The organism is Curtobacterium citreum, from assembly GCF_006715175.1.
GTDB lineage: Bacteria > Actinomycetota > Actinomycetes > Actinomycetales > Microbacteriaceae > Curtobacterium > Curtobacterium citreum.
The window spans coordinates 2860650-2918320 of record NZ_VFMQ01000001.1 but is presented as its reverse complement, the minus strand read 5'-3'; the positions used below and the strand labels follow the sequence as shown (position 1 = coordinate 2918320).

Below are 57671 nucleotides of genomic sequence, written 5' to 3'. Positions count from 1 at the left end.
AGGGGAAGGGGAACGGGGCGGGACCCGCCCTACTTGCGCGCGGACGCAGCCCGACGCTTGTTGAACACGTCGAACGCGACGGCCGCGAGCAGCACCAGGCCCTTGATGAGCGACTGGTACTCGGTGCCGACGCCGAGGATCGACATGCCGTTGTTCAGGATGCCGATGATGAGACCACCGATGATCGCGCCCGGGACGGTGCCGATGCCGCCGGTGACCGCTGCGCCACCGATGAACACGGCCGCGATGGCGTCGAGCTCGAAGCCGTTGCCGGCACCCGGGGCGGCCAGGTTGAGCTGGCCGGTGAAGACCACGCCCGCCAGCGCCGCGATGACGCCCATGTTCACGAACAGCAGGAACGTGACACGCTTCGTCTTCACGCCGGACAGCTGCGCGGCGAGGGCGTTGCCGCCGATCGCGTAGACGTGGCGACCGAACACCGCGCTCCGCATGACCACCGAGTAGACGACCACGAGCAGCCCGAGGACGACGAGGACGATCGGCGTGCCGTTGTAGCTGGCGAGCAGCAGCGCGACGTAGATGACGAGCGCGACGCCGAAGGCGAGCTTGACGAGGAACCAGACGAGCGGCTCGCTCTCGAGCTGGTACTTGCGCCGGGTGGCACGGCCACGGAGCGAGACGACGATCATGATCGCCGCGGCGGCGAAGCCGAGGACCATCGTCAGCGGCTCGTAGCCCGAGGTGCCGAACGAGGGCAGGAAGCCCGAGCCGAGCGAGCGGAAGCCGTCCGGGAAGGGCGAGATCTGCTGGTTCTGCAGGACGATCTGCGCGGCACCGCGGAAGGCGAGCATGCCCGCCAGGGTCACGATGAACGCCGGGATCCCGAAGTAGGCGATCCAGAAGCCCTGCCAGGCGCCGACCAGGCCGCCGAGCACCAGGCAGAGGACGACCGCGATCGGCCACGGGATGCCCCACTGCGTGATCATCACGCCGGCCATGGCACCCGTGAAGGCGACCACCGACCCGACCGACAGGTCGATGTGGCCGGCGATGATGACCATCACCATGCCGATGGCGAGGATGAGGATGTAGCTGTTCTGGACGATCAGGTTCGAGACGTTGATCGGGGCCAGGGTGATGCCGCTCGTCGTCACCTGGAAGAAGATGACGATGACGATCAGCGCGATGAACAGGCCGATCTGTCGGAGCTGCCCGGTGAGGTAGCCGGCGGCGGACTTAAGCGCGTTCATTGACAGGGGTCTCCCGTTCCTGGGTCATGTACTGCATGAGGACCTCGGGTGTGGCCTCGGAGCGGGGCACGTCCGCGGTGATCGTGCCCTCGGAGAGCGTGTAGATGCGGTCGCAGATGCCGAGGAGCTCCGGGAGCTCCGAGGAGATCACGATGACCCCCTTGCCCTGGTCCGCCAGGCTGTTGATGAGCGTGTAGATCTCGTACTTGGCGCCGACGTCGATGCCTCGGGTCGGCTCGTCGAGGATGAGCACGTCGGGGTCGGCGTACATCCACTTCGACAGGACGACCTTCTGCTGGTTGCCGCCGGAGAGCTTGCCCGTGACGGCGTTCACCGACGGGGCCTTGATGTTCATGCTCTTCAGGAACGAGCCCGCGACGGTGGTCTCCTGCGAGCCGTTCACGAAGCCCCAGTTGGCGAGCTTCCCGAGCGCCGAGCCGGAGATGTTCCGCTTGATGTCGTCGATCAGGTTCAGGCCGTAGCGCTTCCGGTCCTCGGTCGCGTACGCGATGCCGTTGTCGATCGCGCGCGTGACCGTGTTCGTCTTGATCGGGACGCCGCGCTTGTAGACCGTGCCGCTGATGCCGGTGCCGTACGAGTGCCCGAACACGCTCATCGCGAGCTCGGTGCGCCCGGCGCCCATCAGGCCCGCGATGCCGACGACCTCGCCGGCCCGGACGTTGAGGTTCGCCTGGTGGATGATCTCGCGCGAGCCGTCGAGCGGGTGGTGGACGGTCCAGTCCTCGATGCGCAGGAGCTCCTCGCCGATGACGGGGTTCTCGCGCTCGGGGTAGCGGCTCGACAGGTCACGGCCGACCATCCCGCGGATGATCCGGTCCTCGGAGACGTCGTCGGCGTGCATGTCGAGCGTCTCGATCGTCTTGCCGTCGCGGATGATCGTGACCTTGTCCGCGATCGCCTTGATCTCGTTGAGCTTGTGGCTGATGATGATCGCCGTCATGCCCTCGGCCTGCAGCGAGCGGATGAGCTCGAGCAGGTGGGCCGAGTCGTCGTCGTTCAGCGCCGCGGTGGGCTCGTCGAGGATGAGCAGCTTGACGTCCTTCGAGAGCGCCTTCGCGATCTCGACGAGCTGCTGCTTCCCGACGCCGATGTCGACGATCTTCGTGACGGGGTTGTCCTTGAGCCCGACGCGCTGCAGCAGCGACGCGGCCTCGAGGTTCGTCTGGTTCCAGTCGATGAGCCCGCCCTTGACGCGCTCGTTGCCGAGGAAGATGTTCTCGGCGATCGACAGGAAGGGGCTGAGGGCGAGCTCCTGGTGGATGATGACCACGCCCGCGGCCTCGGAGTCGTTGATGGAGCCGAACTTCACCGGCTGGCCGTCGAGCAGGATCTCGCCGTCGAACGAGCCGTGCGGGTAGACGCCCGACAGCACCTTCATCAGGGTGGACTTGCCCGCGCCGTTCTCGCCGCAGATCGCGTGGACCTGGCCGCGCTCGACCTCGATGGAGACGCCCTGCAGGGCCTTCACACCGGGGAAGGTCTTGGTGATGTCCCGCATCTCGAGGATGGTGTCCGCCATGTGGGACCGCCTTTCCGTCGTGCGCGCTTCCGCGCGCGGGTGGAGACGGACGGGAGGCGCGGTGCGGATGTGCACCGCGCCTCCGGTCCGGCAGATGGTCGGGACCTACTCGAGGTCGGTCTCGGTGCCGGGATCCGGCACTGTGCCGGAGTCGACGATCGTCACTTGAGGTCGGCCTCGGTGTAGTAGCCGCTGTCGATCAGGACGGACTTGTAGTTGTCCTTCGTGACGACGGTGGGCTGGAACAGGTAGGTCGGGACGACCTTGACCTTGTTGTCGTAGCTCTTGGTGTCGTTCACCTCGGGCTTCTTGCCCGTCAGCAGGTCCTCGGCCATGGTGACCGACTGCTTGGCGAGCTTGCGGGTGTCCTTGTAGATCGTCGAGTACTGCTGGCCGGCGATGATCGACTTGACCGAGGCGGCCTCGGCGTCCTGGCCGGTGACGATCGGGAGCGGACGGTCCGAGGTGCCGTAGCCGGCACCCTGGAGAGCCGAGATGATGCCGATCGACATGCCGTCGTAGGGCGAGAGCACGCCGTTCAGCGTGGTGCCGCCGGAGTACGACTTGGCGATCAGGTTCTGCATGCGGGCCTTGGCGGTCGCCGGGTCCCACTGCTGCGTCGCGGCCTGGGAGAGCTGGTCCTGGCCGGACTGGATCTTCAGCGTGCCGTCCGCGAGGTACGGCTTGAGGGTGTCCATCGCGCCGTTGAAGAAGAAGCCGGCGTTGTTGTCGTCGAGCGAACCGGCGAAGACCTCGATGTTGAACGGACCCTTCTTGTCCGTCTTCTTGCCGTCCGCGTCGACGAGGCCGAGGCCCGTCAGCAGCGAGGTGGCCTGGTCGACGCCGACCTTGTAGTTGTCGAACGAGACGTAGTAGTCGACGTTCTTGTTGCCGGTGAGCAGGCGGTCGTAGGAGATGACCTTGATGCCGGCCTTCGCGGCGGCGTCGAGCTGGTCGGAGAGCGCCCCACCGTCGATCGACGCGATGATCAGGACCTTCGCGCCCTTGGTGATCATGTTGCTGACCTGCTGGGCCTGCTGCTGGACCTTGTTGTCGCCGTACTCGAGATCGACCTTGTAGCCGGCCTTCTCGAGGTCGCTCTTGACGGCGTCGCCGTCCTTGATCCACCGCTCGGAGACCTTGGTGGGCATGGCGACGCCCACGAGCGCGCCCTTGTTGTCGCCGCTGCTGGTGCCGCCCTCGGTCGACGCCCGGCCACCGGCCGAGCACGCCGCCAGGGAGAACGCGATGCCGACTGCTGCGACGCCCGCGATGATCCTGCGCTTCATCATCGAAGTACCTCTGTTCCTCTCGCGTCGTCCTCGACGCGCTCAGGTGCTGGGGCTGCTGTGCCCCGTGGGATTGCTCGGGTGAGCGCTCACATACTGAGGGTTCCGTCACGGGGTGTCAACTCGTCGTGACCGTTTCGGGACTTTGCCTCGTCGGGCGGACTGCGCGGTACGCTCAGCCCCGTGACGACCACGACCGCGCTCGGTGGTGCCGGCGGCAGACGCCGCAAGGCCCCGACGATCTTCGACGTCGCCGAGCGCGCGGGCGTCTCCCACCAGACCGTCTCCCGCGTCATCAACGGCGACCCCACCGTCCGCGAGGCCTACCGCTCGCAGGTGACCGACGCCGTCACGGCGCTCGGGTACCGACCGCGCGCGGCCGCCAGGGCCCTGGCCGGTGGCCGCAGCCGTGCGCTCGGCATCATCACCGCCGGCGACGCCCTGTACGGGCCGTCGAGCACGGCGATCGGCTTCGAGCGCGCCGCGCGGGCCGCCGGGTACCACGTGCTCCTGTCCACGCTTCCGGACGAACCGCGGCCCGTCGACCTCTCCGGCGCGCTCACGACCCTGCTCGCCCAGGACGTCGCCGCGATCGTCCTGGTGGCGGCGGACAACCGGGTGCTCGACGCGCTCGCGTCGCTGACGATCCCGGTCTCGGTGCCGGTCGTCGTCGCGAACGCCGTGCAGCGCGACGCCAGGACCCCCGCGGCGCCGAGCGTGGCCGCGGTCGCCATCGACCAGGCCGCCGGGACGACCCTGGTCATGGAGCACCTGTTCGGGCACGGGTACCGGCGGATCGTGCACATCGCCGGACCGTCGGTGTCGCAGGAGTCCGAGGTGCGCCGCGCCACCTACGAGCGGGTCATGCGCGAGGCCGGGCTCGAACCGGTCGTGCTCGACGGCGACTGGACCCCGGCGAGCGGGTTCGCCGCCGCCCGGCACATCGACGCGACCGTGGTCGACGCGGTCTTCGCGGGGAACGACCAGATGGCGCTCGGGGTGCTGCACGCCTTCGCGGACGAGGGGCTCCGCGTGCCGGACGACATCGCCGTGGTCGGGTTCGACGACGTCCCCGAGGCCGCGCACTTCACGCCGCCGCTCACCACCGTGCGGCAGGACTTCGTCGCGATGGGGCAGCGGGTGCTCGAGACGGTGCGGGCGCTCGTCGAGGGGGAGCCCCGCGACGAGACGCTCCTGGCGCCCGAGCTGGTGGTGCGGCGGAGCACGTAGCGAACCCGCGCGTGGTCGGCCGTTCCGCGCGTGGGAGGCCGTTCCGCGCACGGGGTGCCGATCCGCGCATGGTCGGTCGTCCGTTCCGACCGAGTACGCGCGGATCGGCTTCCGATGTCAGGTCCGATGGGCAGGAACGTGCGTCGCGCGCCCACCGGCGTCACCGCGCGAGCGGGATCCAGACGCGCATCGGCTCGGGACCTCGGTTCGCCCAGGCGTAGTAGGGCACGGCGGTCGCCGTGACGGACTGGAGGATCGTGGCGCGGTCGCCGGACCCGGCCACGTCGTCGACGCTGGTCGCGTCCGCGGGGTGGTCCGTGCCTCCCGTCCGGTCCGTGTCGAGCCGCTGGTACGGCCACGCTGCCTGCTCGTGCCGGGACGGTGCGGATCCGGGCACGCGCAGCGTGACGACGCCGTCGAGGAGGTCGTCGCGACGCTCCTCGGTGATCGGCGCCGACGCGTCGACCGTCAGGTCGTCGACCGTGAAGCCGTGCTGGTCCGCCTGCTCGACGGCGTAGACGAGCGGCCCGCGCTCGATCGCGACCTGCCCGCGGGCGGCGTCGATGCGGGGGTCGGCGACGTACCGGTGCGGTGTCGTGTCGAGGACGAGCTCGACGGTGTCGCCCGCCGACCACGTGCGGTCCAGGACGTGTCGCGTGCCCGGGACGGGGTGCGTTGTGCCGTCCGGACCGATGACCGTCGTGGTGTCCGACCAGGCGGGGATGCGCAGCCCGAGGGCGAGCGGCCCGTCCTGCGTGACCGTGACGACCACGCGGCCGTCGTGCGGGTACCCGGTCTCGACGCGGACCGGGCCGAGGTCGGCGGTGGCGTACTGGTGCACCTGCACGCCACCGTCGGTCGCGGTGGCCAGGTAGCCGTCCAGGCTCGCGAACGTGCGCATGATGTTCGGCGGGCAGCAGGCGCAGTCGAACCAGCCGCGGCGGCCGTGGGCGGGGGAGCGGTTCTCGTCCGGGTGGGCCCCGTCGCGGTGCTGCAGCGGGTTGACGTAGAAGTACTCGGTGCCCGCCAGGCTCACGCCGGCCAGGAACGCGTTGTACAGCAGGCGTTCGATCGCATCGGCGTAGACGGACTCGCCGGTCGCCAGGAGCAGGCGCCACGCCCACTGGATCCCACCGATGGCCGCGCAGGTCTCGGCGTAGCCGCGGTCGGTGGGGAGCTCGTACGGGTCGCCGAACGCCTCCCGGTCCCAGCGCGCGCCGAGGCCGCCGGTGATGAACGCCTTCGTGGCCTGCATGTCGGCGAACTGCCGCTCGCTCGCGGCCAGCAGCTCGGCGTCGCCGGTCTCGACCGCGACGTCGACGGCGCCGGCGGCGAGGTACACGGCGCGCACGGCGTGGCCCTCGACCGTGGTCGCCTGCCGCACCGGGACCCGGTCCGAGAAGTACGTCGGCTCACCGCCGGCGCGCTCGATGATGCCGTGCCCGCGGGCGTCGACGAACCAGTGCGCCAGGTCGAGGTAGGTGCGGGTGCCGGTCTCGCGGTACAGCTCGACGAGGCCCGTCTCGACCACCGGGTGGCCGTCGACGTCCACGGTCTGCCCCGGCCCGTCGCCGAAGGTGGCGACGAGGTGGTCGGCGTTCTTGATCGCGACGTCGAGGAGCCCGGTGTCGCCCGTCGCCCGGTGCTGCGCGACCGCCGCCTGGTACAGGTGCCCGGCGCAGTAGAGCTCGTGGCTCCACTGCAGGTCGACGTACCGCTCGCCCTTGCCGCGGACCTGCTGCACGGAGTCGACGTAGCCGTCCGCGGCCTGCGCCCTCGCGTACAGGGCGGTGACCTCGCGCTGCAGGGCGAGGAGGTCCTCGGCGGGGGCGCGGCCGTACTCCCACGCCACCGCCTCGAGCCACTTGGTGACGTCCGAGTCCATGAACACCGGACCGACCGCCTCGCCCTGTTCGTCGCCCGCGGCGATGCGCAGGTTCCGGAAGTTCCCGGCCGCGTCGAGCCGGTCGTACCCGCTGCGGATCGCGTCGCGGCCGTTGCGGTCCTGCCGCAGGGCCCAGAAGCCGCCGGTGATCCGGGCGTCGCCGGTCGGGAGCGGCTGCAGCGCGAGGTTTGCACCGGCGGTCGGGAGGGCCGGGGTCGCGGTCCGTGCTCGGCTGTCGGTGGGGAGCGTGGTCGTCACGGCGCCTCCTCGCGCTCGGGCGCTCCCGCGTCGGGACCGGGACGGGGACCGACGCGTCCGACGGACGGAAAGCGCTTTCCGTGATGACCGTACGGCAGGTCGGTCCCGGGCGCAAGAGCCGTTTCCCGTAGGCTCCGACGGGGGACGATCGTCCCGGAAAGGACGTTGCCGTGTCGCACGACCCCTCTGGCCACCCTGCCCACCTCGGGCGCCCCGGGCACTCCGGGCACCCCGGGCGTCCCGCTCGCATCGCGGACGTCGCGGCGCTCGCCGGGGTGTCGATCGGGACCGCCTCGAAGGCGCTGAACGACACCGGGCAGCTCCGTACCGAGACCCGGGCGAGGGTCAAGGCCGCCGCCGAGCAGCTCGGGTTCGTCGGCGACGCGCGGGCCCGGGCACTGTCGTCCGGTCGCTCGTACACGGTCGGGATGGTGACGACCGACTCGTTCGGCCGCTTCACGATGCCGGTGCTGCTCGGCGCCGAGGACGCCCTGTCCGCCGGCGAGGTCATGGTCCTGGTCGCCGACACCCGCGACGACCACGTGCGCGAGGCCCACTACCTGCGCTCGCTCGTCTCCCGCGGTGTCGACGGCATCATCGTCACCGGCCGTTCCGCCGACGCCCGGCCGCCGATCGAGGTCCCGGTCCCGGTGCCCGTCGTCTACGCCCTGACGCCGTCCACGTCGGACGCCGACGTGTCGGTCACCCTCGACGACGCCGCGGGCGCCGCTGCCGCCGCGACACACGTCCTCGGGCTCGGGCGCCGACGGGTCGCGGTCGTCACCGGGCCGGTCACCGCGCGCTCCGCCGAGCTCCGGGCCGCCGGGGCGCGCTCGGTGCTCGGCGACCGGATGACCGGCGAGCCGCTGTTCGGCGACTGGTCGGAGCGCTGGGGGCGCCGGGCCGTCGACCAGCTCGACCGCACGCACGGCAGGGTGGACGCGGTCGTGTGCGGGAACGACCAGATCGCCCGGGGGGTGTGCGACCGCCTGCGGGAGACCGGGCGGTCGGTACCCGCGGACGTCGCGGTGACGGGGTACGACGACTGGGACGTGGTGGCACTCGCGAGCCGCCCGCCGCTGACGACGGTGGACATGCGCCTCGACGAGCTCGGGAGGATCGCCGGGCGGTCGCTGCTCGAGCTCGTCGCCGGGGGTCGGCCGGCCTCGACCGCGGTCACGCCGACGCTCGTCGTCCGCGAGAGCACCGCCGGCGCGTAGGGGCGGGGCGCGCGTGGTGGGTCGTTCCGCGCATAGTTGGTCGTTCCGCGCATAGGTGGTCGTTCGTTCCGACCAGGCACGCGCGGATCGACTTCCCATGTCGGGCGCGATGGGAAAGAACGTGCACGGGCTGCCCTCGGAGGCTGCTGGGGGCGCGGGGAGCGGGGCGTTCCGCGCTGAGGCGGTCGTTCCGCGCATGGTTGGTCGTTTGTTCCGACCAGGCACGCGCGGATCGACTTCCCATGTCGGGTGCGATGGGAAAAACGTGCACGGGCTGCCCTCGGAGGCTGCTGGGGGCGCGGGGAGCGGGGCGTTCCGCGCGTGGTTGGTCGATTCGGGCATGGTCGGTCGTTCGTTCCGACCAGGTACGCGCGGATCGACTTCCCATGTCGGGTGCGATGGGCAGGAACGTGCGTCGCGACCGGCCTGGAGGCGCGGTGCCGGTCCGCCGGGCGTGCGCCGCGCCTCCAGGCTGGTCGCTCCCACCCCCCGTGGCCGGTCCCGCGGGCATGGCCTGCCACCTGCGCGGCCGTGCGCGCGGGAGCTCACGGGCTGGGCGACACCTCACGCGCGTGGCCGCCCGTGATGTGTCGCTCAGCGCGTGGAGTGCCGCACCGAGCGTGCCCGGCGCGCCGTCGCGTTGCGGGTGTGAGCGCTCACCTGCCATGATGTGAGCGCTCACGCAGGACGACGAGGTCTCGGAGGGACAGATGCGCGACGACCGCCGACAGCAGGTCGAACAGGGCCGGACGACACTCGGCATCGAGCTGGGCTCGACCCGCATCAAGGCGGTGCTCGTCGACGAGGACCTCCGCCCGATCGCGAGCGGGTCCCACGAGTGGGAGAACGAGTACGTCGACGGACGCTGGACGTACTCCCTCGAGTCCGTCGAGACCGGGGTCCGCGCCGCGTACGCCGACCTGGTCGCCGACGTCGAGCGGCAGGTCGGGGTCCGCCCGACGACGTTCCGCGCCGCCGGGGTCTCTGCGATGATGCACGGCTACCTGCCGTTCGACGCGGACGGCGAGCTGCTCGTCCCGTTCCGCACGTGGCGCAACACCTCGACCGGGCCGGCCGCCGAACAGCTCAGCGCCGCGCTGGACTTCAACGTCCCGCAGCGCTGGTCGATCGCACACCTCGCGCAGGCCGTCCTCGACGACGAACCGCACGTGGCGCACGTCGCCGGGATCACCACCCTCGCCGGATACGTCCACCGGGTGCTCACCGGCCGGGACGTCCTGGGCGTCGGCGACGCGAGCGGGCTGTTCCCGATCGACTCCGGCCCCGTCGACAGCGCACCGGGTGAGCCCGGCCGCCGCGACTACGACGCCGCCATGCTCGCCACGACGCAGGAGCTGCTCGGCGGACGGGTGCCGGACCTCCGCGCCCTCCTGCCCGAGGTGCTCGTCGCGGGCGAGGACGCCGGTGCGCTCACCCCCGAGGGCGCCGCGTGGCTCGACCCGACGGGCACGCTGCAGCCGGGCGTGGCGTTCTGCCCGCCGGAGGGCGACGCGGGCACGGGCATGGTCGCGACGAACGCCGTCGCACCTCGCACCGGCAACGTCAGCGTCGGCACGAGCATCTTCGCGATGGTCGTGCTCGAGCGCCCGCTGGGCACCCCGCACGAGGAGCTCGACGTCGTCACGACCCCGGCCGGCGACGCCGTCGCGATGGTGCACTGCAACAACGGTGCGAGCGAGATCGCCGCGTGGGCCCGGGTGTTCGGGCGGTTCGCCGAGGCCTCGGGTTCGCCGCTGCCCGTCGACGACGTGTACGCGACGCTCCTCGCCGAGGCGGTCGACGCCGACCCCGACGCGGGTGGGCTCCTGTCCTTCAACTACCTGGCCGGCGAGCCGGTCACGGGCGTCGAGGACGGCAGACCGCTGCTCCTCCGCACGCCGGGCGCCCGCTTCACGCTCGGCAACCTGGTCCGCTCCGAGGTGCACGGCGCCTTCGCCACGCTCGCGATCGGCATGGACGTCCTGCACGGCGAGCACGTCGCCGTCGACCGGATGACCGCGCACGGCGGGCTCTTCCGGACGCCGGGTGCGCCGCAACGCCTGCTTGCCGCGGCGCTCCGCGTGCCGGTCGCGCTCGAGGAGACCGCGGGGGAGGGCGGCGCCTGGGGCATCGCGGTCCTCGCGGCCTACCTGGAGCACACCGACCGGTCGCTCGCGGACTTCCTGGCCGAGACGGTCTTCGGGGGTGACTCGGTGCACGTCGCCGATCCCGAGGAGCGGGACGTCCAGGGCTTCCAGGACTACCTCGCCCGGTACCGCGCGGCGCTGCCGGTGCAGGACGTGGCGGCAGCGGCGACCCGCACCAGCCCGACCACCGACCAGGGCGAGCCGACCGACGGGGGCGATCCGCGCCTCCAGGCCGACGCCGGCGACGGGACGGCCGACGCCGACGTGGCCGACATCGACGCCGCCGCGGCCGACGCCGGCACGGCCGACGCAGCGCCCACCCAGCACACCGAGAAGGAGCCGACCGCATGACGGACCTGACCACCGACGAGACCGAGGCGGCCGTCGCCCGCGCGCGCAAGCGCGTCGCGACACTGCACGGCGAGCTCGTCCGCTACGGCCTCGTCATCTGGACCGGCGGCAACGTGTCCGAGCGCGTCCCCGGCACGGACCTGTTCGTGATCAAGCCGAGCGGGGTGTCGAGCGACGACCTGACCCCCGAGAACCAGGTCGTCTGCACGCTCGACGGCGTCCCGGCCGAGGGCTGGGGCAACGCCCACGGCCCGTCCTCCGACACCGCCGCGCACGCCTTCGTCTACCGGAACATGCCCGAGGTCGGCGGGGTCGTGCACACCCACTCGACCTACGCGACGGCGTGGGCGGCCCGCGCCGAGGAGATCCCGTGCGTCATCACGGCGATGGCGGACGAGTTCGGCGGCCCGATCCCGGTCGGCCCGTTCGCGATCATCGGCGACGACTCGATCGGCCGCGGCATCGTCGACACCCTCGCGGGTCACCGGAGCCGCGCGGTGCTCATGCAGAACCACGGCGTGTTCACGATCGGCAAGGACGCGAAGGACGCCGTCAAGGCCGCGGTGATGTGCGAGGACGTCGCCCGCACCGTGCACATCGCGAAGCAGGGCGGGGAGCTCGTCCCCATCGCCCAGGAGAACGTCGATCGACTCTTCGATCGCTACCAGAACGTCTACGGACAGAACCCCGAAGGAGCCATGCGATGACGCAGGTGAACCCCCAGGCCACCCTCGACAGCTACGAGGTCTGGTTCCTCACCGGGTCGCAGGGCCTGTACGGCGAGGAGACCCTCCGCCAGGTCGAGGAGCAGAGCCGCGCCGTGCACGCGCAGCTCGAGAGCGCGCTCCCGGTCAAGCTCGTCTGGAAGCCCGTCCTCAAGGACGCCGACGGCATCCGCCGCGCCCTCATCGAGGCGAGCGCGGACGACAAGGTCATCGGCGTCACGACGTGGATGCACACGTTCAGCCCGGCGAAGATGTGGATCGGCGGCCTGCAGGCACTGACGAAGCCGCTGCTGCACCTGCACACGCAGGCGAACGTCGCCCTGCCGTGGGGCGACATCGACTTCGACTTCATGAACCTCAACCAGGCCGCGCACGGCGACCGCGAGTTCGGGTACGCCCTGGCGCGCCTCGGTGTCCGGCACGCGACCGCGGTCGGACACGTGTCCGACGAACGGGTGCAGCACCGGGTCGCGAACTGGACGCGCGCGGCAGCCGGCGCCGCCGCGGTGCGGGAGCTCAAGCTGACCCGCTTCGGCGACAACATGCGCTACGTCGCCGTGACCGAGGGCGACAAGACCGAGGCCGAGATCGAGCTCGGCGTGCAGGTGAACACCTGGGCCGTCAACGAGCTCGCGGCGGCCGTCGCGGAAGCGGAGGCCGACACCGCGGCGGTCGACGCACTCGTCGCGACGTACGAGCGTGACTACGACGTGGTCCCGGAGCTGCGGAACGGCGGCGACCGCCACGACGCGCTCCGCGACGGTGCCGCGATCGAGCTCGGCCTCCGTGCCCTGCTCGAGCAGAACGGCTCCGCGGCGTTCACCACGAACTTCGAGGACCTCGGGACGCTCAAGCAGCTGCCCGGCCTGGCCGTCCAGCGCCTGATGGCCGACGGGTACGGCTTCGGCGCCGAGGGCGACTGGAAGACGGCCGTCCTGGTCCGTGCGATGAACGTCGCCGGTGCGGGGCTGCCCGGTGGCGCCTCGCTGATGGAGGACTACACGTACGACCTCACCCCGGGGGCGGAGAAGATCCTCGGCGCGCACATGCTCGAGGTCTCGCCGACCCTCACCACCTCGAAGCCGACACTCGAGATCCACCCGCTCGGCATCGGCGGCAAGGACGACCCGGTCCGCCTGGTCTTCACCGCCGACGCGGGTGAGGCCGTCGTCGTCGCGCTCTCCGACACCCGCGACGGCTTCCGCCTCACCGCGAACGTCGTCGACGTGGTGCCGCCGACCGAGGCGCTGCCGAAGCTCCCCGTGGGCCGTGCCGTGTGGGAGCCGCGCCCGTCGTTCCCGGTCGCCGCGGAGGCCTGGCTCACCGCCGGCGCCGCGCACCACACCGTCATGACGACGGCCGTCGGCCTGCAGGTCGTCGAGGACCTCGCGACGATGGTCGGCACCGAGTTCCTGGTCATCGACGAGCACACCACGGCCCGCGGCTTCCGCGACGAGCTCCGGCTGCAGCAGGCGTGGCACCGTCTCGACCGGGGGTTCTAGGACCGTGACCGTGGCTGCGACGACGCGCACGAACTGGGCCGGGAACGTCACCTACGGTGCGTCCGACCTGCTCTCGCCGACCTCCGTCGACGAGGTCCGCCGCGTCGTCGCGGCCACGCCGCGCCTGACGGCGCTCGGTTCGACACACTCCTTCAACCGGATCGCCGACACCGACGGCGTGCAGGTGACGGTCGCCGGGCTGCCGCCCGTGCTCGACGTCGACGCCGACCGCCGGGTCGTCCGGGTCGCCGCAGGCATGACGCACGCCGCGGTCGCGGCCGGCCTGGAGGCTCGTGGCTGGGCCCTCGCGAACCTCGCCTCCCTGCCGCACATCTCCGTGGCCGGGGCGGTCGCCACCGGCACGCACGGTTCCGGCGTGCGCAACCCGTCCCTCGCGCATGCGGTGGTCGGCCTGGAGGTCGTGCGCGCCTCCGGCGACGTCGCGTGGGTGGACGCGTCGACGCCGGACGACGCCCTCGACGCCCATCGGGTGGCGCTCGGCGCGCTCGGGGTCGTGACGGCGGTCGAGCTCGCGATCGAGCCGACGTTCCAGGTCGCCACGACGGTGCACCTCGACCTGCCGTGGGACGCCGTGCTCGAGCACTTCGACGCGGTGGTGTCGGACGCGTACTCGGTGTCGCTGTTCACCTCGTTCGACGACCGCGGTGCCCGCCAGGTCTGGACGAAGCGCCGGACCGACGAGCCGGCCCCGACGGTCGACCTCGTCGCGCTCGGCGCCCGGCCGGCCGACGGCCCCGTGCACCCGGGCGAGAACGACACCGCGGGCGTCACCGAGCAGGGCGGCGTCCCGGGACCCTGGTCCGAGCGGCTGCCGCACTTCCGGTCGACGTTCACGCCGTCCACCGGCGCCGAGATCCAGGCCGAGTACCTGATCCCCGCGTCGCACGCGGTCGCCGCCCTCGAGGCCCTGCGTCCGCTCGATCCCGTGTTCGCGCCGCTGCTCATCGCGGCCGAGGTCCGGACGATCGCCGCCGACACCGCATGGCTCGCGCCGTCGTCCGGACGCCAGTCGGTCGGCCTGCACTTCACGTTCCGGCGGGACGCCGAGGCCGTAGCAGCGGCCGTCGCGCGGATCGAGGACGTCCTCGCGCCCTTCGACCCGCGGCCGCACTGGGGCAAGGTGTTCGCGGCGGGTGTCGAGCGACTGCACGAGGCGTACCCGCGGCTCGACGACTTCGCGGCGCTCGCGCGGGACCTCGACCCGACCGGACGGTTCCGCAACGCGTACTTGGCGCGGCTGCTGCCCTGACGCGCGGGGAGCCGATCCGCGCGTGGGAGGCCGAACCGCGCGTGGGAGGTCGATCTGCGCATGGTGCGTCGTCCGTTCCGACTGCCGATGCGCGATCCGGCCTCTCATGTCGGCTGCGATGGGCCGGAACGACGGGAGCCCGAGGCCGTCGTGCGAGCGGCCCAGCAGATGCGCAGGCGTTGGTCGGGTGCCGCACGGGCGCATCGCTGAGTGCTCACATGTGTGATCACAAAGGTTGGGTCATGGCGAACCTCAACCGGATCCTCGGCATGGCCTCGAAGGTCATCGACAAGCAGATGCAGAAGCAGCGCGGGCAGGGGAGCCCGGACGCCGCGAACCCGCAGTCGTCGGGCGGGACCGACTGGCGGGACATCGTCCGCACCGCGGCGGACAAGCTGACGGGCGACGACCGGCAGCGACCGCAGCAGGCTCCGCAGACGACGGCGCCCCAGCAGCACGGTCAGCCGCAGCAGGACGGGCAAGCGCAGCAGGACGGGCAGCCGCAGCGTCGCGGGCAGGCCGACCCGGACGCCGTCGCGCTCGCGAAGTACGACTACCTGCTCCGCACAGCACCGCCGGAGCGCCTCGAGCAGGTCCACCACGACGCCTTCGCGCGCCTCACGCCCGAGCAGCGCCAGCAGGTCCGGGACCGACTGAACTCCGAGCTCCCGCCACACGAGCACCTGCGCGACGACTCCGCCGGCGGGATGGCCCGCGCGGCGACCCGGGCCGAGGTCTCCCGACCTGGCATGCTCAAGCGGGCGCTCGGCGGCCTCGGTGGGTCGTTCGCGGGCGGCGCCGCGGTCGGTGCCGGCGCGATGGCGGTCGGGGGCCTGGCGGTCGCGGTCGCCGGTGGCGCGGTGCTGAGTGCCGCAGCGGGGCCGGTGCTCGCGGGAGCCGCGGACCTCGGGGTGGACTTCGAAGGGATCGCCGCGGGTGGCGAGGAGTTCCTCGGCGGGCTCGGCGAGCACGCCGGGGGTCTCGGGGAGCAGGTGTCGGGGCTCGGCGAGCAGGCGAGCGGTCTGGGCGAGCAGGCCAGCGGGCTCGGCGAGCAGGCGTCGAACCTCGGTGGCGACTTCCTCGGCGGGTTGTTCGACCGCTAGGGGTGCGGGCGGGCGCTTCGGCCTGTCGCAGTCGTGCGGCGCCTGCCGATCAGGAGCGGTCCGGCGATGCCGATCAGGACCAGCGTGAGACCGATCACCTGACGGCTCCCGATCGCTTCCGCGCCCACGAGGACGCCGAGCAGCACGCCGGCGACCGGGTTGAGCAACCCCACCAGTCCGATCACGTCACCGCGGAGGTGGTCGAGCGCCGCGAACCAGGCGACGTACGCGAGGGCGGTCGCGACGACCGTGAGCCACACGGTCGCCGTGAGCGCCACAGGATCGAGCCGGGGCGGCGGCCCCTCGACGAGGAACGCGACCGGCAGCAACAGGACGCCCCCGACGAGGAGTTGCCACGCCGTGGACGGGAGGACGCCGACCTCGGTGTTCCACTTCTTGCCGAGGACGAAGCCCAGCGACGACGACGCCATCGCCGCGACCGACACGACGACTCCGGTGCCGTCGACGCGGCCGGGTCCACCGAGGAGGAGCAACGCGACGCCGCCGACCCCGACCGATGCCCCAGCGAGGCGCCACCCGGACGGGCGCTCACCGAGCAGGACCCAGGCGAGGAGTGCGAGGGCGATCGGTGCGGTCGCCATGACGGTGGACGCGATGCTCGAGGGGAGCAACTGTGCGGCCTGGTAGACGAGCGCGAAGAACCCGCCGACGTTCAGCACCCCGAGCACGACGGCCTTCCACCACCAGGAGCCACGCGGGACCCGCCGGACGAGGACGAGCAGGAGGAGGCCTGCCGGCAGCGCCCGCAGCGTCCCGCCCCAGAGAGCACCCGGCGGGAGGAACGTCCTCGTGACGAAGTACGTGCTGCCCCAGAGGATCGGTGCCACCGCGGCCACCAGGAGCCAGCGCCTGTTGTCTTCCATGGAAGACAATATAGCTTGCCCGGAAGGTATCGTGTCTGTCGTGGATGGAATGAACCTGCGTCAGGACCGGGTCGAGCGGATCCAGGAGGAGTGGCGGCGCGAACGTCCGGACGTCGACGTGGGCCCGCAGGGCGTCATCGGCCGCCTTCACCGATTGGCGGCCCGCCTCAGCGAGGAGATCGCCGAGGTGTACAACGACCACGGCCTGAGCGAGGGCGAGTTCGACGTGCTCGCTGCGCTCCGTCGTGCGGGCATGCCGTACGAGCGCAGCGCCGGCGACCTCGCTGCCTCCACGATGGTGACGAGTGGCGGGATGACGAAGCGGCTCGACCGCCTCGAACGTGCGGGTCTCGTGTCGAGGCGCGTGAGTGATGCTGACGGACGCGGTCGCGCGGTCCGGCTCACACGCGACGGGCTCCGGTTGATCGACGCTGCCTTCGCGGCGCACATGGCGAACGAGCGTCGGTTGCTCAACCTGGTACCGGCGCCGGATCGACGGCTGCTCGAGGGCGTCCTGCGCTCCTGGCTCGCGGAGCTCGATCCGGAGGGGTGATCCTCGGCGCTCACTCCCTCCGGACGAGCGCGTCGCCCACAGTGCTGCGGTAGTACAGGACGGCCCGTCCGTACCGGGTGCGGTTGAGCAGTCCGCCCCGCTCCATCACGCGCAGGTGCTGGTTCACCGCCGACGTCGACACCCCGAACCGCATCGCCAGGTCCGTCGACGACGCCGGCTCACCGAGTGCCTCGAGGAGCGCCGCCCGCGTCCGCCCGAGCAGGTCCCGCACGGCGCCGGCATCGGGGTGCGACGCGGTCGACCACATCGCGCCCTGCCCCCGTGCCGGGTACATCACCGTCGGCGGCAGGTCGTCGTCGATCGGGGTCGACGCCCGGACGACGAACACCGACGGCACGAGGGTGAGCCCCTCGCCCTGCACCGGCCGGTCCCGTGCGATCGGGCTGCTCAGGCGGACGTCGACGTGCCGGCCGTCGAACCGCACGCTCTCGGACAGTCCGGCGAGCACCGCGCCGACGCCCTCGTGCGCCGCGACCCGCCCCCGGTGGGCGACGTCGGCCTGCAGCACCCGTCGCATCCGCGGCCAGTACGGCGCGAAGCACAGCTCCCACGTCGTCGCGAGCGCCTGCTGCAGTCGCTCGACCACGCGGTCGTGCCGCCCGGCGAACACCGCGGGGACCGTGCCGTGCACCCGCTCGAGGTCACTCCGGAGCCGCTCCGGCCGGATCCGCCCGAGCGCGCGGAGCTCGTCGTCGAACGACGTCAGCGGCGAGTCCGGCCGCGGGTTCACGAAGTCGGCCACCCAGCGTCGCTCATCGACGAGTCCGGACAGGACCTCGCGGTCGAGCAGCGGCAGCACCCCGGCGATCCGGTCGGTCCACGGCCGCTGCAGCGGATAGCGCTCGGGTGCACGGAAGGCGCGCAGCCCCAGGCCGAGCTCGGACAGCGGCGAGATGCCGAACCGCACGGCGGACACGTCCGACGGCTCGAGTCGGTACCGGATCATGAAGCCCGAACCTACATCCGTTCGTGCAGGACGTCGGCCCTGCCAGAACTGAGGGGTGAGCACCACCGAGCAGCAGGTCCCGATCCGCACCCTCGTCCGTCGGGACACCACGCTCCGACGCCTGCTCACGGTCACGCTCGTCGACACCCTCGGCCGCGGCGCGTTCTTCACGCTGACGTCGCTCTACCTGATCACGATCGTCGGCATCCCCGCCGTGGCGGTCGGCCTCGGACTGACGGTCGCCGGCGCGGTCGGGGTGGCATCGTCCCTGGCGTTCGGACACCTCGCCGACCGGTTCAGTGCCCGCCGGATGCTCATCTGGCTGCACGTCGTCCAGGGGAGCGCCCTCGTCGCCTACGTGCTCGTCCACGACGTCGCGACGCTCATCGTCACCGCGTCGATGGTCACGCTCGCGCAGCAGGGCGGCGGCTCGGTCCGGAGCGCCGCGATCGGTCGGGCCTTCCCGGGGTCGGAGCGCGTCCGGGTCCGGGCGACGATGCGCACCGTGACGAACGTCGGGATCGGCGTGGGGACGGCGCTCGCCGCGATCCCGCTCGCGATCGGCACGGGCGAGGCGTACCGCGTGACGATGGTCGTGTCCGGGCTGCTCTTCGTGTCCTCGGCGTTCCTCGTCACGGGGCTGTCGTCGGCGCGGGTCGACCCGACCCCGGCCGACCGGACGGACACCGGCACGATCGTCCGTCGGGAGCCCGCGGGTCGCAGTCCGTACCGGGACGTCCGGTTCCTCGCGGTCGCGGCGCTGACCGGGGTCTTCGGCATGCAGTTCGGCCTGTTCGAGGTCGCCGTGCCGCTGTGGGTCGTGCAGCACACCGTCGCGCCGGACGTCCTTGTCTCGCCGCTCCTGCTCGTGAACACCGTGTGCGTGGTCCTGCTCCAGGTCCGGATGAGCCGGGGGACCGACACCGTCGCCGGTGCCGCGCGGGTGATGCGGCACGCGGGCTGGGTGATGGCGCTGGCGTGCGGGCTCTGGGCGGCCGCGGGGTGGGTCCGCGGGGACGACTGGGTGCCCGCGGCGACCGCCACGGCCGTGCTCGTCGCGGCCGCGGTCGCGCACTCGCTCGCCGAGATCACGTCGAGCGCGGCGGGCTGGGCGCTGTCCTTCGAGCTCGCACCCGCCGACCGCATCGGGGCGTACCAGGGCGTGTACGGGACCGGCTACGCCGTCGCTGCGATGGTCGCACCGGCCGTGGTGACGCTGACCGCGATCGACCTCGGGACGCCGGGCTGGGCGATCCTCGCGGTGGTGTTCCTGGCGGCGGCGCTCGGTGTGGCCGCGATCGCCGGGCGGGTGGCGCGCACGACCGCACCGGCCTGACGGCGTCGCGCCGAGCCTCCAGGCCGTGCAGCGCAACGCGACGGACGCAACCGCACAACGCGGCGGACCGTGCCGGCGCGACGGACGCAACCGAGCCGGCGCGACCACCCGCCGCGCGCGCCGGACCACCCGGGAATACGCTCGGGTCACACGCGTTGTCGTGTTGCGCCATGCAATGTTGCGTTGCGTGTCATCCGGACCCCGCGAGGGTTCGGACCCCGCCCCGGCCCGGTGCCAGGATGGACCGCCCGCCGGCCCACCGCCCGGGCGCAGCGACACCCCCACCCCCCGACGAGGAGCAGGACGCCATGCACCGCCCCAAGCGCTTGACCATCACCGCGGCCGTCGCCGCCGCCGCAGCCCTCGTGCTGACCGGCTGCTCGGGTGGCGGGGCATCGGACGACGCATCGTCCGGCACCACCAAGGGCGGCACGCTGAACATCCTCACGCCGCAGACCGCGCTGCACTTCGACCCGGCCACGAGCCAGAGCCTCGGCATCACGTCGATGGGCCTCGTCGCACGCCGCCTCACCACGTGGGACGTCGAGCCGGGCAAGACCGCGAAGGTCGTCCCGGACCTCGCCACCACGACCGGTGAGTCGAGCGACGGCGGCAAGACCTGGACGTACACGCTCAAGGACGGCCTGAAGTTCCAGGACGGCACCCCGATCACCACCAAGGACATCAAGTGGGGGATCGAGCGCTCGTTCGCGCCGAACCTGACCGGTGGCCTGAGCTACCACAAGTCGCTCCTGGTCGGCGGCAGCCAGTACCAGGGTCCGTTCGAGGGCAAGACCCTCGACAGCATCGAGACCCCGGACGACAAGACCATCGTCTTCAAGCTCGACAGCGCGTACGGCGACTGGCCGTGGCTCGCGTCGATGCCGGCGTTCGCCCCGGTCCCCGAGGGCGACGGCAAGGACACCGGCGCCTACGACGCGAAGCCCGTGTCGTCCGGCCCGTACCAGATCGAGTCGAACACGCAGGGCTCGCAGGTCACGCTCGTCCGCAACAAGGAGTGGAGCGCGAAGACCGACAGCATCCGCACCGCGGGGCCGTCGAAGATCGTGTTCAAGGAGTCGCAGGACGCCTCGACCACCACGCAGAGCCTGATCGCCGACAACGGCGACGCGAAGGACTCGTTCGGCGCGATCTACCTCGGCGCCGCCGAGCTCAACCAGGTCCGCGCGAACCCGTCCGCCCAGGACCGCCTCGCGACGAGCAAGGCCGGCCCGATCACCTACATGGCGATCAACACGCAGCGCGGCAAGCTCCAGGACCTCAAGGTGCGCCAGGCGCTGCAGTACGCGGCGGACCGCAAGTCGTTCCGGATCGCCGCGGGTGGCGCGCTCGCGGGTGAGTACGCCTCGACGCTCATCACGCCGGGCATCGCGGGCCGCAAGGACTACGACCTGTACAAGACGAGCGCCACGGGTGACGTCGACAAGGCGAAGGAGCTCCTCAAGGAGGCCGGCGCCGAGGACCTGAAGCTCACCCTCGTGTCGCAGAACGACCCGACGTACCTCGCCCAGGCGCAGGCACTGCAGGCCGGGCTCAAGCGCGCCGGGATCCAGGTGACGCTGAAGCCGCTCGACTACGACTCCTTCACGCAGGCGACCACGAACGGCACCGACTTCGACCTCTCCCTGTCGAGCTGGCAGCCGGACTTCCCGAGCGCGAACGCCAACCTGCAGCCGCTGTACGACTCGTCGCAGATCGGCGGGGGCGGCTACAACGTCTCGAAGTACTCGAACCCCGAGGTCGACGCGCTCATCGCGAAGGCCACCGGCACGATCGACCAGTCCGACGCCCAGAAGCTGTGGGCAGAGGCCGACCAGAAGATCATGGCGGACGCCCCCGTCGTCCCGCTGATCTACGCGAAGCAGTCCTTCCTGGCCGGCTCGAACGTCGAGAACTTCCGCATCGCGGACTTCCCGGCGTACCCGAACTACCTCAAGGTCTCGCTCGCCAAGTGAGTGCACCGCTGCTCGAGGTCGAGGGGCTCCGCGTCGCGTTCGGCGACGCGGAGCCCGTCGTCCGTGACGTCTCCTTCACGCTGACGCCCGGCCGGGTCCTCGCGCTCGTCGGCGAGTCCGGGTCGGGCAAGTCCGTGAGCGCGATGAGCGTGCTCGGGCTGCTCCCGCCCGAGGCACGGGTGACCGGCAGCGTCCGCTTCCGCGGCGACGAGCTCGTCGGTGCGTCGGCGGAGCGGCTCCGGGCGGTCCGCGGTGCCGGCATCGGCGTCGTGTTCCAGGAACCGATGAACTCGTTCACGCCGGTGCTGTCGATCGGCACGCAGATCGCCGAGGCCGTCCGAGCGCACCCGACCGACCTCGACCGCGCGGGCGTCTCGGCCCGGGTCGACGAGCTGCTCCGGTCCGCCGGGCTCCGTGATCCGCGGCGGATCCGGACGGCGTACCCGCACGAGCTCTCGGGCGGGCAGTTGCAGCGCGCGATGATCGCGATGGCGCTCGCGGGCGACCCGGTCGCGCTCATCGCCGACGAGCCGACGACCGCGCTCGACGTCACTGTGCAGGCGGGCATCCTCGACCTGCTCCGCACGCTCGGCCGGGAGCGTTCGCTGGCCGTCCTGCTCATCACCCACGACATGGGCGTGGTCGCGGACGTCGCGGACGAGGTGCTCGTCATGCGCCGGGGCGACCCCGTCGAGACGGGCACGGTCGCGGAGGTCTTCGCCCACCCTGCCGCCGCGTACACGCGGCAGCTCCTCGACGCGGTCCCTGCCCTCGAGTCGGACCCCGGCCGGGAGGCCCGTGGCGCGTCCGCCCCGTCGGCTGCGACAGGCGGGACGGAGACGACCCGTGCCTCCCGTCCGGAGGGGGTGGTCGCGCAGCTGCGCGACGTGGCGGTGCGCTACGCGCGCCGCGGCGACCCGACCGTCTCCGGGATCGACCTGGAGCTCCACGCCGGGCGGACGCTCGGACTCGTGGGGGAGTCCGGCTCCGGGAAGTCGACCATCGGTCGTGCGCTCGCGGGGCTCGTCCCCGTCGTGCACGGCAGCGTCGCGGTCGAGGGCGCCGACCTGCGCACCGCGCGGGGGAGTCGGCTCCGCGACCTCCGCAGCCGGGTCGGCATCGTGTTCCAGGACCCGGCGTCCTCGCTCAACCCGCGGCAGACCATCGGGTGGAGCATCGCCGAGCCGCTCCTCGTGCACGGGGCCGGCTCCGCAGCCGACCGTGCCGCGCGGGTGGGCGAACTGCTCGCGGCCGTGCAGCTCGACCCGACGTGGGCCGAGCGCTTCCCGCACCAGCTGTCGGGCGGGCAGCGGCAGCGCGTCGCCGTCGCGCGCGCGCTCGCCCTGCGCCCGGCCCTCGTGATCGCCGACGAGCCGACCAGCGCCCTCGACGTCACCGTGCAGGCGGCCGTGCTCGACCTGCTCGCGCGGCTGCAGCAGGAGTTCGGCTTCGGCATGCTGCTCGTCAGCCACGACCTCGCGGTCGTCCGGCAGCTCGCGGACGACGTCGTCGTGCTGCACGAGGGCCGGATCGTCGAGCGGGGCACCACCGACCGGGTCCTCGACGACCCGCAGCAGGACTACACGCGCATGCTGCTCGCGGCGGCGCCCGTCGCCGACCCGGTGCGGCAGGCCGAGCGCCGGCAGGCCTGGCGTGCGTGGGAAGGAGCAGCACCGTGACCGCGAACGTCGTCGACAGCCCGGTCTCCGCGGCCGCCGGACGCTCGACCGGGTTCCGCGCCGTCGTCCGCCGCGTCCGGCACGACCGGTGGGCCGTCGGCGCAGCGGTCGTCATCGTGGTGTTCGTCGTCGTCGCCCTGGCGGCGCCGCTCATCGCGCTCGTCAGCGGCCAGGACCCCTACGCGTACCACGTCGACGCGCTGAACGACTTCGGCGCACCCCGCGGTGCCCTCGGCGGGGTGAGCGGCGAGCACTGGTTCGGTGTCGAGCCGCTGACCGGCCGCGACCTCTTCGCGATCGTCACCTACGGCGCGCGGACGTCGCTCGGCATCGGGCTCGCCGCGACCGCGATGTCGATCGTGATCGGCGTGCTCGTCGGCGTGACCACGGGGTTCCTCGGCGGTTGGTACGACCGGGTGCTGTCCCGCGTGGTGGACGTCATCTTCGGGTTCCCGTCGCTCGTGTTCATGATCGCGCTGACCGCTGTCGTGCCCACCTCGTTCCCGAAGCCGCTGCTCGTGGTGCTCGTGATCGGGTTCTTCGGCTGGCCCGCCGTCGCCCGCGTGGTCCGGGGGCAGACGCTCTCGCTCGTCACCCGGAACTACGTCGTGGCGTCGACCGCGATGGGCGCCGGGCGCTGGCACGTCATCCGGACGCAGCTGCTGCCGAACCTCGCCGCCACGGTCACCGTCTACGCCACGATCTCGATCCCGTCGATGATCGGTGCCGAGGCCGCGCTGTCGTTCCTCGCCGTCGGGGTCACGCCGCCGACGCCCTCGTGGGGCCGGAGCATCGGTGACGCGATCGGCTGGGTGCAGACCGACCCGATGTACCTCGTCTTCCCCGGAGCCGCACTGTTCCTCATCACGCTGGCCTTCAACGTGCTCGGTGACGCCCTGCGCGACGCGCTCGACCCCCGAGGGGGTGCCCGGTGAACGCCGCCCGGTTCCTGGCCGTCCGCATCCTCGGAGCCGTCGTCGTGCTGCTCGTCGTCGCGGCGATCACGTACGCGCTCTTCATGCTGCTGCCGACGAACCCCGCGCGGGCGATCTGCGACAAGCCGTGCACACCCGAGCGCCTGGCCGACGTGCAGGCGTTCCTCGGCACCGACAAGCCGTGGTTCGCGCAGTTCGCGGCGTACCTCGGCGGCATCTTCACGGGCCGCACGTTCGGTTCCGGCGCCTCGACGATCTCGTGCGCGGCGCCGTGCTTCGGGTACTCGTTCCAGCTGCACGACTCGGTGACGAACCTCATCACGTCGCGCCTGCCCGTCACCGCGTCGATCGCGATCGGCGCCGCGGTGCTCTGGCTCGTCGCGGGGGTCGCCGGCGGGACCGTCTCAGCGCTCCGCCGCGGGACGATCGCCGACCGTGCGGTGATGACCGTCGCGGTCGCCGGGGTGTCCTCGCCCGCGTACCTCATCGGGCTGCTCGCGATCCTGCTCTTCGGCTTCACCCTCGGGTGGCTGCCGACGAGCGGGTACGTGCCCTTCGCCGAGGACCCGGTCGGGTGGGTCACGCACCTCGTGCTGCCGTGGTGCGTGCTCGCGTTCATCAGCGCGGCGATCTACGCCAGGCTGACCCGGGGCGAGATGCTCGAGTCGATGTCGCAGGACTTCGTCCGGACCGCCCGTGCGAAGGGTCTGCGCGAGCGCCAGGTCGTCGTCCGGCACGGCCTGCGCACGGCGATCCTGCCCGTGGTCACGCTGTTCGGGCTCGACCTCGGGTCGTTGCTCGGCGGTGCGGTCATCACCGAGAAGGTGTTCTCGATGCAGGGGCTCGGCGCGCTCCTGATCGACGCCGTGCACACGCTCGACCTGCAGGTCGTCGTCGGCTTCACGGTGTTCTCGGCGCTGTTGATCGTCACGGCGAACCTGGTCGTCGACGTCGTCTACGCGTTCGTCGACCCCCGGGTCCGACGCCGGGCCTGAGTCCCCTCACACGCTCACGGCGCGGATCCCGGGCGCGTCGCTGAGACTCCCCTCACCTGCGCACGGGACCGGCCGCGCAGGTGCTGAGGACGTCCCCCGGCGGTCCTCCCAACGCAGGACTTGTCGGGCGCCAGGGGCAGGTCGAGCATTCGGTCGTGATCAACTCTCAAGGGGATCCCGCGGTGACACCGACGACGGTGCGCTCGCGGGCGAAGAAGACGTTCATCGGGATCGCGGTCGCCGCGGTCGCCATCGCGGGGACGGTCGGCCTCGCGGCTCCGGCCCTCGCGAGTCAACCGGGCCTGAACACCGGGGGAGGGCCCTCCGCCGCGGCGAACAGCGCCATCGCGTACGCGGAGAGCATGTGGAGCAGGACGGACGGCGGGCCTGCCGACACCAAGTACGTGCTCGGCGGCAACGGACCCACGGAGTGGGACTGCTCCGGGCTGGTCTGGAAGGCGTACCTCCAGGCGGGCATCGACCTGTCGAACGGGACCTCGCGTCCCGTCGTCGGCGACGAGTTCAACGCGCTCAAGGGGAACCTCGTGTCCCGGGCGGACGCCGAGCCCGGCGACGTGCTGTTCTGGACGTCGAACGGCACGACCTCGGGGAACTTCCTGCACGACGGCATCTACCTGGGCAACGGGTACATGGTGGCGGCGGCTGCTCCGGGTGAGGGCGTCAAGGAGCAGACGCTCTGGTCCGAGCCCGGGGAGCAGCTGCTGGACGTGGTCGGTCGGCCGACCGGTTCGCTGTCCGGCTCCGGTTCCGGGGCGGGCACGGTGCACACCACCTCGTACGTGACGGCTGAGCAGGTCAACACCGGGAAGCTCTGGAGCGTCACCGCGAGCAAGGCAGCGACCGCGTACCCGGTCGGCGTCGCCTCCGGGACGAGCCCTGCGATCGCCACGCTCGGCGGCGGCAAGTACGTCACCGCGTTCCAGGCCGCCGGTGGCGCGCTCTGGACGATCACGTCCGACGGTGCAGCGACGTCCTTCCCGGTCGGCATGAAGGCAGGGACGAGCCCGTCGATCATCCCGACGTCGGGAGGAGGCTACGTGGTCGCCGTGCAGACGAACACCGGCGCGCTCTGGACCATCACGAACACGAAGGCGGCGACGGCCTTCCCGGTCGGGATGGCCGCGGGCACCAGTCCGTCGATCACGGCGACCGCGGGCGGGCACTACGTGGTGGCGGTGCAGACGAACTCCGGTGACCTCTGGAGCATCACCGACACGAAGGCCGCGACGGACTTCGGCGTGGGGATGAAGACCGGCACGAGCCCGTCCGTGACGACGACCGCGAACGGCGGCTACGTCATCGCGGTGCAGACCAACACCGGCGCGCTGTGGAGCGTCACGAACACCAAGGCGGCGACGGCGTTCCCCGTCGGCATGCTCGCCGGTACGAGCCCGTCGATCCTGGCGCAGCCGTCCGGCGGGTACGTCATCGCGGTGCAGACGAACACGGGCAAGCTGTGGACGATCACCGACGGCAAGGCGGCGACCGCGTTCGACATCGGGATGGCTGCGGGCACGAGCCCGGCGATCGCCGCGGTCGGCAGCGGGTACGTCGTGGCCGTCCAGACGAACAGCAGCGACCTCTGGTCGGTCACGAACGACGACGCGGCGACGTCGTTTGGCGTCGGGATGCAGCCGGGCACCAGCCCGGCGATCCTGGCGCAGTGACGCCCGGGAGGCCGGGGTCTCGTCCCCGGCCTCCCTCGCCGCGGTTCCTCTCGCGGAACGCAACGTGGGCGGGTCCTCGCAGCGGTACGTCGCTGCGAGGACCCGCCTACGTTGCGTCTTGCGGGCCGCGCCGCGCTCGCGCCGCCCCCGCCGCGCCCCTAGAAGTACGTGATGCCGTGCGGCGCCCGCGCCGGGGTCAGCATCGCGCGCAGGAGCACCGGCGCCGCCGGGTCCGTCGCCCGCACGAGCCCCGCCGCCGCGAGGGTCACCGGGGACACCGAGCCGATCAGCAGCGCGCCGAGGTCGGCCACGTCGAGCCGCACGTCGGCCTCGCCGGAGTCGTCCGCGGCCGTGCGGGTCACGGTGCCGCGGCCGTCGACGACGTCCAGCCGGTAGGTGCCCGCCGCGAAGCCCATCGTGTCGGAGACGGCGAGCACGATCGACCCGTCGACCGCGTACGGCCGCGAGGCCAGCACCGCGGGCACGTCGAGCACCCGTAGCCAGACGTGGTCCTCCTCGTGGTCGACGTCGTACGCCCGGTTGTCCCCGAGCGCGGCGACGATCGGGTCGTCGAGGCGCGAGCGCTTGTACGACACCACGTCATTCAGGTCGATCGAGAGCAGGAACTCCCACAGCGACAGGTACGCCTCGTCGGTCGCGTAGACCAGGTCGACGACCTCGAGCACGGTGTCCTGGTCGCGGCCGGAGCCCTCCTTGACGCGCCAGGTCACGTAGCCGTCGACGGCGTCCGCGTCGGTGGCGCCGTCCGGGCGGTGCACGGCGGCGCGGACGTCCTTCGCCGGCTCGCCGTCGCCGTTCCGCAGGCCGGTGACGATCGGCCAGGTGCTCGTGTTCCGCTTCATGGAGCCCGGCGTGCGCGCGTCGAACCGGTCGAACACGGCGCGGGCGTTCCCGTCCGCGAGCCACTCGGGCGTGACGACGGTCACCGTGCCGGTCGTCGGCGCGAGGAACGGCAGCGCCCGGGCCCGACGGACGCGGACGGCCCGCTCGCGGATCGCGCAGCCGAAGCCGAATCGTCGGTAGATGGTGCCCTCGGACGCGGTCAGCGAGGCCACCGCGTAGCCCTCGGCGACGCCACGCTCGAGCGCGTGCGTCATCATCCGACGCAGGATGCCCCGTCGGCGTTCGGTCGGCCGGACGGTCACCGCCGAGATCGCCTGGGTCTCGACGGCCTGGCCGTCGCCCCAGCTCAGGGACTTCGGGAACCACGCGAAGGTACCGGCCGGCCAGGTCTCGTCGACGGACCCCGGGAGCGGACGACGGACGTGCACGCCGAGCCAGGTCTCGCGGTCGGCGACGAACGCCTCGGCCATCAGCGCGGCGACCTCGTCGTTCGGGTGCGGTTCGTGGAAGCCGAGGCCGACGGCGTGCATCCACGCGTCGGTCGCGGCGTCCGGCGCCCCCTGCTCGTCCGTGCCCGGCGCGAACTCGCGCAGCTCGTAGCGGTCGTCGAATGCCTCGTTGCTCACGTTCCCGACCCTACCGGCGCCGCTCGCGCGGCCGCCTCCCCCTGTCGGTGGAGCAGGAACCGGCGGGTGGCAGCACCGGACCCGACGTCGTCTGCTCCATCGACGGGCTGGCTGCAGACCGGACGGGGCCGGGTCCGGACCGGACGGGAGGCGCGCGGCGGGCCCGTCACGCGCCTCCCGTCCGGTGTGTGGTCACGTCGCGATGGCGACCCTCACGGGGTGGTGCGCCGCGCCTCCTGGGCCACCACCTGGTCGAGGTCCGCCAGCTTCCGCATCTGCTGGAGCGGACGCGCCATCCGGTTGTTGTTGCGGAGGGCGGGTTCCGTCCGCGACAGGAACGCCCAGTACCCCGCGGTGAAGGGGCAGGCGTCCTCGCCGACCCGTTTCGTCGGGTCGTAGCGGCAGCCACCGCAGTGGTCCGACATCCGGTCGATGTAGCGGCCGCCCGACGCGTAGGGCTTCGTCGCGACCATGCCGCCGTCGGCGTGCTGCGACATCCCGATGATGTTCGCCGGCATGACCCAGTCGGTGCCGTCGACGAAGACGTCGGTGAACCACTCGGTCAGGTGCACCGGGTCGTAGCCGCGTTGCAGGGCCCAGTTGCCGAGGACCATCAGGCGCTGGATGTGGTGCAGCCAGCCGTGGTCGTGCAGGCCCTCGATCGCGGTGCTCAGGCACACCGCGTCGATCTCCGAGGCGTCGAGCTCCCGCCACCAGCGGGGGAGGTGCTCGTGCGCGTCGAGGGCGTTCTCCTCGGCGCCGTAGTCGTCGCCGAACCACCAGTAGAGGTGCCAGACGTAGTCGCGCCAGCCGGCGACCTGGCGCACGAACCCCTCGACGCTGGCGAGCGGGGCGTCGTGGTCGCGGTGGGCGGCGAGTGCGGCCTCGACGACCTCGAACGGGTCGAGCACGCCGAGGTTCATCGGCACGCTGAGGAGCGAGTGCGCCATCGTCCAGTCGTTCGTCAGCGTGGCGTCCTCGTACGGCCCGAAGTCGCCCAGGCGCACCTGGACGAAGTCGTCGAGCGCCTGCCGGGCCTCGTCCGCCGTGACCGCGAAGCGCCGGGTGTCGTCCCTCCCGACGAAGCGCACGGCACCGTCGCGCTCCCACCGGTCCAGGTCGCGACGGACCTCGTCGTCGATCTCGTCCTCGGTCGGCCACCACGGTTCGGGGAGCCCGAGCGTCGTCGCACCCTTCGGCGGCGGCTCGCGGTTCTGGTCGTCCAGGCTGAACTTCCCGCCGATCGGCTTCTCCGAGCGCATCAGCCAGCCCTCGCGGCGGCGGACCCGCTCGTAGTGGGTCTCCATGCGGAACCGGCCGGTGCCCTGCGCTGCCCACTCGGCGAACTCGGCCTCGTCGGTGATGAACCCGCGGCTCGGCAGGATCTCGGTGCCCTTGCCCCAGTGCCGGACCTGCGCGCGGAGGGTCCGGGACGGCGGGTCGACCACCTCGAGGTCGTCGCGACCGACGAGGGCGTCCTTCAGACGGTCGACCTGCACGTGCTCGGCGCGGTCACCGAGCTCCCGGACGCGGTGCCGCAGGGCGCTCAGCCACAGGTGCGCCTTCGCGCGGTGCATCGGCCGCGCGTCGAAGAACTCGCGGGCCTCGACGACGAGCACCGGACCGCCGTCGTCGAACAGCGGTCCGTACTGCCCGGGGAGGACGAGCCTGGTGCGGACGGTGCTGCCGGCTTCGGTGCTGCGGCGCTCGGGTGCCATGCCCGGACGCTACCGGCGGTGCGTGACGACCGCCTGACGGCGCGTGTGCCCCGACGGCCGGGCGTTGCCGGCGACCGGGGCTGCCGGCGACCGGTGTCGTCGACGGCCCCGGTCGGTCGGATGGCCCGCTCAGTTGTAGGACGCGAGCCGGTTCGGCGCCGTGTTGCCCACCGGCGTCGGAACCGCCCCGCCGACGCCGTTGATGACGCTCGAGATCGTGCCCGTGTCCCCGAGCGACACCGTCACGAGCCCGTGCGCCCGGATGCCCGAGCCCGTCGGGGTCTCGAACGCCCGGTCGGCGTGCACGGACGGGTTCGTGTTGAAGAAGCAGTACACGCCGCCGCCCCAGATCTCGTGGTTCGTCACCCCGGACGCGACCTTGTACGCCGCGTACCCGGCACCGGTCGGGCTCTGCCACGAGGCGTTGTCCGGCACGTCGTACGGCATCTCGTTCTGGAAGAAGATCGTCCGACCGCGGTTGCCGTTCCAGAGCACCTCGTACTTCTGGTAGTGCTCGACGAACAGCCCGGTGGCGAGGACGTCGTCCCCGTTCACCTCGACACCCGTCGCGCCGGTGTTGACGTTCCAGCCCGTCGCGGCGCCGCCGTGGTCGGCCCGCCACGCCCAGATGTGGTCGACGAGCGTGTCGTCGGCGTCGACCTGCAGCGTCGTCGACGCCTTGCCCTGGATGCTCGACCCGACGCGGAAGAACACGTCCTGGATGCTCTGCGGGTCCGAGGCATGGTCGACGTGCGAGCCGCTGGTGCCGAGTCGGACGAGCTGCGCGCTGTTCTGCGTGCCTGCGTCGACGACCAGGTTCGACACGTTCACGCCGGAGACGTCAGCGGTGGTGAGCACGGCGTTGCCGGCGGTCGGCACGAGCGTCGGGAACCCGATGCCCGTGACGACGGTGTCCGGACGGGTGACGTTCAGCGCGGCGTTCAACTGGTACGTGCCCGGGGTGAAGAACAGGTTCAGCCCCTGCGCCAGCGCGCTGTTGATCGTCGCCGCGCTGTCACCGGGGTGCGCGACGTAGAAGTCGCGCATCGGGATGTCCGTCCCCGGCGTGTTCGGCCACGTCACCCCGGCGGAGTTCGTCCGCAGCGACGGGACGAACACGTGGTACTTGTTCGACGAGTCGACGTACAGGTACGGCTTCTCCCGCGTGACCGGGGTGCTCGACAGGGTGGTGTAGCTCTTCGAGAAGTCGTTCGCCGGCGCGCCCTGCACCCCCGAGAACACCATGTTCCAGTTGCCGCCCTGCCAGCTGCCGAGCGTCGAGTTCCGCGTGTACCACTGCTGCTGCGACCCGCTCGTGACGGTGCCGTCGACCTTCGAGTCGGCGATGTAGCCGCCCGACGAGTACCCCTGCCCGCCGTCCTGGTTCGACGGCCCCATGGTCAGGTTGCCCTTGATGTGCACTCGCCGCATCGGCGCGGCCTGCGACACCGCCCACCGGTCGGTCCCGCCCTCGGGCGCCACGGAGAGGTTCTCCGCCGACCGCCAGAAGTTCTGTGTGGCGTTCTTCTCGTCGCCGGCGTTCCAACCGGAGTCGACGTTGAGCGCGCCGGAGATCGTCACGTCGTCGGGGTTCTTCCCGAGACCGGCCACCGAGGTGTAGAAGCCCAGGTTCGCCCAGACCCGCCCGTAGCTGCCGGGCTTGAACAGGAAGGCGTACCGCTGCGAGCCGAACTGTGCCGTGCTGCTGCGGAGCTGCGCGTTGAAGGCCGCGTCGACGTCGGCCTGGATCGTCGACGCGGGAGTGGACTGGTCGTAGACCTTGACGTTGCCCCCGAAGTCCGGGACGTCGCTGGTCGGGACAGCGGCCTGCGCCTGCAGGGCCGGCGCCAGGGCGCCGACCAGGCCGACCGCCGTGATCGTCGCGAGGAGCGTGCTCATCCGTCGTTGCATGATGCTCGATTCGTCGTCGAGCGGCCCCGTTGCCGCCCGCAACAGACGGTAGACCCGCCCGGACGCCGCGGCAGTCGGTGCTGCGGCGGACAAGGACGTACCCCGTTCGGGGGTCGGACAGGAGGCGCGGGGGTGCGCCCGCCCGGTCGCTCACGGTCCGGCGGTGGGTACCATGCGCGCATGTGGCCGACCGAGCGGGACTGGCGTGCGTCCGTCCCGCGCAGGCTCGCACGAGCGGTCGAGCGCTGGGACCTGCGTCCCGGCGAGCCGTACGCCGGCGGGAGCGTCTCGCACGTCGTGCCCGTGCGGTTGCCCGACGGTGGCGATGCCGTCCTCAAGCTGTCCCTGCCGCACCACGAGGCCGAGCATGAGGCCGCGGCACTCGCCTGGTGGGACGGAGCCGGAGCGGTCCGCCTGCTCGACGTCGACTCGGACGATCCCTTCGTGCTGCTGCTCGAGCACTGCGATCCCGGCACCCGGCTCGGGGAGCGTGACGACCTGTCGGCCGAACACCGCCTGCGCTCCGCCGGCGGTCTGCTCACCCGGCTCTGGGCCGCCGGGGTCCCCGACGAGGACACCTTCGTGTCCGTCGCCGACGTCACCACCGGGTGGGCGTCGCTCGCCGAGGACCGGATGCGCGAGCTCACGCCGCCCTTCGACCCGGGACTCGTGCGCCGCGGCGCAGACCTGCTCCGCACGCTGCCGAGCGGTGCCGTGCGGTCGGTGGTCGTGCACGGCGACGCGAACCCCGGCAACGTGCTCGCGGCGGGGCGGGAGCCGTGGCTCGTCATCGACCCGAAGCCGATGGTCGGCGACCCCGCCTACGACCTGTGCCCGCTGCTCGTGCAGGTCGACGACCCGTTCCGCGCGGAGGATCCCCTGCACGCCGTGCGGCATCGGGTCGTCGTCCTCGCGGACACGACCGGCGAGCTCGCCGACCGGATCGCCGCCTGGTGCACGGCACGGCTGGTCGAGTCGGCCCTGTGGTCCGCCAGCCGCGGCGCACTCGACGACGGCCTCGACGCGATGACGCGAGCCGCCGTGGTCGACCGCCTGGCCGACTGACCGCCGACGGGCTCACCGTCGAGCCGGGTCACGATCCAGCATCGAGCGATCTCGATCCGGTCACCGCGGCCGACTCCGGCGTGCCGGTGCGCCAGGATCGACGCATGGGAATCCCGAGCACCGTCCGCCCGTTCGCCGCCGTGGTCGTCCTGCTCGCCGGGGGACTGCTGTCCGGCTGCGCTGCCGGCTCCGGCGACAGCGCTGCGCCCGTGGCCCAGACGCCCGTGGCCCAGACGCCCGCGGCCCAGACGCCCGCGGCCCCGAGTGCGGCGCAGACGCAGGAACCGAGTGATCCGATGCAGCAGGACCTGTCCGCTGCGTCGGTCTGCGGAACCGTGAGTGCGCTGAGCACGGTCCTCCTGAACGCGTCGGCAGGGCAGCAGGTCGGTGCGGTCAGCGAGTCCGACCGGCTGGCCCTCGTCCGGTCGGCCCGGTTCGGCTACGAGCACCTGCAGTCCTCGGACCCTCGGATGACCCGGGCCATCGACTCGGTCCAGCGGTACCTCGACGCGCATCCGGCCCCGACCGAGGGCCTCGCGATGGAGGACGGCCCGGAGTGGGAGCTCCAGCAGAAGCTCCTCACCACCGCGTGCCGCGAGTCCGGCTCGAACGTCGTGGCGACGGCCCAGTACGGCGGCTGACCCGGGGCGGTCAGTCCGTCGCACCCCGCGGTGGATCGACCAGCAGCGCCACCCGGTCGCGCAGGTACCCGTCGAGCGGCACCGTGCCGGCGGTGGGGGACCACCGGACGACCGGCTCGCCGTCGACGACCGCGAGCACACCGTCGGCGTCGACCAGGGTGTCGTCGAGGGGGATCGGCACCGCGCCGTGGTTCACGGTGTCGTTCTCGCGGAAGTGCCCCTTCGCGGCGGCGGCCCGGTAGGCGCGGCGCACCTCGGCGGACACCGACACGAACTGCGTCCGGCCCGGATCGGTCACACGGGTGATGCGCGCGGTGGCCCAGACCCGGCCCGTGGTCTCCGCGGACGAACCGAGCAGCAGGGCACCGACGCGCCACACCCGGCCGAGCGGTCGCATCGTCGGGTCGCGGCGGATCCCGAGCACGGCGCGCGGCTCGACGTACTCGGCGAGGGCCTCGTCCCGCACCCCGGCGTCCCGGAGCCGGTCGGCCGCGGCGTCGAGCAGGTCGCGCGTGCGCTGGACGGCTGCCGCCGCGCTGCCCGTCCTGCCGTCGTCCGCCACGACCCCAGAGCGTAGCCCGGAGCCGAGTCTCGGGGCCGTGCACCCCGCGAGCCCGTCACGCGGCGCCGCACGACCGCCGGAATGCGCGTCGGGCCCCTACCGTTGCACCGTCCGGAAACGAGGAGGGCCCCATGAGCATCGTGCGGTGGCTGTTCGACGCGCAGCTCGTCATCGGCGACCAGACCGTGCTCTGGCGCGAGGTGGTCGGCAACGTGTTCGGACTCCTCAGCGCCCTCGGCGGGATGCGCCGCAGGGTCTGGGCGTGGCCGGTCGGCATCGTCGGGAACGCCCTGCTCTTCACCGTGTTCATGGGCGCCCTGTTCGACACCCCGAACCCGGTCAACCTGCTCGGTCAGGCCGGCCGCCAGGTGATGTTCATCGCCGTGAGCGTCTACGGCTGGTACCGCTGGACCCACCGCGCGGACGACACCGTCACCGTGGTCGAGCCCCGCTGGGCCTCGTGGCGGACCCGCGCGCTGCTCGTCCTCGCGATGGTCGGCGGCACCGCGGTCCTGACCCCGGTGTTCCGTGCCCTCGGCTCGTACGAGCCGGTGTGGAGCGACGCGTGGATCTTCGTCGGCTCGCTCCTGGCGACGTACGGCATGGCGAAGGGCTGGGTCGAGTTCTGGTTGATCTGGGTCGCCGTGGACCTGGTCGGTGTGCCCCTGCTGTTCTCCGCCGGGTACTACGCTTCCGGCCTGATGTACGTCTTCTACGGCGTCTTCACGCTGACCGGCTTCTTCGTGTGGATGCGCCAGCGCGTCCGGCCGTCGGCAGCGCCGATCACCGTCGGCTGAGGCACCACCGGGCCGCCGGCAGGACGGCCAGGCGGCCGGGATGACCGTGCACCGCGGTACCCCCCGAACGAGGATGTGACAGGAACGAGCGGTCTCCTGTGGACTGTGCGGATGACGGACCCCGACGTGCACCTCGTCGACGAGGAGGCACTCGCCGAACGCATCGTGCGCGGCGCGATCCGCGCCTACCGGCTGTACGCCTTCGAGATGGTCGACGCGGTCGTGGTCGCGGACACCTGCGGGGTCCGGCCGGAGGACGTCGACCGCCTGTTCCCGTCGTGGGACCGCCTGCTGCTCGTGACCTACGACCGGTGGATCCAGCTCCGGGGGACCGGACGCACGACCCCGGCCACGACGGTCGACCACGTCCGGACCACCCTGGCCGAGGACGTCGCCGACCCGGGCCTCGTCCGGCTGATGGCGGGCGTGCTGACGATCGCGGCCGCGGACGGCGACTTCGCGGAGCTGTTCCGCAAGCGCTTCGAGGAGTTCGTCGAGGAGCTCACCCGTGGCCTCGAGGCCGACGTGCGCGCGGGCACCGAGCGACTCGGGATCCCCGCGCACCGAGCGGCGACCCAGCTCCTGGCAGTCTACGAGGGACTGCAGATCCAGATGCTCGTGCGGCCCTACCTGGACGTGCTGGTCGAGTACGACCAGTCGGTGCGCACCCTGCGGCTCGGGTGGCGGGAGCAGGAGACCGCGGCCTGGGACCTCGACGAGGTCGCGGTCCGGTAGACGAGCGCGCCCGGCGACGGCCTGGAGGCGCGTGGCGGGCCCGCCCCGCGCCTCCAGGCCGTCGTCGACCCGGCCACGGGACGGTCAGCGACCGGTGCGCGGGGTGCGGCGACGCCGCCAGGCGGCGATCTGCCGCAGCGTGACCTTCGAGCCGTACTGGGCGATGGAGTGGCGGAACAGGTACTCGGCGAACCAGAGCAGGAGCGCCGCGGTGGCGAACACCTCGACGATGCACGCCACAGACTCGGTGAGGGTGAGCGTCCCGACGGCGTTCCGGACCATCGCGGTGATCGGGGTGAAGGTCGGGAAGTAGGTGAAGAACGCCGCGATCGGGGACCCCGGGGTGGTCATCACGAAGAACGCGGCGTACAGCGGGATGATCAGCGCGAAGATCGCCGCGGACTGCAGCGTCGAGGCATCCTTGATCGACGGGACCGCGGCGCCGACCGCCACGAACAACCCGGACGCGAGCAGGACCCCGCCGACGAGCAGCAGCGCGCCGACGACCATCCGCCACGGGTCCACCGTCAGGCCACCGAGTCGCGCGGCCACGAGCGGCAGGCCGACGAGCGCGACGGCGAGGCCCGGCACGACGAACACCCCGACCTGCACGAAGCCGACGAGCAGCATCGCGACGACCTTGCCGCGGATCAGCTCACCCGCCGTGACCGTCGTCAGGATCATCTCGGAGATGCGGTTCTCCTTCTCCTCGACCACCACCGTGACCATGCGGGTGGCGAGCAGCACGACGATGCCGAAGAACGCCGCGACGTACAGGAAGGGCGGCACGATCGACAGCCAGCCGGGCGCGACGTGTCCGTCCGACCAGGTGCGGAGGTCGGTGTCCGGCGGTGAGCGCAGGATCGACACCGACTCCGGGTCGTCCACCGACGCGGCGACGCTCTGCTCGAGGACCCGCTCGGCCAGGGTCGAGTAGCCGCCGTTCTCGAAGAGCCCGCGGTCGGCGGCCTCGATGTGGATCGGGGTGCTCGACGGGGTCCTGGGGTAGACGACGAACAGGTCGAGCCGCCCCGCACGGACAGCCGCCCGGTCGGCCTCGGGGTCGGTGGACGGTGAGCCGCCCCACCTCGCCGCGACCGAGCGGTCGACGAGCCCCGAGCGGTCGACGTAGTGGAACGGGGTCTTCGCGGCCGAGGAGCTCGAGCTGACCGAGTCCGCACCCGCGGCCTGGCCGACCCCGACGAGCAGCGACACGACGACCACCACCAGGGGGAGGGCGAGCGTGCCGATCCAGAACGCGGGCTTCTTGACGGCGCGGACGAACTCGAACCGGACGACCGTCCCGAGGCGGCTCACGCGGCTGCCCCGCTCGCGCCGGTGCCGGTGCCGGTGCTGGTGCTGGTCTCCTCGTGCTCGCTCGTGGCGGGCAGGTCGTCGTGCCCGGCGTCGTGGCCGTAGACCTGCACGAAGATCTCGTCGAGGGGGATCCGCCGCATCGTGAACCCGGTCACGTGCACCCCGGCGGACACGAGCGCGGCGAGGACGTCCGATCCGTCCGGCGCGGCGGCGTCGGTCAGGGCGAGGTACGCCACGTGCCCCTCGTGCCGGACCACCCGGTACAGCGGCGACTCCGGAACGCTGCCGTCGAGCGTCACGTGTGCGACCGCACCGCCGAAGGCGTCCTGCACCTCGGGGATGCTGCCGTACGCGGCGGCGCGCCCGTCCTTGAGCAGGAGGATCCGGTCGCACAACCGCTCGACCTCGTCCATGTGGTGCGTCACGAGCACGACCGTGGCGCCGTCGGCCTTCCGCTCGGCGACCAGGTCGAGGAGCAGCCGGCGGTTGACCGGGTCGAGGCCCTTCGTCGGCTCGTCGAGGATGAGCAGGCGCGGGCGGTCCATGATCGTGATGCCGAGCTGCACCTTCTGCTGTTGCCCACCGCTGAGCTTGTCCACGCGGAGCTTCGCGCGGTCCGCGAGCCCGACGCGCTCCAGGTAGGCGGTGCTCCACGCGGTCGCCTCGGGACGGCGCAGACCCCGGAGCATGCCGAAGTACGTCATCACGTCGATGACGGACTCCTTGCGGTAGAGCCCGCGCTCCTCGGGCAGGTAGCCGATGCCGCCGGTCGCCGGTCGGTACGGGACGCCGTCGACCGTCAGGGTGCCGGCGGTCGGGGTCGTGATGCCGAGCAGGGCCCGGATCGTGGTGGTCTTGCCCGAGCCGTTGCTGCCGAGCAGGCCGAACGTCTCGCCGGGTGCCACGTCGAAGGACAGGCCGTCGACCACGTCGCGGTCGCCGAAGCGCATCACGAAGTCCTGCACGCTGATGTCCGCCCCGCTCATGGTGCCGACCCTACCGACGGTGGGGCGGGGGTCGCCGGGTACCGGTACTTGCCACATTGGAAAGTAGTTGCCATGATGGGAACACTTCCCGGGGTGGGGAGGGACCAGAGGGGGAACCATGTCCGATCCGCAACCGTCCGAGGCCCGCGCGCTCCTCGCGCACGCCGACCGTCTCGCCCGTCGCACGCACGACGCCGTCCGGTGGCCGTACGTCGCCTTCATCGTCGCCCTCGGCGCGACGACGTCCCTCGGGACCTTCGCGATGGGGATGTCAGCGGGCCGTGCCTTCGCGGCGGCGTACGTCGGCACGATCGTCGTCGTGCTCGCGCTCGTCCTGTGGTTCAGCGCCGCGATCCGTGGTCGTGCCGCCTTCGCCCGCGGCCGGCGGTGGATCACCTACGTCGCCGCATGGGGGCTGACCTACTGCGCCGCGATCGCCGTCGTGGGCTGGGCGCACGGCTCGGTGCTGTGGTCGGCGGTCACGTCCGGTCTCGTCCTCGTCGTGTCGCTCGCCTGCGCCGCGTGGGAGTCCCGCGGATGAGCAGCTCGCACCCGCGACACCGACTCGACGACCTGCTGCAGAACCCGGTGCGGTTCTCGGTCGTCGCAGCGCTCGACCGGGCCGGGACGCTCTCGTTCCGCGAGGTCCGGGACGCGCTCGAGGTCACCGACTCCGCGCTGAGCAAGCAGGCCAGCGCGCTCGAGGCGGCCGGGTACGTCACGGTGGGCAAGGCGCACGTCGGCAGGACCCCGCGGACGTCGCTGACCCTGACGCGGGCGGGTCGTCTCGCGTGGCAGGCGCACCTCGCCGCGCTCCGGGAGATCGCGGGGCCGGTGAGCTCGTCCTGAGCGATCTGTCCCATCACGGGTGACGTGGGAGGCGGATCCGCGCATGGCGGGTCGGAAGGGGCGACCTCCCATGCGCGGATCGCCATCCCGCGCGCGGATCGACACCCCACGCGCGGATCGGCACCCCACGCGCGGATCGGCACGGCACGCCGGGCGCGGGACGCGACCCCGGGACGGACGGGAGGCACGGTGCCTGCCCGCACCGTGCCTCCCGTCCGCCTGCTGGTCCCGTCAGGAACGCGCGGTCCCGTCAGGAACGCAACCAGGCGGTCCCCACACCCGACAGGGCGCCGTCTGCCACCGGCGCGGAGGCGAGCAGGAGCTCGCCGGTGGGGAGTGCGAACGGCTCGTCACCGAACACCGTCACGCTCGTCCACCCGTTCGGGCGACGGAACGCGAGCACGTCGTCGCGGCCGGTCTCGATCCACTCGAGGTGCTCCTCGGACCGGAGCTGGCCGCGCAGGCCGAGGGCCTTCCGGTACAGGTTGAGCGTCGAGTCCGGGTCGGCGTCCTCGGCCTCGACCGACGAGTCGGCGAACCAGGCCGGCTGCGGCAGGTGCGAACCGCCCGTGCCGAAGCCGAAGGACGGCCCCGAGCGCGTCCACGGGATCGGCACGCGGCAGCCGTCGCGGCCGACGTCGACGCCCGGGTTCCGGAAGAACGCCGGGTCCTGTCGTTCGGCGTCGGGGATGTCGCCGACCTCGTGCAGGCCGAGCTCCTCGCCCTGGTACAGATACGCCGAGCCGGGCAGCGCGAGCTCCAGGAGCGTCGCCGCCTGCGCGCGCCGGAGCCCGAGGGCGCGGTCGAGGTCCTCCTGCCGGCCGCCGGCGAGCAGCCACGCGGCGCCCTGCTTCTCCTCGGCGCCGTTGCGGGCCGGGAGCGCGTACCGGGTGGCGTGCCGGACGACGTCGTGGTTCGAGAACACCCACGTCGTCGACGAGCCGGACTGCTCGGCGAGCCCGAGGTTGAACTCGATGATCGTCCGGAACTGCTGCGCGTCGAAGTCGGCCTCGAGCAGGTCGAAGTTGAAGGCCTGCCCGAGTCCCTCGGCGGAGGCGTACCGGGCGCGGCGGTCGGCGGCGACCCAGGCCTCGGCGACCGCGGTGCGGGCGGGGGTGTACTCGTCGAAGACCCGGCGCCACTCGGCGTAGATCTCGTGCACGTCGTCGCGGTCCCAGAGGATGTGCGCGCCGTCCTTCGGGCTCGCGAGCACCTCGGCCCACGTGGGCAGTTCGCCGGCCGGCAGGTCCTTCGCGAGACCGTGGGCGACGTCGATGCGGAAGCCGTCGACCCCGCGGTCGGACCAGAAGCGCAGGGTGTGCAGGAAGTCGTCGCGGACTTCGCGGTTCGCCCAGTTCAGGTCAGGCTGCTCCTTCGCGAAGTTGTGCAGGTACCACTGACCGTCGCCGACCGCGGTCCACGCGGGGCCGCCGAAGATCGACACCCAGTCGGCCGGCGGCTCCTGCCCGTCCGGGCCGGTGCCGTCGCGGAAGACGTAGCGGTCCCGCTCCGGGCTGCCCTTCGGTGCCGCGAGGGCCTCGCGGAACCAGGCGTGCCGGTCGCTCGTGTGGTTCGGCACGATGTCCACGATCACGCGGATGCCGGCGCCGTGCAGCGCCGCGACCATGTCGTCGAAGTCCGCGAGCGTGCCGAGCCGCGGGTCGACGTCGCGGTAGTCGTCGACGTCGTAGCCGCCGTCGGCGAGGGCGGACGGGTAGAACGGGCTGAGCCAGACCGCCTCGATGCCGAGCGAGGCCAGGTACGGCACGCGGCTCGTCGCACCGGGCAGGTCGCCGATGCCGTCGCCGTCCGCGTCGGCGAACGAGCGCGGGTAGACCTGGTAGACGCTCGCCTGACGCCACCACGTCTCGTCGGTGGTGGTCGCAGCGGGCTGGGCGAGGGTGTCGGTCACGTCGGGCCTTCCGTCGTTCGTGGGAGTGGGAGTGGGAGTGGGAGTGGGGGTCGTGGTCGTGGCGGTGCTCGGCTCGGTCACTTGATGGCGCCCTGCGTCACCCCGGCCATCACCCACCGCTGGGTGACGAGGTAGACGATGATCGCCGGCGCCATCGCCATCAGGTACGAGGCGAACGACACGTTGTAGTTGTTGCTGAACTGGGTCTGGAACATCTGCTGCAGCACCGGCAGGGTCTGCAGCGCCGGGTCGGAGGTGATCAGCGACGGCATCACGAAGTCGTTCCAGGACGCGAGGAACGCGAAGATGCCGACGGTGGCGCTCATCGGTGCGAGGAGCGGGAACACCAGTCGCCAGAACACCTGTCCCGTGGTCGCACCGTCGATGCGTGCACTCTCCTCCAGTTCGGCCGGGATCGACCGCAGGAACGCGGTGAACAGCAGCACGCTGAAGGACAGCTGGAACATGACGTGCAGGATCGCGACGCCGAGCGGGTTGTCCAGGTGCGCCAGCCCGGTGAGCTTCACCTGCGACAGTGCGAGGACCGGGAACGGCAGGAACATCGCGGCGAGCAGGTAGAAGAACGACCAGCGGAACAGCCGGCGCTCCCAGTTCCGGGCGATGGCGTACGCGGTGAAGGACGCGAGCAGGATCGTCCCGGCGACGGTGATCGCGGCGATGAGCACCGAGACGCCGAACGCCCGCGGGAAGTCGGTGAGCTCCCACGCCTGGACGAACCCGTCGACGCTGAACGGCGCCGGCAGCGAGAACGCGTTGCCGTCGACGGCCTGGCTCGTGGTCTTGAACGCCATCGTCACCGTGACGTACAGCGGGACGAGGACGGACAGTGCGCACAGCACGAGGACGATCGTCACCGGCCAGTTGGCGCGGTCGCCACGGCCGCCGCCGCGTCGTCCGGCGGTGCGGTCGGCGTCCACGGAGCGGATCGACCCGGTCGCGGTGGTGCCCGGTCGGAGGGGTGCCTGCATGGTCATCAGAGCGCTGCCTTCCCGCGGGTCGCCCGCAGCTGGATCACGGCGATCACGACCGCGATGACGAAGAAGATCGTCGCGTTCGCCATCTGGTAGGCGTAGTCGCCACTGCTGAAGCCCTTGAAGATCGACATCGCGACGCTGGTCGTCGCGGTACCGGGGCCGCCGTCGGTCAGGCCGACGATGATGTCGTAGGAGTTGAGGAAGTTCTTGAACCCGATCACGAGGTTGATCAGGATGTAGCCCGCCGTCAGCGGGGCCGTGATCGACACGAGCTGCCGCCAGGAGCTCGCCCCGTCCAGGGCGGCGGCCTCGTACACCTCGCCGGGGATCGAAAGGACCCCGGCGATGTAGATGAGGAGCGTCGACGGGATCGCCTGCCACGCGGTGACGACCACGATCGCGACCCACGCCAGGTCCGGGTTCGCGAGGATGCTCTGCTCGAGCGGCGCGAAGCCCAGTGCGGTGGCGAGCGCTGGCAGCGAGTTCGCGAACAGGAACGAGAACACGTAGGCGATGACGATGCCCGAGATCACCATCGGCAGGACGAACACCGCCCGGAGCGCGATCTTCCCGCGCACCTTCGACGTCAGCGCGATGGCGAGCAGGAACGCGATCGCGTTGACGACGAGGACGGTGACGAGCGAGAACCCGATCGTGAACAGGTACGCCTGCAGGATCGCCGGGTCGGAGAACACGGCGACGTAGTTGGTGAGTCCGGTGAACCGGAACTCGCCGAACCCGACGGAGTCCGTGAAGCTCAGCACGATGCCCATCACCGCCGGCAGCGTGATGGCGAGCGTGAAGAGCACCAGGGTGGGGACGAGGAAGACGAGGAACAGCGGCTCGATGCGCTTCCGGCGTCCGCGGCTGCCGGCCTGGAGGCGCGGTGCGGCTCCGCCCCGTCGGCGGCGGTCCGCCGTCGTGATCGCTTCGGTGGTCGTGGTGGCCAAGGTCGTCTCCTTACGCGGCCGTGCGGAGCGCGAGCCGCGCCCAGTCGCCGTCGAGGGTGCGGAGTTGCGGAGCGGGGGCACCGCCGAAGGCGATGGACTGCAGGTAGTTCGCCACCGGGATCTCGGCGGGGATGAGCTGCGAGGCGCCGAGGGAGAAGGCGGCGCGGTCGTACGAGTCCTGCATGCCACGGAGAGCGGGGTTCGACACCGGTGGGGAGTCCTTGCGGACGCCGAAGCCGTTGTTGTCGGCGTTGTACCGGTCGCTGACCGCCGGGCTCATCAGGAACGACAGGAACTCGCGCGCGGCCTCCTGCTTGCGCGACGCCTCCGGGATCCAGAGCCCCAGGTCGACGTTCACGCGCACCTTGTTGTCCGCGGCGTCGTCGGTCGCGGGGAACGGGAAGGTGCCGAGCTCGACGTCCTTGTTCGACTTCGCGATCTCGCCGAGCGCCCACGGTCCCTGCAGGTACATCGCGGCCTTCCCCTGCGCGAACGCCAGGTTCCCGTCACCGTACCCGCGGCTCGCGGCGCCCTTCTGGTGCCACTGGAGCAGGTCCACCATGCGGTCCACGGGCGCCGCGAAGTCCTTCTCGAACGAGACACGGGAGCCCTTGCCGACCCGGGTTCCCTCGCGGTCGAGCGCGGCGAAGGTCTGCTGCAGGTCGAGCATGCCGCCGACCGAGTAGTCGAACATGCCCTGGGCGATCGTCCAGTTGTCCTTGTACGTGCCGTACATCGGGGTGATGCCGGCGCGGACGAGCCGCTCGCACACGTCGCGGAACGCCGACCACGTGGTCGGCACCTCGAGCCCTTGGTCGGCGAAGATCCGCTTGTTGTAGATCACGGACGCCGCCGTCACCGAGTAGGGCAGCACGCTGGTGCGGCCCGGGTAGTCGGCCGTCTGCTGCATGAGCGGCCACAGGTCCGGGTTGATCGTGTCCTTCTCGGGCAGGTCCGACAGGTCCGTCAGGGCGCCGTGCTCGACGAACGAGACCATCGCGTAGTTGTAGTTCAGGCACCCGAGGTCCGGCGGCCGGTTCCGGACGAAGTTCGCGGACATGTTCGACGTCGAGTCGCGGACCACGCGGATCTTCGACTGGCTGTCGTGGAACTTCGCGATGACGTCGTCGAAGTAGCCGATGACCTCGGGCTTCGACACGTAGAAGGTGATCGTCTCGGGTCGGCTGCTCGAACCGCCGAGCGGGGCGCACGCGGCGAGTGCCAGGCCCGCGCCGATGCCGCCGGCCCCGAGGAGGAACCCGCGGCGGCTGAGTGCGGCGGTGTCCCTGGTGGTGGCGTGTGGTCGCACGTCGTCTCCGTCCGTCCGGACCCGGCGTCCCTGCCGTCCCGGTCAGCGGACCGGCGTCGGTGCCGGCTCGCGACACTTAATCTACTCAGAAAATCTAATCGCGCAAGCAATGTTCCCCGCGGTAGGGTCAGCGCATGTCCCGACGCCGTGAGCCCGCTCGTGCGACCAGCGCCGAGACGGTCCTGGCGTCCGCGTTCGACGCCGCCGCGTTCACCGCGACCGAAGCCATCGACGCCACCGGCCTGACCCGCTCGACCGTCCTCGCCGCGTGCGCCGAGCTCGTCCGGCTCGGGTGGCTCCGCGACCTCGACGACGCCCGGGCTGCGGGGGAGGAGTACCGGAAGGGCCGACCCGCCCGCCGCTACGAACTCGACGCGGGAGCCGGGGTGGTCGTCGGGGTCGACGCCGGGCAGCACCGCGTCACGGCGCTCGTCGCAGACCTGCGCGGGACGGTGCTCGCACGGGCCGAGGGCGCACTCGGCGACGCTGGCCTCGAGGTCCCGGTGCGCCTCGGCGTCACGGCCGACACCGTGTCCAGGGCGCTCGCCGACGCCGGAGTCGACCCGACGCGCGTGCTCGTGACCGTGATCGGCATCCCCGCGCCCGTCGACGCCTCGGGTGCCTCGCCGGACGACGGCGGGTTCTGGAACCGGATGAACCCGGGGTTCGCCGACGTCGTACCGCACGGTGTCGTGGTCGTCGAGAACGACGCGAACGCGGCGGCCCTCGCCGAACGGCCGTCCTCCGGCGACGCCTCGTTCGCGGCGCTGCTGTCCGGTGAGCGCTTCGGCGCCGGGCTCGTCGTCGACGGGGTCCTGCTGCGCGGGGCGCGCGGCGGTGCCGGCGAGCTCCGGGTGCTCGACCTGGTCGACGGTGTCGCGTCCTCCGACGGCATCGGTCGCACCGCCCGCACGCTCGTCCGGCAGGCGCGGGCGGCAGGCCCTGTCGGCGCGTCCTCGCTGTTCGGCGGCGACGAGGAGCCCGACGCTGCGGCCGTCCTGACCGCCGCCGCGCTCGGCGACGCGGTCGCGGTCGGGATCGTCGACGCGCTGGGGGACCGTCTGGCGCGGGTCTGCGTGCTGCTCGCGAGCCTGCTCGACATCGACCGCGTGGTCGTCGCCGGGGCGATCGCGGACGCCGTCGAGCCGGTGATCGACCGGGCACGGGCGCACCTCGCGGCCTGGGAGTACGACCCGACGCCGGAGGTCGTGGCCTCCCGGCTCGGTGGCGACGTCGTCGTCCTGGGGGCGCTGGCGCTGGCACTCGACACCGTCCGCGCCGACCCGATGGCGTTCGCGCTGCCGGCCGCCCAGCCGGTCCCCGCAGCCTGACCGCAACGCCGCCCAAGCACCCGTTGACACCGCGCCCGCGCAGTGCCACGCTGCTTGCGTGTTGACGTTGCCATGAGCGTGCCAGGGGGCACGCGGGAGCGCCGACGACCGGCACGACGACGTCGTCGTGCCGCTGCAACGATGCAGTCAGGGAGGACCCATGCACACCTCGACCACCCCACGCCGACGCCGACTCGTCGGTACGCTCGCCGTCGTCGCCGGCGCCACCGCGCTCGCCCTCGCCGCCCCCGGCACCGCGACCGCCGCCCCGGCCCCGACCGCCGCGGCGCCGGCCCACACCCGCCCGGACCCGACCCCCGCGCTCGACCCGACGCAGTTCCACGGCGTCAACTGGGCCGACCCGCGGGACAACTACGCGAACGGGCCCGTCGTCCCCTCGGGGCTCTCGACGTCGGACGACTACCGCACCGTGTACAAGACCTCGGAGCGGATCGTCCGCGAGTTCCGGAAGGACCTCGGCGCCGACACCGTCCGCCTGCCCGTCAACCCGTACTCCGTCGGCACGACGTGGTGGACGTCCTACAGGGGGGCGATCGACGCCGCCCGGCACCAGGGCGTCAAGGTCGTCCTCGGCTACTGGGAGAGCAGTGACGCCAGCAAGGACGGCAAGGTCGACGACCCCGCCGCCTGGACCGCCATGTGGGACACGCTGACGAGCACCTACCGCGGCGACGCCGGCGTGTACTTCGAGCCGATGAACGAGCCGTTCGGCTACGCACCCGCCGACTGGATCCAGGTGGCCACCGACTGGGTCGACCGCTACACGGCCCGTGGGATCCCGCGCGACCGCGTGTTCGTCAGCGGCACCGGCTACAACGACCACGTCGACGCGGTCTGCGCCGCGCCGGCACTCGCCGGGACCTACGTGTCGCAGCACTTCTACGGGTTCTGGGGCACGCACGACGCCGCGGGCTGGGCCGCCGACTTCGAGAGCCGACTCGGCGACCAGGCGTGCAGCGCCCGCACCGTCCTCGACGAGTTCGGGGTCCCGATGACCACCGGGATCGACTACCGCGGTTCCGCGACGACCGGCAACGCCGACGCGGACAACTCGGTCGCCTTCCTGCAGACGGTCACGACGATCGTCCGCGAGCGGCACCTCGGCGCCGTGTACTGGCCGGGGCTGCGCACCGGTGACACCTACAGCCTCGAGGAACTGCAGGGCACCGGGTCGCACGCGAAGCTCGCGGTGACGAACGAGTCCGGGCTCGCCCTGCTGCGGTGGGCCTGGGACGAGGGCGAGCGGGCGCCGTTCGGGACCCGCTGACGCGACCACGGACCGGACGGGAGGCACGGTGCCAGCTGGCACCGTGCCGCCCGTCCATGGGGTGGTCGCGTCAGCGACGGATCAGCGCCGGACCGGGGCCAGTCGCTGCAGCTGGGTGACGTGACCGGGCTCGAGCTCGTCGAGCGTGGCGACGCCGAGCAGCCGCATGGTCCGCTCGATCTGCTCGGAGAGGATCTGGATCATCCGGTCGACACCGGCCTCGCCGCCCGCCATCAGCCCGTACAGGTAGGCACGACCCACCATGGTGAAGCGTGCACCGAGCGCGACGGCGGCGACGATGTCGGCGCCGGACATGATGCCCGTGTCGAGGTGCACCTCGGTGTCCGCACCCACCTCCTTGACGACCTCCGGGAGCAGGTGGAACGGGACGGGAGCACGGTCGAGCTGCCGACCGCCGTGGTTCGACAGGGTGATGCCGTCGACGCCCATCGACGCCAGGCGCTTGGCGTCCGCGAGGGACTGCACGCCCTTCACGACGACCTTGCCGGGCCACTGGTCCCGGATCCACGCGAGGTCCTCGTAGGTGACCGTCGGGTCGAACATGTGGTCCAGCAGCTCACCGACCGTGCCCGACCAGCGGTCGAGGGAGGCGAACGCGAGCGGTTCCGTGGTGAGGAAGTCGAACCACCACCACGGCCGGGGGATCGCGTTGACGATGGTCTTCACGCCGAGCTGCGGCGGGATCGAGAACCCGTTGCGCTTGTCCCGGAGGCGTGCGCCCGCGACCGGGACGTCGACCGTGACGAGCAGCGTGTCGAACCCGGCCTTCGCGGCCCGGTCGACGAGCGCCATCGACTTGTCGCGGTCCTTCCACATGTACAGCTGGAACCAGTTGCGCCCGTGCGGGTTCGCGTCGCGGACGTCCTCGATCGCCGTGGTGCCCATCGTCGACAGCGAGAACGGGATCCCCGCCCGACCGGCTGCCCGGGCGCCGGCGCGTTCGCCCTCGGTCTGCATCATCCGCGTGAAGCCCGTCGGCGCGATCCCGAACGGCAGGGCGGTCGGCGCGCCGAGCACCTGGCGGGAGGTGTCGACCTTCGAGACGTCGCGCAGGATCGCCGGGGTGAATTCGATGTCCTCGAACGCCTGCCGGGCACGGGCGAGGGAGATCTCGGCCTCCGCCGCGCCCTCGGTGTAGTCGAACGCCGCCTTCGGGGTGCGGCGCGCGGCGATCCGACGGAGGTCCCAGATCGTCAGTGCCGACTCCAAGCGTCGGCGCCGGGCGTTCAGGTCGGGCTTCTTGAACTGCATGAGCGGCGCCAGGTCGTGCACGGTCGGCAGCTGCCGCCGGACCCGGACCCGGTTCGTCGACGGTGTGCCCGGCGTCGGTGCCGGAGCCCCGGTCGCCGGGTCGACGCGGTGCTGATCGTCGGTCGAGGTCATACAGACATCCTATGTCTGTATGAGATCGTTGGCGAGGGTGATGGGGCAGGGGTGCGCTCTCGGGCAAGGAGCGCGCTGCGCCAACGCGTCGACGGAGTCGGGGATGTCGTGAGACGTCCGATCAAGCTCCCTCCCGCAAGACGCAACGTCGGCGGTTGCTCGCAGCGAAGTACCGCTGCGAGAACCCGCCGACGTTGCGTTTCGCGATCACCGGAGCCCGCGAGCGCCAGCGCCGGTCAGCGGGGGAGCGCGGCCAGGACCTCGGCGGCGCGGGCGGCGTCCTCGGCGCTGACGTCCAGGTGCGTCACGAGCCGGACGGCCCGCGGTCCGAGCTGCATCACCCGGACGCCCCGCTCCGCGGCCTCGGCGACGAACGCCCCCGGGTCGGCGACCTCCGCGAACACGATGTTCGTGTCGACGGTCGCCGGGTCGACGTCGAGCGCCGCGGCGAGCACCCGGGCGTTCGCGTGGTCCTCGGCGAGCCGGTCGACGTGGTGCCGGACGGCGTACCGACCCGCGGCGGCGAGGAACCCGGTCTGCCGCATCCCCGCGCCGTACCGCTTCCGCCAGACCCGCGCGGCTGCGACGTGCTCCCGGGAGCCGACGAGCACCGAGCCGACCGGGGCACCGAGGCCCTTCGACAGGCAGACCGACACCGTGTCGAAGCCGGCCGCGAGCTCGCGGAGCGGGGTGCCCGACGCCACGTGCGCGTTCCACAGCCGGGCGCCGTCGAGGTGCACCGCGATGCCGTGCTCCCGCGCGTACGCCTGCACGGCCCGGACCTGGTCGAGGGGCTGCACGGTGCCGCCACCGAAGTTGTGGGTGTTCTCGACCGCGATGGCCGTCGTCGACACGGAGTAGGCGCCGGCGTCCGGCTCCGCGATCGCCTCGACCGCCGCGGCCACGAGTCGTCCGCGCTCCGAGGCCCACGTTCGCGTCGTGATGCCGGAGAACACCGCGGCGGCGCCGAGCTCGGCCCGCACGACGTGGGCGCGGACGTCGGCGAGCAGCTCCTCGCCCGGGGCGACGTGCAACCGCAGCCCGAGCTGGTTCGCCAGGGAGCCGGTCGGGGTGAAGAGTCCGGCCTGGTGCCCGAGCAGGTCGGCGACCTCGCGCTCGAGGGCGTTCGTCTCCGGGTCCTCGCCGAAGACGTCGTCGCCGACCTCGGCGCCGGCCATCGCGGAGCGCATCGCCGGGGTCGGTCGGGTGACGGTGTCGGAGCGCAGGTCGATCGGGGCGTCGGTCACCAGGCAACGCTAACGCGCCGTTCAGATCGTCGATGCGCGACGCCGCTAGCGTGGCGCCATGCAGCAGCCAGCCGCGGGGTCGCTCCGCATCCTCCACCTCTCCGACACGCACCTGACCGGCGACGGTGCACTCCACCAGGGGTCCGTCGACACCACCGCGGCGCTCGACGCCGTGCTCGCCCACGTGGACGGTGTCCCGGGCGTCGGGCTCGTCGTCGTGTCCGGCGACGTGTCGGAGGACGGCAGCCCGGAGTCCTACCGGACCGTCCGGGAGCGCGTCGGCGCCTGGGCGGAGCGGCACGGCGCGGCGTTCGTCGCGGTCCCGGGCAACCACGACCTGCGCGAGGGCTTCCGTCAGGTCCTGGCGAACGGGCACGTCCTCGGCGAGGGCGGCCGGCCGCTCGCGCACACGATGGAGCACACCCCGCCGGAGGTCCCGGTCTCCGGACAGTCCACCGTGCACGGCTTCCGCATCGTCACCGTCGACACGAGCGTCCCCGGCGCCGGCTACGGGTACCTCGACGACACGGCGCTCGAGCGGCTCCGGACCGCGCTGACCGGTGAGCCCGCGGCGCACGGCACGGTCGTCGTGCTGCACCACCCGCCGGTGCCGTCGCCGACGCTCCTGCACGAGGCGCTCCGCCTGCAGAACCCGGAGGACCTCGCCGAGGTGCTCGACGGCTCGGACGTCCGGGTCGTCCTCGGCGGCCACCAGCACCACCACGCCGTCGGGTCGCTCGGCGGGATCCCCGTGCTCGTCGCCCCCGGAGTGGCGAACGACACCGACGTCGTCGGTCCGTACGACGAGGAGTCCGCCCACGTCGCCGCCGGTGCACTCATCGTGGACGTCGCGCCGGACGGCTCGGTGTGGTCCACCCCGGTGCGCGTTCCCCAGCCGGACGCGGATCCGCTCGCGTTCGCGCTGGACGCCGAGACGGTCGCGCGGATCGCGGAGCAGGCCGGCCCGCGCTGAGCGCGAGGCACGGGCCGGTCCGCGCAGGGCTGACGCAGGCTCGGTCGCGCGGGCCGGGCTGCGCGGGCCGGGTCGCGCAGGCCGAGTCGCGCAGTCCGGGCCACGCGGACCGGCCCGGCACCCGGCCGGGGACGGACCGGACGGGAGGCACGGTGCCGGACCGGCGCCGTGCCTCCCGTCCGTCCCGTGCTCGCGTGGGGCGACCGCGCCCACGGGAGGGGACCCGTCGAGTACCCCGCGCTCCCGGACACCGTCCCGGCGGCGCGAGTACACCGGGGGTCATGCAGACGGAAGGAGTCCCTCATGCGCATCGGTAGTGCCGTGCAGTACGACCGGTACGGCGGGTTCGACGTCGTCGACCTCGTCCCGCAGGAACGTCCCGAACCCGGACCCGGCGAGGTCGTCGTCGAGGTCGTCGCCGCCGGCCTGAACCACGTCGAGCGGTTCCTCCGCGAGGGGAAGCTCCGCGACCACATCGACCTCGCGTTCCCGGCCCACCAGGGCGTCGACTTCGCCGGCATCGTCCGCGCACGCGGCGCCGAGGTCAAGGACCTCAAGGTCGGCGACGAGGTCATGGGACACGCCCCGGACGGCGGCGCGCACGCCACGTGGGTGCGCGTGCCGCGCGGCGCGGTCATCAAGAAGCCCGAACACGTCGGTTGGGAGGTCGCCGGTGGGCTGTACCTCGCCGGAGCGACCGCCGCGACGATCGTCCGCGGCCTGCGCCTCGGCCCCGAGGACACCGTCGTGATCAGCGCCGCCGCGGGTGGGGTCGGGCACATCGAGTGCCAGCTCGCCCACGACGCCGGCGCGACCGTGATCGCGCTCGGCAGCCCGCGGAACCACGACTACCTGCGCCAGATCGGGACGCTGCCCGTGGCCTACGGCGAGGGCGAGGAGGACCGCATCCGCCAGATGGCGGCCGGCCGAGCGATCACCGCGTTCATCGACAACCACGGCGGGGGCGGTGCGGCGGACCTCGCGAAGCGCCTCGGCGTGCCGTCGGAGCGGCTCGTGACCTCCGAGCACCGTCGCGACGTCGAACTCCGCTTCCTCCGCGCCCCCGCGGACGACGAGGAGGCGCGCGACCTGCTCGTCATGCTCGCCAAGGCCGTGCAGGACCGGCGCGTGCAGGTGCTCATCTCCGGCTTCTACCCGTTCGAGTTCATCGTGGACGCGTACGAGGACCTGGCCGAGATGCGCTCCCGCGGCAAGGTCGTGATCGGCATGCAGACCGTCGAGACCGGTGCGCGCCTCGACTGGTACCGGTCCGAGAAGGCCCGGGACCTGCGCGACCGCTACGGCGAGCAGCGCGGTGCCGACACCGAGACGATGGCGGGCGGGAGCGCGTCACCCGCGTCCTGAGCGAGGTCCGTCCACGACGACGAGACGGTCCGGCCCCGCGGGGTCGGACCGTCTCGTCGTTCGACCGTCGCTAGCTCAGGACGTCCTTCGTCGCGAACCGGCCGTACGCCAGCGCGCCGAACACCGCGACGTACCCGAGCTGCAGCAGAGCGTTCTGCCCGAACGAGTCGAACGCGATCGGGTCGCGGAGCAGGTCCCCGAACCCGAGCCACAGGTGCGAGAACAGGAACGGGTGCAACCAGTCGAGCTGGGGGAGCTGGTCGAGCACCTGCGACACCCCGGCGAGCACGACCGTCGCCGCCATCGCCCCGACCGGGACGGTGGTGAGCGTCGACGCGAACAGGCCGATCGCGGACAGGCCGAGCATCGACAGCGTCACGTAGAGCGCCAGGAGCACGGCCCGGCCGGCGTACGACCAGCCGTCGACCTGGGTCCCGGACAGCAGCGTGACGGGGCCGATCGGGAACAGCAGTGCGCCGATCGCCGCACCGACGAGCACCACGAGGAGCGTCGCGGCCAGGCTGAACGCGACCGCCCCGACGTACTTCACGACGATGAACCGGAGCCGGCCGGTCGGTGCGACGAGCAGGTAGCGGATCGTGCCGTGGTTCGCCTCGCCGGCGACGGTGTCCCCGGACACCACCCCGACGGTGAGCGGCAGGAACAGCGGGATCGACACCGTCAGCGCCGTGAAGGCGACGAAGAGCCCGTTGTTCGTGATGTCGCCGAGGAACGCGGGGCCGCGGTCGCTCGGGTCCGTGGTCAGCCGGACGGCGATCGCGATGAGCACCGGCACGAGTGCGAGCGCGCCGAGCATCGCCCAGGTCCGTCGACGGCGGAACACCAGGGCGAGTTCGGAGCCGAGCAGGGCGAACGGTCGCCTGGGCCGGTGCGCGGTGTCAAGCTGCGACATCGAAGCCCTCCCCGGTGAGCGCGACGAACAGGTCCTCGAGGGTGCCACCGCCGAGCGCGATGCCACGGACGCGGACGTCGGCACGGACGAGCGCCGCCGTGATGGTCTCCGGCTCGAGGTCGGCGGGCAGGTCCGCGACGAGGGCGTCCGAACCGGCGTCGCGCCGGGGGGAGAGCCCGATCCGGACGAGGACCGCGGAGGCCTCGCCGACGTCCGGGGTCCGTACGGTGACGGTCCGGCCACCGGTGGCGCGCAGGTCGTCGAGGGACCCCTGCGCCACGAGGCGTCCGCTCCGCATCACGGCGGCGTGCGTGCAGACCTGCTCGATCTCGGCGAGTAGGTGGCTCGACACGAACACCGTGGTGCCGTCGTCGGCGAGCGAGCGGATGAGGTTCCGGACCTCGCGCGTGCCCTGGGGGTCGAGACCGTTCGTCGGCTCGTCGAGCACGAGCAGGTCGCGCGGCGCGAGCAGGGCGTTCGCCAGCCCCAGGCGCTGCTTCATGCCGAGCGAGTAGGCGTGTGCCTTCTTGTCCGCGGCGTGGGTGAGCCCCACGCGTTCGAGGGCGACCGCGACGCGGTCCCGACGGGTGCGCGGGTCGGAGCTCGGGTCGGCGACGTCGAAACGCTGCAGGTTCGCGCGTCCGGACAGGTACGGGTACGCGGCCGGGCCCTCGACGAGCGCGCCGACACGGGGCAGGACCTCCTGCAGAGCGCCCGGGACCGGTCGGCCGAGCACCTCGATCGTGCCGCTCGTCGCCGAGGACAGTCCGAGGAGCATGCGGATCGTGGTGGTCTTGCCCGAGCCGTTCGGGCCGAGGAACCCGAAGACCGACCCGCGCGGTACGGCCAGGTCGATGCCGTCGACGGCCCGCTGCTTCCGGAAGACCTTGACGAGCCCCTCGGTGCGGACTGCGAGCTCGGACGACGCGTCGTCCGGCTGCCGCGCTGTCTCGCCCGGCTGCCGCGCTGTCTCGCCCGGCTGCCGCGCTGTCTCGCCCGGCTGCGGTGCTGCCGTCACTTCGCGGCGGCGACCAGCGCGGACACCGGCACGGCGCCGGCGAGCACCCGGCCGTCGTCCGTCAGGTACACCGAGACGAGCGATGTCTGCAGCGCCCGGCCGCCGTCGACCGGCTTCGTCAGCTGGTCGAGGAGTGCCGATGCGTCAGGGTCCCGGGTCGTCCGGGCGGAGTCCCCGGTCGGCAGCTCGACGATGCTGTCCCAGCCGGACCCGGTCACCGTCGGCCGGACACCGGCACCCTGTGACTGCCCGTGCTGGCCCGGTCGGTGCTGACCCGCGTCGGAGAGGTCCTTCGTCGTGACGTCCGCGCCGGCCGGCGGCGTGAAGTCGAACAGTCGGGCGTCGGGTGCGCCGTAGTCGAGACTCGTGAAGCCGACCTGGAACGCCGGGTCGTCCTGCCCGGCCGCCGTCACCGTGACGCGGAGCGGCAGCCCGGTCTGCTGGTCCACCGCCAGCCGGACGCTGCCGACCAGCGTGTCGTCGGACCTCGGCGTCAGGATGACCTGCCAGGCGTCGTGACCGGCGACGCGGACCGTCGTCGGCTCGGAGACCCGGGTGCTCGGTGTGATCGCCGCGACCGCACGCTCGGCGGCCTGCGCCGGCGTGGTCGCGCCGGCCGTGGGGGCATCGGAACCGGCGGGGAGCGTGAGGTGCACGGCCTTGCGCTCCTCCGAGTCCCACGTCCACACGTCGGACCCGTTCCGGACGACGTCCTGCTCGGCGAGCTGCTGCGTCAGCTGGAAGCGCTGTTCGTCCTCGCCACCGACGTACAGGCGCGCGGTGTGTGATGCGGTGAGCAGCCCGAGGACGTCGGACGCACCACCCTCGAGCGAGGACCCACCGCTGCCCGAGGGGAGTTCCGGCAGGCCGAGGTCGCTCGTCTGCGAGAGCGTGCCCGAGTACTGCGCGTCCCGGGACGCCGCGATCCTCGCGAGCACGTCCGCCGCGCTCGGGTCCGTGCCGGCGACCGGGTCGGCGGCGGCGTTCGCGATGACGGGCGCGGCGATCGCTCCGGCCACGACGACCGGGGCGATCGCGGCGGGCAGCCAGGCTGACTTCTTCATCGGGTCCCCTTCGGTGGTGCGGTGGGTGCACGAGCGGCGTCGCCGTGGAGCGTCGGGTGCGCGAGCACCGTACGTCGCGCACCCGACAGCGCGCTGGGGATCCGCGGACCCAGCGCCCTCATGCCCTCCCGACGTCGGTACCGACCGGCACCGAGCCGTCGTAGCCGCAGATCGCCGCGACCTTCTCGGCGCTCGCGCTCGTCGAGTCGAACTCGTACCCGAGCCACTCCTTCGCCAGTCGCCGTGCGAGCTCGAGCCCGATCACGCGCTGCCCCATGCAGAGCACCTGCGCGTCGTTCGACAGCACGGAGCGCTCGACGCTGAACGAGTCGTGCGCGGTGACGGCTCGGATGCCGGGGACCTTGTTCGCGCTGATCGCCACCCCGAGCCCGGTGCCGCAGACCAGGATCGCGCGGTCGGCCTGACCGTCCGCCACCATCCGCGCCGCGTCCACCGCCACGTGCGGGTACGCCGTGTGGCCGTCGGCGTCGACCCCGACGTCGACGACGCTCGCCACGCGGTCGTCCGCCTCGAGGTCACGCTTGATGACCTCCTTGTAGTCGAAGCCCGCGTCGTCGGAGCCCACCACCAACCGGTACGTCATGCGTCCACTCCTTCGCGTCGTGCGCGGACCGCGAGCACCTCGCCGATCCGCGTGAGGACCATCCCCATCGAGGTGGCGCCCGCGTCGGGCGTCCCCACGCTCTTCTCGGCCAGCGGCCGGGCACGCCCGACCCTCGGCCGCAGGTCCGCCGTGGCCGCCGCCTGCTCGACCGCGACCCCGGCCGCCGCCTGCCACGCCTCCGCCGTGTCGGCACCCTCGTCGACCCGGGACCGCAGCTCGTCGACGAACGGCATCAGGGCGTCGAGCAGGGTCTTGTCACCGCGGGACGCGCCACCGAGGTGGACGATCGAGTCCGCGAAGGCCTGGGCGGCCGCGACGACGTCGGCCGCGTCCACGTGCTCGGCGTCGTCGCCGAGCGCGCGGCCGAACGCCTCGAGTGCCGCACCCCACAGCACACCGGACGTGCCGCCGGCCGACGCGGCCCACGCCTCACCGGCACGGCCGAGGACGAAGGCGACCCCGGCCTCCCGGTCGGTCTGCTCGACGGCGCGACGGGCCGCACCGATGCCCTTGACCATGCCGCGACCGTGGTCGCCGTCACCGGCGACCGCGTCGATGCGGCCCAGCGTCTCCTCCTGCTCGCGGAGCAGGACGTCCATCGCCTCGACGGCGACGCGTGCGGTCTCGGCGGCCCGCCGGGAGGCACCGGTCGCCTCCGGCACGACCGTCGCCTCGGCAGCGGCCTCGGTGACGGCCGCGGCCGGCACGAGCGCGGCGACCGGGGCGGCGACCTTGCGGTACGCCGGCGTGTAGGCATCGGCGCGCCAGTACCGTTCGAGCTCGTCGTCGAGGAACTGCAGCGTCAGCGAGCAGCCGCCCATGTCGAGGCTCGTGACCAGTTCGCCGACCTCGGGCTCGACGACCTCGAGCCCCGCGTCCTCGAGGAGGGGCAGCACCCGGCCCCACAGCAGGAAGAGCTCCTCGTACTTCGTGTCGCCCAGGCCGTTGAGGATCGGCGCCACCCGCGGTCCGGCGCCCTCGGGTCGTTCGGCCAGCAGACGCTCGACGAGCAGCGCGGCGAGGTCCCGCGCCGGCAGCACCGGGACGTCCTGGATGCCGGGTTCGCCGTGGATGCCGAGCCCGAGCCCGAGGTGGCGGTCGGGGACCGAGAAGAGCGGCTCGGTGGCGCCGGGCATGGTGCAGCCGGAGAATGCGACGCCGATCGTGCGGGTGGCGGCGTTCGCGGCGGTGCCGACGCGCTCGACCTCGTCCAGCTCCGCGCCGGCGGCCGCGGCGGCACCCATCGCCTTGAACACCGAGAAGTCGCCGGCGATGCCGCGACGCTTCGTGACCTCGTCCGCGCTCGCCACGTCGTCGGTCACGACGACGATCCGGGTGTCGATGCCCTCGGCGCGGAGCCGCTCGGCGGCGAGCCCGAAGTTCATGGTGTCACCGGCGTAGTTGCCGAAGGACAGCACGACGCCGCGGCCCTGGTCGGCGGCCTTGGCGACCGAGTAGACCTGCGCCGCCGAGGGCGAGGTGAAGACGTTGCCGACGACGGCACCGGTGGCGAAGCCCGGACCGACGACGCCGCAGAACGCAGGGTAGTGCCCGGAGCCGCCGCCGACGACGACGGCGACCTGGCGCTCGGCGCCCTCCGTCGGGAGTGCGACGACGCCGCCGTGCACGCCGCGGACGCGGTCGGCGTACAGGGCGAGCCAGCCGGCGAGCTGGTCCTCGGCGAAGTCCTCGGGGTCGTCGTGGATGGTGGTCATGGGGGTCGTTCCTGTCGTGCGGTGGACCGGGGTCCGGTGGATGGGGTCAGGATCGGGTCGGACGACCGGGTGCGTCGGTCGGGTCGGAGGGGTCGCGCGTGCCGGTGAGGGGGTGTGCGCATCGGGGGGGACCGGGCGGCGGTGGGACGGCCACCGCCGCCCGGGGTCGGGTCGGCGTGCCTCAGCGGGTGCCGCGGTGCGGGCGCCCCTGCGGCACGTCGAGGAAGTGGATCATCACGAACGCGCAGGCGTAGAGGCCGACGAACGTCCAGGTGACCGCCTGGCCGCCGCCGCCGAGCGCGAAGACCGCTGCGACGACGCCGGTGCCGAGGAACGCCGCGCCGCCGGCGGCCGTGGTGTACATCGCCATCGCGGCACCCTTGTGCTCCGGAGCGAGCGCCGGCATGATCGCGCCCATCGGGACGAAGCCCGCGAGCAGGCACCCGAACACGCAGCCGGCCACGACCGAGAGCACGTAGCCCCAGTCCGACCCGGCGGGCACCAGCTGCGGCACGTACCACCAGGCCACGAGCCCGGTCGCGGAGCCGACGATGCCGAACCACTTGACGGTGCGCTGCCAGCCGATGCGGTCGCCGACCCAGCCGAACAGGGCGTTCACCAGGATGTTCGTCGCGTAGACGCAGACGGTCATGAGCAGCCAGCGGCTCTGGCCCCAGCCGCGGTCGTTCGCGATCACGGCGGGCAGCACGACGAACATGCCGAACTCGGGTGCGGTGTTGATGAGGC

48 protein-coding genes (1 of these 48 only partly in view) are annotated in these 57671 nt (G+C 72.3%); 24 read left to right on the top strand and 24 right to left on the bottom strand.

Translation table 11 applies throughout. The features are described from left to right. Positions 1 to 29: 29 nt before the first annotated feature. The 3 genes from mmsB to chvE all read right to left on the bottom strand — a co-directional run bounded on the left by mmsB (position 30) and on the right by chvE (position 4043). Entirely contained in the window at positions 30 to 1211 is a 1182-nt protein-coding gene (mmsB, locus tag FB462_RS13770) for a multiple monosaccharide ABC transporter permease (protein ID WP_058740518.1), read from the bottom strand. After that, positions 1198 to 2751 carry a multiple monosaccharide ABC transporter ATP-binding protein gene (gene mmsA / locus FB462_RS13765; RefSeq protein ID WP_058740519.1) on the bottom strand — a complete coding sequence of 518 codons (1554 nt, stop codon included), beginning with the start codon at positions 2749 to 2751 and terminating at the stop codon, positions 1198 to 1200. The genes mmsB and mmsA overlap by 14 nt, the downstream gene beginning before the upstream one ends. Positions 2752 to 2912: 161 nt before the next feature. After that, positions 2913 to 4043 carry a multiple monosaccharide ABC transporter substrate-binding protein gene (chvE, locus tag FB462_RS13760; protein WP_114849835.1) on the bottom strand — a complete coding sequence of 377 codons (1131 nt, stop codon included), beginning with the start codon at positions 4041 to 4043 and terminating at the stop codon, positions 2913 to 2915. A 180-nt stretch (positions 4044 to 4223) separates the two neighbouring features. Here chvE and FB462_RS13755 point away from each other — a divergent pair, with 180 nt between their 5' ends. After that, the gene (locus FB462_RS13755) at positions 4224 to 5270 is read left to right on the top strand and encodes a LacI family DNA-binding transcriptional regulator (protein WP_083519745.1); all 1047 of its coding nucleotides are present in this window, start codon (positions 4224 to 4226) and stop codon (positions 5268 to 5270) included. A 160-nt stretch (positions 5271 to 5430) separates the two neighbouring features. On the opposite strand, the gene FB462_RS13750 is transcribed toward FB462_RS13755, so the two are convergent. Next, complete coding sequence (locus FB462_RS13750; RefSeq protein WP_141862458.1) at positions 5431 to 7413, bottom strand: glycoside hydrolase family 127 protein; 1983 nt, start codon at positions 7411 to 7413, stop codon at positions 5431 to 5433. A 170-nt stretch (positions 7414 to 7583) separates the two neighbouring features. On the opposite strand from FB462_RS13750, the gene FB462_RS13745 reads away from it, so the two are divergent. From FB462_RS13745 to FB462_RS13720, 6 genes are all read left to right on the top strand, one after another. After that, a complete protein-coding gene (locus tag FB462_RS13745; RefSeq protein WP_141862456.1) occupies positions 7584 to 8633 on the top strand; it encodes a LacI family DNA-binding transcriptional regulator in 1050 nt (349 codons plus the stop codon). Between the two features lie 710 nt (positions 8634 to 9343). Further along, positions 9344 to 11131 (top strand): xylulokinase, encoded by a 1788-nt coding sequence (locus FB462_RS13740; protein ID WP_141862454.1) that lies wholly within the window; start codon positions 9344 to 9346, stop codon positions 11129 to 11131. Then, entirely contained in the window at positions 11128 to 11838 is a 711-nt protein-coding gene (locus FB462_RS13735) for an L-ribulose-5-phosphate 4-epimerase (protein ID WP_058743322.1), read from the top strand. Before FB462_RS13740 ends, FB462_RS13735 begins: the two co-directional genes overlap by 4 nt. Then, the gene (gene araA / locus FB462_RS13730; RefSeq protein WP_114849831.1) at positions 11835 to 13358 is read left to right on the top strand and encodes an L-arabinose isomerase; all 1524 of its coding nucleotides are present in this window, start codon (positions 11835 to 11837) and stop codon (positions 13356 to 13358) included. Before FB462_RS13735 ends, araA begins: the two co-directional genes overlap by 4 nt. Before the next feature lie 10 nt (positions 13359 to 13368). Next, the gene (locus FB462_RS13725; RefSeq protein ID WP_167510120.1) at positions 13369 to 14628 is read left to right on the top strand and encodes a D-arabinono-1,4-lactone oxidase; all 1260 of its coding nucleotides are present in this window, start codon (positions 13369 to 13371) and stop codon (positions 14626 to 14628) included. Positions 14629 to 14870: 242 nt separating this feature from the next. Next, positions 14871 to 15731: a cation-transporting ATPase gene (locus FB462_RS13720; protein WP_141862450.1), complete on the top strand. Its 861-nt coding sequence runs from the start codon at positions 14871 to 14873 to the stop codon at positions 15729 to 15731. Here the strand turns inward: FB462_RS13720 and FB462_RS13715 are convergent. Then, positions 15728 to 16615 (bottom strand): DMT family transporter, encoded by an 888-nt coding sequence (locus FB462_RS13715; RefSeq protein WP_141862448.1) that lies wholly within the window; start codon positions 16613 to 16615, stop codon positions 15728 to 15730. The two genes, FB462_RS13720 and FB462_RS13715, sit on opposite strands and share 4 nt — an antisense overlap. Positions 16616 to 16664: 49 nt before the next feature. Here FB462_RS13715 and FB462_RS13710 point away from each other — a divergent pair, with 49 nt between their 5' ends. Continuing rightward, positions 16665 to 17168 (top strand): MarR family winged helix-turn-helix transcriptional regulator, encoded by a 504-nt coding sequence (locus FB462_RS13710; protein WP_141863370.1) that lies wholly within the window; start codon positions 16665 to 16667, stop codon positions 17166 to 17168. Between the two features lie 10 nt (positions 17169 to 17178). Here the strand turns inward: FB462_RS13710 and FB462_RS13705 are convergent, their stop codons facing one another. Beyond that, complete coding sequence (locus FB462_RS13705) at positions 17179 to 18135, bottom strand: ArsR/SmtB family transcription factor (RefSeq protein WP_058743319.1); 957 nt, start codon at positions 18133 to 18135, stop codon at positions 17179 to 17181. Between the two features lie 55 nt (positions 18136 to 18190). On the opposite strand from FB462_RS13705, the gene FB462_RS13700 reads away from it, so the two are divergent. From FB462_RS13700 to FB462_RS13675, 6 genes are all read left to right on the top strand, one after another. Beyond that, positions 18191 to 19471 carry an MFS transporter gene (locus tag FB462_RS13700; RefSeq protein WP_114849828.1) on the top strand — a complete coding sequence of 427 codons (1281 nt, stop codon included), beginning with the start codon at positions 18191 to 18193 and terminating at the stop codon, positions 19469 to 19471. Between the two features lie 308 nt (positions 19472 to 19779). Continuing rightward, positions 19780 to 21447: an ABC transporter substrate-binding protein gene (locus tag FB462_RS13695; RefSeq protein WP_167510119.1), complete on the top strand. Its 1668-nt coding sequence runs from the start codon at positions 19780 to 19782 to the stop codon at positions 21445 to 21447. After that, positions 21444 to 23126, top strand: a complete 1683-nt coding sequence (locus FB462_RS13690) for a dipeptide ABC transporter ATP-binding protein (protein WP_141862444.1) — start codon at positions 21444 to 21446, stop codon at positions 23124 to 23126. The genes FB462_RS13695 and FB462_RS13690 overlap by 4 nt, the downstream gene beginning before the upstream one ends. Further along, the gene (locus tag FB462_RS13685) at positions 23123 to 24061 is read left to right on the top strand and encodes an ABC transporter permease (RefSeq protein WP_141862442.1); all 939 of its coding nucleotides are present in this window, start codon (positions 23123 to 23125) and stop codon (positions 24059 to 24061) included. Before FB462_RS13690 ends, FB462_RS13685 begins: the two co-directional genes overlap by 4 nt. Beyond that, positions 24058 to 25056, top strand: a complete 999-nt coding sequence (locus FB462_RS13680) for an ABC transporter permease (protein ID WP_058742326.1) — start codon at positions 24058 to 24060, stop codon at positions 25054 to 25056. The genes FB462_RS13685 and FB462_RS13680 overlap by 4 nt, the downstream gene beginning before the upstream one ends. Positions 25057 to 25238: 182 nt before the next feature. Then, the gene (locus FB462_RS13675) at positions 25239 to 26744 is read left to right on the top strand and encodes an NlpC/P60 family protein (RefSeq protein WP_141862440.1); all 1506 of its coding nucleotides are present in this window, start codon (positions 25239 to 25241) and stop codon (positions 26742 to 26744) included. Between the two features lie 158 nt (positions 26745 to 26902). Here FB462_RS13675 and FB462_RS13670 read toward each other — a convergent pair whose 3' ends face one another. From FB462_RS13670 to FB462_RS13660, 3 genes are all read right to left on the bottom strand, one after another. Beyond that, the gene (locus tag FB462_RS13670) at positions 26903 to 28234 is read right to left on the bottom strand and encodes a GNAT family N-acetyltransferase (RefSeq protein ID WP_141862438.1); all 1332 of its coding nucleotides are present in this window, start codon (positions 28232 to 28234) and stop codon (positions 26903 to 26905) included. Positions 28235 to 28446: 212 nt separating this feature from the next. Then, positions 28447 to 29952 (bottom strand): cryptochrome/photolyase family protein, encoded by a 1506-nt coding sequence (locus FB462_RS13665; protein ID WP_141862436.1) that lies wholly within the window; start codon positions 29950 to 29952, stop codon positions 28447 to 28449. Between the two features lie 129 nt (positions 29953 to 30081). After that, positions 30082 to 31851 carry a hypothetical protein gene (locus FB462_RS13660; RefSeq protein ID WP_141862434.1) on the bottom strand — a complete coding sequence of 590 codons (1770 nt, stop codon included), beginning with the start codon at positions 31849 to 31851 and terminating at the stop codon, positions 30082 to 30084. 192 nt (positions 31852 to 32043) lie between these two features. Here FB462_RS13660 and FB462_RS13655 point away from each other — a divergent pair, with 192 nt between their 5' ends. Both FB462_RS13655 and FB462_RS13650 read left to right on the top strand, forming a co-directional pair. Further along, a complete protein-coding gene (locus FB462_RS13655) occupies positions 32044 to 32928 on the top strand; it encodes an aminoglycoside phosphotransferase family protein (RefSeq protein ID WP_141862433.1) in 885 nt (294 codons plus the stop codon). Positions 32929 to 33032: 104 nt separating this feature from the next. Then, positions 33033 to 33569, top strand: coding sequence for a hypothetical protein (locus FB462_RS13650; protein ID WP_141862431.1), 537 nt, complete (start codon positions 33033 to 33035; stop codon positions 33567 to 33569). 10 nt (positions 33570 to 33579) lie between these two features. On the opposite strand, the gene FB462_RS13645 is transcribed toward FB462_RS13650, so the two are convergent. Next, positions 33580 to 34131, bottom strand: coding sequence for a hypothetical protein (locus FB462_RS13645; RefSeq protein WP_141862429.1), 552 nt, complete (start codon positions 34129 to 34131; stop codon positions 33580 to 33582). Positions 34132 to 34262: 131 nt separating this feature from the next. Between FB462_RS13645 and pnuC the strand changes: the two genes are divergently transcribed. Continuing rightward, entirely contained in the window at positions 34263 to 34928 is a 666-nt protein-coding gene (gene pnuC / locus FB462_RS13640; RefSeq protein ID WP_141862427.1) for a nicotinamide riboside transporter PnuC, read from the top strand. 111 nt (positions 34929 to 35039) lie between these two features. Further along, positions 35040 to 35663 (top strand): TetR family transcriptional regulator C-terminal domain-containing protein, encoded by a 624-nt coding sequence (locus tag FB462_RS13635; RefSeq protein WP_141862425.1) that lies wholly within the window; start codon positions 35040 to 35042, stop codon positions 35661 to 35663. A gap of 84 nt (positions 35664 to 35747) precedes the next feature. On the opposite strand, the gene FB462_RS13630 is transcribed toward FB462_RS13635, so the two are convergent. After that, positions 35748 to 36980: an ABC transporter permease gene (locus FB462_RS13630; RefSeq protein ID WP_114849815.1), complete on the bottom strand. Its 1233-nt coding sequence runs from the start codon at positions 36978 to 36980 to the stop codon at positions 35748 to 35750. Continuing rightward, positions 36977 to 37966: an ABC transporter ATP-binding protein gene (locus FB462_RS13625; protein ID WP_229666661.1), complete on the bottom strand. Its 990-nt coding sequence runs from the start codon at positions 37964 to 37966 to the stop codon at positions 36977 to 36979. Before FB462_RS13625 ends, FB462_RS13630 begins: the two co-directional genes overlap by 4 nt. A gap of 118 nt (positions 37967 to 38084) precedes the next feature. Here FB462_RS13625 and FB462_RS13620 point away from each other — a divergent pair, with 118 nt between their 5' ends. Next, positions 38085 to 38507, top strand: a complete 423-nt coding sequence (locus tag FB462_RS13620) for a hypothetical protein (RefSeq protein ID WP_058742313.1) — start codon at positions 38085 to 38087, stop codon at positions 38505 to 38507. Then, positions 38504 to 38815, top strand: a complete 312-nt coding sequence (locus FB462_RS13615; RefSeq protein ID WP_058742312.1) for a winged helix-turn-helix domain-containing protein — start codon at positions 38504 to 38506, stop codon at positions 38813 to 38815. Before FB462_RS13620 ends, FB462_RS13615 begins: the two co-directional genes overlap by 4 nt. Before the next feature lie 250 nt (positions 38816 to 39065). Here FB462_RS13615 and FB462_RS13610 read toward each other — a convergent pair whose 3' ends face one another. The 4 genes from FB462_RS13610 to FB462_RS13595 all read right to left on the bottom strand — a co-directional run bounded on the left by FB462_RS13610 (position 39066) and on the right by FB462_RS13595 (position 43981). Continuing rightward, on the bottom strand, positions 39066 to 40727 hold the full coding sequence (locus tag FB462_RS13610; RefSeq protein ID WP_141862423.1) for a glycoside hydrolase family 13 protein: 1662 nt from the start codon (positions 40725 to 40727) through the stop codon (positions 39066 to 39068). 77 nt (positions 40728 to 40804) lie between these two features. Then, complete coding sequence (locus FB462_RS13605) at positions 40805 to 41722, bottom strand: carbohydrate ABC transporter permease (protein ID WP_180224849.1); 918 nt, start codon at positions 41720 to 41722, stop codon at positions 40805 to 40807. Then, positions 41722 to 42672: a carbohydrate ABC transporter permease gene (locus FB462_RS13600; protein WP_229666660.1), complete on the bottom strand. Its 951-nt coding sequence runs from the start codon at positions 42670 to 42672 to the stop codon at positions 41722 to 41724. The genes FB462_RS13605 and FB462_RS13600 overlap by 1 nt, the downstream gene beginning before the upstream one ends. Positions 42673 to 42682: 10 nt before the next feature. Further along, entirely contained in the window at positions 42683 to 43981 is a 1299-nt protein-coding gene (locus FB462_RS13595; RefSeq protein ID WP_141862421.1) for an ABC transporter substrate-binding protein, read from the bottom strand. A gap of 134 nt (positions 43982 to 44115) precedes the next feature. Between FB462_RS13595 and FB462_RS13590 the strand changes: the two genes are divergently transcribed. Next, positions 44116 to 45312 carry an ROK family protein gene (locus FB462_RS13590; RefSeq protein ID WP_141862419.1) on the top strand — a complete coding sequence of 399 codons (1197 nt, stop codon included), beginning with the start codon at positions 44116 to 44118 and terminating at the stop codon, positions 45310 to 45312. A gap of 160 nt (positions 45313 to 45472) precedes the next feature. Continuing rightward, complete coding sequence (locus FB462_RS13585) at positions 45473 to 46600, top strand: glycoside hydrolase family 5 protein (protein ID WP_141862417.1); 1128 nt, start codon at positions 45473 to 45475, stop codon at positions 46598 to 46600. Positions 46601 to 46681: 81 nt separating this feature from the next. Here the strand turns inward: FB462_RS13585 and FB462_RS13580 are convergent, their stop codons facing one another. Together FB462_RS13580 and FB462_RS13575 are read right to left on the bottom strand one after the other, a co-directional pair. Beyond that, on the bottom strand, positions 46682 to 47872 hold the full coding sequence (locus FB462_RS13580) for an alpha-hydroxy acid oxidase (protein WP_141863368.1): 1191 nt from the start codon (positions 47870 to 47872) through the stop codon (positions 46682 to 46684). A gap of 368 nt (positions 47873 to 48240) precedes the next feature. Next, positions 48241 to 49251 (bottom strand): threonine aldolase family protein, encoded by a 1011-nt coding sequence (locus FB462_RS13575; protein ID WP_141862415.1) that lies wholly within the window; start codon positions 49249 to 49251, stop codon positions 48241 to 48243. A gap of 58 nt (positions 49252 to 49309) precedes the next feature. On the opposite strand from FB462_RS13575, the gene FB462_RS13570 reads away from it, so the two are divergent. After that, positions 49310 to 50224: a metallophosphoesterase gene (locus tag FB462_RS13570; RefSeq protein WP_141862413.1), complete on the top strand. Its 915-nt coding sequence runs from the start codon at positions 49310 to 49312 to the stop codon at positions 50222 to 50224. 303 nt (positions 50225 to 50527) lie between these two features. Then, a complete protein-coding gene (locus FB462_RS13565; RefSeq protein WP_114849808.1) occupies positions 50528 to 51589 on the top strand; it encodes an NADP-dependent oxidoreductase in 1062 nt (353 codons plus the stop codon). Positions 51590 to 51659: 70 nt separating this feature from the next. On the opposite strand, the gene FB462_RS13560 is transcribed toward FB462_RS13565, so the two are convergent. The 6 genes from FB462_RS13560 to FB462_RS13535 all read right to left on the bottom strand — a co-directional run. Next, entirely contained in the window at positions 51660 to 52502 is an 843-nt protein-coding gene (locus tag FB462_RS13560; RefSeq protein WP_114849807.1) for an ABC transporter permease, read from the bottom strand. Then, positions 52489 to 53520: an ABC transporter ATP-binding protein gene (locus tag FB462_RS13555; RefSeq protein WP_141862412.1), complete on the bottom strand. Its 1032-nt coding sequence runs from the start codon at positions 53518 to 53520 to the stop codon at positions 52489 to 52491. Before FB462_RS13555 ends, FB462_RS13560 begins: the two co-directional genes overlap by 14 nt. Then, positions 53517 to 54584 carry a LolA family protein gene (locus FB462_RS13550; protein ID WP_141862410.1) on the bottom strand — a complete coding sequence of 356 codons (1068 nt, stop codon included), beginning with the start codon at positions 54582 to 54584 and terminating at the stop codon, positions 53517 to 53519. Before FB462_RS13550 ends, FB462_RS13555 begins: the two co-directional genes overlap by 4 nt. A gap of 118 nt (positions 54585 to 54702) precedes the next feature. Then, positions 54703 to 55188, bottom strand: a complete 486-nt coding sequence (locus tag FB462_RS13545; RefSeq protein ID WP_058743379.1) for a ribose-5-phosphate isomerase — start codon at positions 55186 to 55188, stop codon at positions 54703 to 54705. Further along, entirely contained in the window at positions 55185 to 56924 is a 1740-nt protein-coding gene (locus FB462_RS13540) for a dihydroxyacetone kinase family protein (RefSeq protein WP_058743378.1), read from the bottom strand. The genes FB462_RS13545 and FB462_RS13540 overlap by 4 nt, the downstream gene beginning before the upstream one ends. A gap of 181 nt (positions 56925 to 57105) precedes the next feature. Beyond that, a protein-coding gene (locus tag FB462_RS13535; RefSeq protein ID WP_208738915.1) for an MFS transporter crosses the window boundary here: on the bottom strand, positions 57106 to 57671 show its 3' end. The gene runs 763 nt beyond the window's last position; the window shows 566 of its 1329 coding nt (coding positions 764-1329); its start codon lies off the right edge, out of view — the gene reads right to left on this strand; its stop codon occupies positions 57106 to 57108.

Coding starts and splice junctions, on each gene's coding strand:
- mmsB (WP_058740518.1), bottom strand. CDS start 1,211: ATGAACGCGCTTAAGTCCGCCGCCGGCTACCTCACCGGGCAGCTCCGA.
- mmsA (WP_058740519.1), bottom strand. CDS start 2,751: ATGGCGGACACCATCCTCGAGATGCGGGACATCACCAAGACCTTCCCC.
- chvE (WP_114849835.1), bottom strand. CDS start 4,043: ATGATGAAGCGCAGGATCATCGCGGGCGTCGCAGCAGTCGGCATCGCG.
- FB462_RS13740 (WP_141862454.1), top strand. CDS start 9,344: ATGCGCGACGACCGCCGACAGCAGGTCGAACAGGGCCGGACGACACTC.
- FB462_RS13735 (WP_058743322.1), top strand. CDS start 11,128: ATGACGGACCTGACCACCGACGAGACCGAGGCGGCCGTCGCCCGCGCG.
- araA (WP_114849831.1), top strand. CDS start 11,835: ATGACGCAGGTGAACCCCCAGGCCACCCTCGACAGCTACGAGGTCTGG.
- FB462_RS13720 (WP_141862450.1), top strand. CDS start 14,871: ATGGCGAACCTCAACCGGATCCTCGGCATGGCCTCGAAGGTCATCGAC.
- FB462_RS13715 (WP_141862448.1), bottom strand. CDS start 16,615: ATGGAAGACAACAGGCGCTGGCTCCTGGTGGCCGCGGTGGCACCGATC.
- FB462_RS13710 (WP_141863370.1), top strand. CDS start 16,665: ATGAACCTGCGTCAGGACCGGGTCGAGCGGATCCAGGAGGAGTGGCGG.
- FB462_RS13705 (WP_058743319.1), bottom strand. CDS start 18,135: ATGATCCGGTACCGACTCGAGCCGTCGGACGTGTCCGCCGTGCGGTTC.
- FB462_RS13695 (WP_167510119.1), top strand. CDS start 19,780: ATGCACCGCCCCAAGCGCTTGACCATCACCGCGGCCGTCGCCGCCGCC.
- FB462_RS13665 (WP_141862436.1), bottom strand. CDS start 29,952: ATGGCACCCGAGCGCCGCAGCACCGAAGCCGGCAGCACCGTCCGCACC.
- FB462_RS13660 (WP_141862434.1), bottom strand. CDS start 31,851: ATGAGCACGCTCCTCGCGACGATCACGGCGGTCGGCCTGGTCGGCGCC.
- FB462_RS13655 (WP_141862433.1), top strand. CDS start 32,044: ATGTGGCCGACCGAGCGGGACTGGCGTGCGTCCGTCCCGCGCAGGCTC.
- FB462_RS13650 (WP_141862431.1), top strand. CDS start 33,033: ATGGGAATCCCGAGCACCGTCCGCCCGTTCGCCGCCGTGGTCGTCCTG.
- pnuC (WP_141862427.1), top strand. CDS start 34,263: ATGAGCATCGTGCGGTGGCTGTTCGACGCGCAGCTCGTCATCGGCGAC.
- FB462_RS13635 (WP_141862425.1), top strand. CDS start 35,040: ATGACGGACCCCGACGTGCACCTCGTCGACGAGGAGGCACTCGCCGAA.
- FB462_RS13625 (WP_229666661.1), bottom strand. CDS start 37,966: ATGAGCGGGGCGGACATCAGCGTGCAGGACTTCGTGATGCGCTTCGGC.
- FB462_RS13620 (WP_058742313.1), top strand. CDS start 38,085: ATGTCCGATCCGCAACCGTCCGAGGCCCGCGCGCTCCTCGCGCACGCC.
- FB462_RS13615 (WP_058742312.1), top strand. CDS start 38,504: ATGAGCAGCTCGCACCCGCGACACCGACTCGACGACCTGCTGCAGAAC.
- FB462_RS13605 (WP_180224849.1), bottom strand. CDS start 41,722: ATGACCATGCAGGCACCCCTCCGACCGGGCACCACCGCGACCGGGTCG.
- FB462_RS13590 (WP_141862419.1), top strand. CDS start 44,116: ATGTCCCGACGCCGTGAGCCCGCTCGTGCGACCAGCGCCGAGACGGTC.
- FB462_RS13585 (WP_141862417.1), top strand. CDS start 45,473: ATGCACACCTCGACCACCCCACGCCGACGCCGACTCGTCGGTACGCTC.
- FB462_RS13580 (WP_141863368.1), bottom strand. CDS start 47,872: ATGCAGTTCAAGAAGCCCGACCTGAACGCCCGGCGCCGACGCTTGGAG.
- FB462_RS13570 (WP_141862413.1), top strand. CDS start 49,310: ATGCAGCAGCCAGCCGCGGGGTCGCTCCGCATCCTCCACCTCTCCGAC.
- FB462_RS13565 (WP_114849808.1), top strand. CDS start 50,528: ATGCGCATCGGTAGTGCCGTGCAGTACGACCGGTACGGCGGGTTCGAC.
- FB462_RS13560 (WP_114849807.1), bottom strand. CDS start 52,502: ATGTCGCAGCTTGACACCGCGCACCGGCCCAGGCGACCGTTCGCCCTG.
- FB462_RS13550 (WP_141862410.1), bottom strand. CDS start 54,584: ATGAAGAAGTCAGCCTGGCTGCCCGCCGCGATCGCCCCGGTCGTCGTG.
- FB462_RS13545 (WP_058743379.1), bottom strand. CDS start 55,188: ATGACGTACCGGTTGGTGGTGGGCTCCGACGACGCGGGCTTCGACTAC.
- FB462_RS13540 (WP_058743378.1), bottom strand. CDS start 56,924: ATGACCACCATCCACGACGACCCCGAGGACTTCGCCGAGGACCAGCTC.